The following is a 57,671-nucleotide window of genomic DNA, read 5'->3' as shown; positions in this document are numbered from 1 at the left end:
AAAGAAAAACCGCTAATAGCGGTTTTTTTAGCTGAAAGCAATAAATAATACACCAGCTGTAATAAAGACTACACCAACGCCGGTCATAAAGTTTAACTTTTCACCGAGGATAATCATAGCGAGAATGATAGAAAATACGACGCTTAATTTATCGACAGGAGCTACTTGTGAAACCTTTCCTGTTTTGAGGGCAAGAAAATAAAATAGCCATGAAGAAGCACCTGCAATCCCACTTAATGTGATAAATAGCAGTGCTTTTTTATTTAGCAGCACGTCGCCGATATTTTGAAATTTACCTTGTATGATAATAACGCCTATCATAAATAATGTCATAATAATAGATCGAATTGTTGTTGCAACGTTTGCATCGATGCCGTCTAAACCAAACTTTCCAAAAATCGATACAAGGGCAGCAGCAATTGCTGATAATAGTGCAAATAAGAGCCACGAACTCATAGTAAAATCCCTCCAATCTTACAGTATTATACATGAAAATGATTCTCATGTATAAAGTTGAAGCAATTGAGCTTTATAGAAAGCGCGACTTCAACTTAACTTCTTGCTCCACCTGAATTTTAAGGTGGGAGTTTTACTGCCTGCAAATAGTGGGCTAAATAACGAAATAATCCCCACCTTATATTTTTAATAAGGTGGGGATTATTATACTACTCTGCAATTTCCTCATATAAAAAGTACGTTACATTATAAATATGTTCTACTTCATCGTCTGTCATAAACAGTAATTCGTCACGCTCAATCCCTTTTTTCTTTTCAATAAACTCAATCATGTTTTTGCGTTCTTCTCTCTTCATCAATTTTATTTCTCCTCTCAATCTGTTTTAATACAGTTTTTTTAAGTTACTTCTATTATATAACAGATTCTTTGGAAAGTTCCACCTATTTTATTGTTTTTTTCAAAAGAACTTTTCGACAAAACAAGCCCACCTAAGGGGGGCTTGTTTTATTTTATAGTCGTAAAAACTCAGGCTCCGTCGTACCGGCACCATCGATGTAATAAATTGTGTCGGGATTGATTTTTATCAATACGTAATTAGGGTCTTCAGGACCGAGTAACCAACGTTTTAAGCTATTATTCCAAAACTTGTTTTTTAATGTCGAGTCTTCCTCAATTGAAGCTAACCCTTCAACTTCAATATAATCTTCATCTAATTTTTTCCCTTCTCGTCCGAGTAATACATGGACATTAGGATTGTTTTCAATATCTGTTATCTTTTTTGATTGTCGATCTGTTGCAACATATAGTACAAAATCTTCATGGAAAAACATCATAAAGGCACTATGCGGTTTCTCGTTACGTACTGTAGATAATACACCGGTACGTTGTCCTTGGATAATAGTTGCAATTTTCTCTTTTAAGTGCATATTCTTTACCTCTTTTCCTAATTTATATTTTCTCTGTTTAAACAAGATAATTTAAATATCTTTCATACTGTTTTCTTCAAGTCGATTTTTTAAACGTAATTGTGATGAAATCGGACAAGTTAGGAGAAGAATAATAATAATATTGAGGAGAAATACATACGATGGAAGGATGAAAAGCATGTTTAATAAAATATTTCTTATAGTAGCACTTATAGGTGTACCACTATCTGTACTTGGAAAAACACTTCATTGGCCAGAAACACTTATGTTCGCTGTGTATTGTATTACGATTATCGCATTAGCTGGTTTTATGGGAAGAGCAACAGAGAGTTTAGCAATTGTTTCTGGTCCTAGAATAGGCGGGTTATTAAATGCTACTTTCGGTAATGCTGTTGAACTTATCATTTCAATTTTTGCACTCCAAGCAGGGTTAATTGAAGTGGTGTTAGCTTCTTTAACCGGTTCTGTCCTTGGAAATTTATTATTGGTAGGAGGGTTATCTTTCTTTGTTGGAGGTCTTAAATACAAAAGACAAAGTTTTAATGTATATGATGCAAGGCATAATTCAGCTTTATTAATATTTGCTGTTGTTGTGGCCTTTGTTATTCCAGAGATCTTTTCAATGAAGATGGACGCTGGCAAGACGTATCAATTAAGTATAGGTGTTTCTATTATTATGATTATCATGTACCTTGCTGCATTACTATTTAAGTTAGTTACGCACCGTGGTGTATATCAACATAAAAGTGACGAAGTAGCGCATGAAGAAGAGCCAGAGTGGTCGAAAGGGAAGGCGCTCCTTATTTTAGCGATAGCAACACTGGCAGTAGCTTATGTGTCAGAGGCACTCGTACATACTTTTGAAACTGTCGCAAAGTCATTTGGCTGGTCAGAGTTATTTATAGGGGTTATTATCGTTGCAATTGTTGGGAATGCAGCGGAACATGCGTCTGCAATTATTATGGCCTATAAAAATAAAGTAAATATTGCAGTCGAAATTGCAATAGGCTCTACATTACAAATCGCCATGTTTGTTGCTCCTGTATTAGTATTGCTATCTATGTTCTTCGCGCAAAGGATGCCTTTAGTATTTACCATACCAGAACTTGTGTCTATGATTACAGCCGTTTTCTTAACGATTGCGATTTCCAATGATGGAGATACAAACTGGTTTGAAGGTGGCACTTTACTAGCGGCGTATGTCATTATGGGAATTGGTTTTTATTTATTATGAAAAATAGGCATAACAATTGCGCTCAGAGAAAACAATAAACGAAGTAGTATATATACCTACATAGGAAGGAGCCAGACAGGTGAAACGAGTATACAGCATATGTCTTTCAACTATGGTCTCGTTTATTTTATTATTTCCTAACATGAGTTTTGCAAAGACAACAGTAGGAACAAAAATGCCTTCATCTGTTTTAAATATTTCAAAAGACAATACATTTCCAAATGATGCGCAAGATTTGCCGCGTTTACAACCAAGTAAATTTGCTCAAGAGCTATTGAAAACGGCTAATATTAAAATTGAAAATCCAGACTTAATTCGGATGTTTAATGAAACGACAATTTCAAATGCGCCGCTTGCAGTAGGGTATCGGGCAAAAATTTATTTGGGTCAATGGGCTTTACATTATGAATCAGTAGACACATCGATTAATTGGGAATATAAACAAGTGAATCGAAATGTGTATGATAATCGCGGAGGAGACCGTTTATATCCACTTCGCTATAAGCAAGAAACACAAAAGACGGTTGAAGGCGATTTAACAGCAGATATGAAAGATGCTGCAGATGTGAAAAAAATGATGCTTCTCAAAGCACTTGAAAAAGTACAATTACCCCTTTCGTTTAAAACGACCATTGGTTATGGTACTGGACATGAGCGTGTGTATAATATTAGTCCGAGTCAACTTGGATATTTATACGCTTATACACCAGCAGTAAATGAAAAAGGAAAAGTAACATTTGGAGAAGTGTATCTTGTATTAAAGGGAAATCAAAAAAGACTTGTTGTGAAAAATATTACTTCTCAAGGAATTGGAGCTGCTATTCCAATTCATGATCATTTGTATTTTAAATTCATTTCTTCTTCTCACTCGCAATAACATGAAAAAACGTCAGCTTATAAGCTGACGTTTTTTTATAATGTAATGTTTGCTGTTTTTGATAAGAAATCTTCTGTCGGATAGTAGCTGTTTTTTACAAGAACATTTGGTCCAAGACATTTTACTGCAGGACAGTGACAGCTTAATGATTTTGCAGTTTTTGAAGCGCTCCATTTTTCATACGCTTCTTGTAATGTGTTTGTTTGTATGTTTCCTAGAAGTGGAACATCACCAAAATCAGTAACGATAATATTGCCATCAAAAATATTTACATTTAAGCGTGAACGACCATCTGGATCGTTACGAACAGTTACATTTTTGCTCTCTTGTAACTTTTTAAATGTGGCAATGTCTCGCTCGTCATCGCTACAAGCATAGAAAGGTAAAGTTCCAAATAACATCCATACATTTTCATCGCGAATTTCTAGTAAATGCTCAATCGCATCACGAATTTCAGCTTTTGTTAAAATCTCTAGATTACTCGCGAAGTCACTTGGATACATTGGATGAACTTCATGACGTTTACAGCCCATCTCTTCGACGATTTGGCGGTGAATATGTTCAATATGTGGTAGAGTTCTTTTGTTTAACATTGTTTCGGCAGATACAAGTACACCTGCATCTGATAGAGCCTTACTATTTGTAATCATTCTTTCGAATAATTTTGCACGTTGTTCGTAAGTAGGTTTACGCTCCATCATTGCAAATCCGCCTTCAACGAAGTCATCGATTGTTCCCCAGTTATGAGAGATATGCAATACGTCTAAATAAGGAATAATTTGTTCGTAACGTGCTAAATCTATAGTTAAGTTAGAGTTGATTTGAGTGCGAACGCCTCGTTCATGGGCGTATTTTAAGAGTGGTGTTACATAGTTGTCGACGGATTTTTTTGAAAGCATAGGTTCTCCGCCAGTAATACTTAAAGAACGTAAATGAGGAATCTCATCTAATCGTTTTAATAAAAGATCCATCGGAAGCGGATTTGGGTCTTTCGGCTGTAACGTGTAACCAACAGCGCAATGCTCACAGCGCATATTGCATAACGTCGTCGTTGTAAATTCAACATTTGTTAATAGTAGTTTGCCGTACTCTTCAAGGTCCATATACGCTTCCCATGGATCGTAAGAAGGAGTAATCGGCTTCATTTTTTGTGATATCGTCATATGAAATACTCCTTTGACTATTGAAATAACAATTTGTCCATTCTCTATAATAGAAGAATATGTGCTTTTTATAAAGTGAAACTTTTTAGCATGAAAAGAGAGAGGGCTTACATTATAGTGGATGACTGTGACAAAATTGATGAAATTTCATGCCCATAGCAATCGTTTTTGCGGTATAATAAAAGCAACTCGAATTAAAAGGAGAGTGCCTTCATGGGAAAAGCAATTCAAGATAAAGATACACAATTAGTATATTTAAAAGAACGTTTAAATATGTTCATTGAAGTAATTGATACAATTGAACCTGAAGAAGTAGAATTAGAAGATGTAGATCGTCTTCTTGCAATGTTAGATGAATTAGAATTAAAATGTGAGCAATTTAAAAAAGACGAATAATATATTAAAAAGGCTACCAATTCCAATTTGGTAGCCTTTTTCTGTTCGGGTAATAGAAGGACGATAGAAAAAGAGGTATAATCAAGTTGTGAAAAATTTCATTTATGCTCTAATAGCGTGAAACAAATAAATAGCTAAAGAGCATAACAATTGAATTTTCAGCTCATAACGTTTTGGTAGCGTTCACAATTGAGGGGGAAGTAACAATGGAAAAGCTTCAAGAAAGCATGTATCAACTAATTGTTGAAACGTCAACGAACTTACCGAAAGATGTTCGTCGTGCGATTCAACAAGCGAAAGAGCGAGAAAATGCAGGGACTCGTTCTGCGATGGCACTTGGCACAATTACAAATAATATTAAAATGGCTGATGATAACATCTCGCCGATTTGCCAAGATACAGGGATGCCAACGTTTAAAATTTATACACCAGTTGGTGTGAATCAATTAAAGTTGAAGGAAGCTATCTATAATGCGCTTGAGCGGGCGACAAAAGATGGTAAACTTCGTCCCAATTCTGTTGATTCTCTTTTTGGAGATAATAGTGGAAATAATTTAGGACCAGGTACACCGGTGATTAAGTTTGAACAATGGGAAAAAGATTATATTGATGCACGTTTAATCCTAAAAGGTGGTGGCTGTGAGAATAAAAATATTCAATATAGCTTACCGTGTGAACTAGAAGGGCTTGGACGAGCTGGCCGTGATTTAGAAGGGATTCGTAAATGCCTTCTTCATGCAGTATATCAAGCGCAAGGGCAAGGATGTAGTGCAGGTGTAATTGGTGTTGGTATCGGGGGAGACCGCACATCAGGTTATGAATTAGCAAAAAATCAATTATTCCGTACATTAGATGATGTCAATCCAGTACCAGAGTTACAACATCTTGAAGAGTACGTATTAGAAAATGCGAATAAGCTTGGCATTGGTACGATGGGATTTGGCGGAGAAACAACTTTACTTGGTTGTAAAATTGGCGTCTATAATCGTTTGCCAGCTAGTTTCTATGTATCTGTTGCGTATAATTGCTGGGCATATCGTCGCCTTGGTGTGAAAATCCATCCTGAAACAGGAGACATTATGGATTGGCTATATCAAGAAGGTGAAGATACACTTCAGCATGAAGTACAAGAAAAAACAGAGCAACGTGAGATTGTATTACAAGCACCAATTACAGAAGAGCAAATTCGTGAACTTCGCGTTGGTGATGTTGTAACAATTAATGGCATGATGTATACAGGTCGTGATGCAATCCATAAGCATTTAATGGATAATGATTGTCCAGTAGATTTAAATGGACAAATTATTTACCACTGTGGTCCAGTTGTTGTGAAAGATGAAAATGACAATTGGCAAATTAAAGCGGCAGGTCCAACGACAAGTATTCGTGAAGAACCGTATCAAGGCGATATTATGAAGAAATTCGGTATTCGCGCTGTCATTGGAAAAGGCGGTATGGGTGCGAAAACATTAGCGGCTTTAGAAGAACACGGCGGTGTATATTTAAACGCAATCGGTGGTGCAGCGCAATATTATGCTGAATGTATTAAAGAAGTGAAAGATGTTGATTTCTTACAATTTGGTATTCCAGAAGCAATGTGGCATTTACGTATCGACGGGTTTAAAGCAGTTGTAACGATGGACTCTCATGGTAATAGCTTACATGCAGATGTTGATAAAACATCACTTGAAAAATTAGCTAGCTTTAAAGAGCCAGTATTTAAGTAAATAAAAAATGCATCTCGAATGATTCGAGATGCATTTTTTTGGTATATATAGAAAAACATGTTTAGCATGAAAGAATGCGTAGCAACAGAAACTACAAGTACGATTATATATGGAAAGGAGACTATTTATGAAATATAAATGGTTATATATCGGTCTCATTTTTTCAATTATGATGGCACTTGTTCCAGTTTCAGCACTGGCTTATACAAATACTCCACATAACTGGGGAATCCCGCGTCCTAAAAATGAAACAGTACCAGATGCAGGAAAGTTATATACAGATTTACTACAAAAAAATGGCGGGTTTTATTTAGGAGATACGAAGAAAAAAGATATTTATTTAACATTTGATAATGGATATGAGAATGGATACACAGGGAAAATATTAGATGTATTAAAAGAGAAAAAAGTACCAGCAACTTTCTTTGTAACGGGGCATTACATTAAAACGCAAAAAGATTTATTGTTAAGAATGAAGGATGAAGGACACATTATTGGAAACCACTCTTGGAGTCATCCTGATTTCACAGCGGTAAACGATGAGAAACTTCGTCAAGAATTAACAAGTGTAACGGAAGAAATTAAGAAAGTAACCGGGCAAAAAGAAGTGAAATATGTACGTCCCCCGCGCGGCGTATTTAGTGAAAGAACGTTAGCTCTTACGAAAGAAATGGGCTACTATAATGTATTTTGGTCACTTGCATTTTTGGATTGGAAAGTAGATCAGCAAAGAGGATGGCAATATGCGCATAATAATGTTATGACGATGATTCATCCAGGATCTATTTTATTACTTCATGCAATATCAAAAGATAATGCAGAAGCACTTGCAAAAATCATTGATGATTTGCGCGAGAAAGGGTATCATTTTAAAAGTCTAGATGACTTAGTAAAAGGCAATCAACCGTAAGCATGTATGCTTACGGTTTTCTCATGCTATAATGATGTGTAAAAAGGATGGGGAAACGTATGTGGAGCGAGCATGTTACGTTAGAGTATCCGTATCATTTTGAAGAAGTATTAAAACGTTTATCTTTTGATCCTCTTAACGTCATTCAATTAGATGAGAAAGTTATTTATATCCCGCTTTGTATAGACGAGGAACAGGTTGTTGTTCGCTTACAAGGGATTGGTACTGTTCAAAATCCACAGTTTTGGATTTCTAGTCAGACAGGAGACCCAGAGAAAGTCATGAAACGAATGAGGGCCATTTTTCATTGGAATGAACCGTTTCAAGATATACAAAATCATTTTTTAAACACATCATTACGTCCACTATTTGAAACATATGCTTATACTCCAATTATTTTAGAATTTGATTATTTTGCTTGTCTTCTTCGCTGTATCATTCATCAACAAATAAATTTGAAATTTGCTACTGTGTTAACAGAACAATTTGTGAAACGGTATGGAACAGAGAAGAACGGTGTATTCTTTTTCCCCACTCCGGAAATAGTAGCAAATATTTCAATAGAAGAATTGAGAGAGCAGAAGTTTAGTCAGCGAAAGGCTGAATATATAGTAGGATTAGGTCGAAGTATTGTCAGTGGTACATTAAATTTAGCGAGTATAGAAAATGGGACGGAAGAAGACATTTCAGCACAATTGTTGCCAATTAGGGGAATTGGTGCATGGACAGTGCAAAACTTTTTAATGTTTGGGCTTGGACGGAAAAATATGTTCCCGAAAGCAGACATTGGGATTCAACGTGCAGTGCAAGGTATATTTCAATTAGATGATAAACCTGATGATGCATTTTTAGAAAAAGTGAAACAAGAGTGTGAACCATACTGCAGTTATGCAGCGTTATATTTATGGAAAAGTATAGAGTAGAGGTGTAATAATGATACAAAAGCAACATGAGAGTAAGTTGGAAGTTGGTCAAACGTTTCCTGTGACAATTAAACGTCTTGGGATTAACGGAGAAGGCGTTGGTTATTTTAAGAGACAAGTTGTTTTCATTCCAGGGGCATTACCAGGAGAAGAAGTTGTTGCAGAAACAACGAAAATTCAGCGTGGCTTCGCTGAAGCGAAAGTGAAAAAAGTTCGTAAAGCTTCACCGCATCGTGTGAAAGCACCGTGTCCAGTATATGAGGAGTGTGGCGGTTGTCAGCTGCAACATTTAGATTATAAAGAACAATTGAATCAAAAGCGTGATATCGTTGTACAAGCATTTGAGAAGTACATGAAAAATAGTATGGAAGAGAAAATTCGCCCAACGCTTGGCATGGAAAATCCATGGCATTATCGTAATAAGAGTCAATTACAAGTGGGGCGTAAAGACGAAAAGGTTATTACAGGGCTGTATAAACAAAACTCACATCAGTTAATTGATATCGCTCACTGTATGATTCAACATAAAGCAACGAATGAAGCGACAAAAGTTGTAAGACGTATTTTAGAAAAATTAAATGTTTCTATTTACAATGAGAAAAAACAAAAAGGTTTAGTACGCACAATTGTAACACGTACTGCAGTTCAAACAGGGGAAGTACAAGTTACACTTATTACAACAAAAGAAGAATTACCAAATAAAGAACAATTTATTGCAGAAGTACAAAAACAGATGCCAGCGGTTAAATCAATTATGCAAAATGTAAACTGGCGTAAAACATCTGTTATTTTTGGCGACAAAACATTTAAATTAGCTGGAAAAGAAGTCATTCAAGAAACACTTGGCGATTTATCATTTGAATTATCAGCACGTGCATTCTTCCAGTTGAATCCAGAGCAAACAGTTGTTTTGTATAATGAAGCGAAAAAAGCAGCTGCGTTAACAGGAAACGAGAAGATTGTGGATGCGTACTGTGGTGTTGGTACAATCGGTCTTTGGCTTGCAAATGATGCAGCGGAAGTACGTGGTATGGATGTAATTCCAGAAGCGATTGCAGATGCAAGAAAAAATGCAAAGCGTCACGGATTTACAAATACGAAATATGAAGCAGGTAAAGCTGAACAATGGTTACCGAAATGGGTAAAAGAAGGATGGCATCCAGATGTAATTGTTGTCGACCCACCACGTACAGGTTGCGATGATAAATTACTGGAAACAATTTTAAAAGTGAAGCCGAAACAAGTTGTGTACGTGTCTTGTAATCCTTCTTCATTAGCACGTGATGTACAAGCATTAATGAAGAGCTATGAAGTGGAGTATGTGCAACCAGTTGATATGTTCCCGCATACAGCTCACGTAGAAAATGTAGTGAAGCTTGTTAGAAAGTAAAGTTTATTAATATTCCCTCATGGTATGAGGGAATATTTTCTATGAAGGAGAATATTATGCATAATTATAAATTAACAATTCAGTACGATGGTGCACGTTTTAAAGGATGGCAACGTCTTGGTAATAACGATAATACGATTCAAGGAAAAATCGAAAGTGTCATATCTGAAATGATCGGAAAAGAAATTGAAATTATCGGTTGTAGTAGAACAGACGCTGGTGTACATGCTTTGAATCAAGTTGCTAACTTTCAAAGTGATGAGAAGTTAGTGGAACATAAAGTGAAAAAATATTTAAATCAATATTTACCTAATGATATTAGCATTACGAATGTGGAAGAAGTACATGATCGTTTCCATGCTCGTTACAATTCTAAAGCAAAAACATATCTGTATAAAATTTGGAATGAAGAGCATACAAATCCATTTATGCGTAAATACAGCATGCATGTGAATAAAAAATTAAATGTGAAAAGCATGAAAGCAGCTGCGAAACATTTAGTTGGTTCACATGACTTTACTGCTTTTTCAAATGCGAAATCAAAGAAAAAATCTATGGTTCGAGAAGTATATACACTTGATGTGATGGAAGAGGCAGGGTTTGTACAAATTAGAGTAAGTGGTAACGGCTTCCTTCATAATATGGTAAGAAAAATTGTCGGGGCATTAATTGAAGTTGGATTAGGACAATTAGACGCTGAAGCAATTTCAAACATTTTAGAAGAAAAGCAGCGCAATCAAATTAATTGTCTTGCTGAGGCAAGTGGGTTGTATTTAGAGAATGTTGAGTTTTAATGGCAAATAAAAAAATCGGGCTAAGTAGCTCGATTTTTTTAGTATTACGAAGATTTTTCATTTTTCGTAGCTTTAAATTCCAAAAAGCAGCAAGCATAATAGCTGCAAAGGAGCCAAAAATTGTTCCTAATAGCTTTGCATAAGGAGAGCTGCTTACATCGGCATTAATGAATAACATCATACAGAGCATGGCAGGGAAAAAGTATAAGTATTGTAATAACTTTAATTTTTTATCATTACTCATATATATAGCCCCTTTCTAGCATGTTATATGTTTATTATAACATATTTTACCAAGTTGTTTTTGCACTTGGAGACATGTTCATTTCATATGTGTAAATGCAGTTTTTTAATTCGATATTGTAAGTTTTGCCTACTTAATCCTAAAAATTTTGCAGCTTGTGAAATGTTGCCATGATTCTCTTTAAGAATTTGATTAATGTAGTTCTTTTCCATTTTTTCTATTGTGTGTTTTAAAGTTTTAGGTGCATCAGTATTGTGATTAGTTAGTGCATGCTGCATATTGAATTCTGTTTTTATTCGTTCACGAAAGCGAGTAGGCAGATGAAACGCTGTAATGATGGTTTCATCTTCTATCAAGTTCATGGAACCTTCAATTATATGTTCCAACTCCCGTACGTTTCCAGGCCAATCGTATGCATAGAAAAATTCTCTTACATTTACATCTACATCGGTTACGTTGAGCCCAAATTGAGTATTATATTTTTCAATAAAGTGCTGAACAAGAGCTAGAATATCTTCTTTTCTTTCACGTAAAGGCGGAAGACATAAAGTAACGACGCTTAATCGGTAATATAAGTCTTCTCTTAATCGATTATGTGCGATGGCTTCGAAAGGATCTTCATTGATAGTTGCTATAATACGAACATCAATTTCTTTTTCGTGTGTGCCTCCGATTCTTCGTATTGTTTTTTCTTGTATAGCTCGTAGTAACTTCGCTTGAAGTGCTGGACTTAATGAGTTGATTTCATCTAATAACAAAGTTCCTCCGTTCGCTTCTTCAAATAAACCAGCTTTATCGATAGCTCCTGTAAATGCACCTCGGTTTGTACCGAATAATAAGCTTTCCATGAGTGTATCAGGTATAGCGGCACAGTTCTGTGAAATAAAGGGTTTTGTTGAACGCTGACTTTCATTATGGATGCTTTGTGCAAATAGTTCTTTCCCAGTGCCTGTTTCTCCTACTAGAAGTATGGAGGAAGATGTACGAATTACTCTTTTTCCTTCAGCAATGATTGATTGAATAGCTTCAGAATCACCAATTATGTGATCAAAGGTAAATTTAGTACTTTGTTTTCGAGAAGGGCCCATTCTTATTGTTTGCTTTAAGTTACTAATTTCTTTTGATATTTCAATAGCGCCTTTAATTTTTCCATTTTCTATTATAGGAAAAGTATCGTTAATCGTTGTAATTTCTTGTCCTTTATTGTTAAAATACGTTTGTTTTATATTTTTCTTTGTTTTTCCAAATTTTAATGCCTCTATAAGAGTACTATTTTTATTTTCTTCAAATGCGAATACTTCTAAAGGACTTTTATATAGCACATCTGAGCGCTCCATTGATTCAATTTCCATCATTTTGCGGTTATAGATAATCGTCTTACTTTCCTCATTAATAATATGAATTCCGATGTCGAGTTCATTGAGTAAAGTTTCATATAGCATATTCATTTCAATGATCTGTTTTAAATTAATTTCTTCTGTACGCATAGATTATCTTCTCCTCATTCCACCCTATGAAGACTGACTTTTTATAATTTTATTAAAATTCTTATAAAATCGCAAAAATTTTTTGCTATTTTCCTTTTAAAATCTCTGAAATGATAGAAAAATTTTGCGGTTATGAAGTTTTTTTTTTTGAGAAACCTTCATTTTAAATAGGAATTGGAGATTGGTACGCATTTTGCATAAATAATAATTGATATATCTAAAGGAGGGATATGCAACGTTTCAGTACCAACTAATAAGAAGGAGGAGTGTATAAAGTGAAGACGGTTATAGAATGCGTGTATAGTCCTTGTTACGGGAAAGTAGAGAAGTTATTTGTTACAGAAAGTTCTTACGTATACGAGTGGGAGAAATTAGCATTAATTGAAACAATAGATAAACAGAAAGTAGAAATTAAGATAGGGATCAGTGGTTATATTGAATCATTAGAAGTAGTAGAAGGACAAGCTATTGCTGATCAAAAGTTATTAATAACAGTAAGGGATGACCTTTTAGTAACAGGCAGTGATTAATGTAAGTGATGTGTATTTTTGCTCTTTTAAATCATTATTTTTACGGTGAAGAATTTTAAAAACGCTTACATTAAATGGATTGGCAAAGTGAAAAGGGGGGGATTTATATGATGGATCAAAACCAAGGATTAAAAAGAGAATTGAAAAGCAGGCACATATTTATGATTGCACTCGGTGGAGTTATTGGTACAGGACTTTTTTTAGGATCAGGTTATACGATTCATGAAGCTGGACCTGGAGGAGCAATTGTAGCGTATCTTGTCGGTGGATTTGTAATGTATTTAACGATGCTCTGTCTTGGAGAGTTAGCAGTTGCGATGCCTGACGCAGGGTCTTATCAAACGTATGCGACAAAGCATATTTCTCCTGCAGCAGGTTATGTAGTGGGATGGATGTCGTGGTTAAACTGGTCTGCTACGATAGGTATTGAATTAATTGCAGTTAGTATTTTGATGAAACGTTGGTTTCCTGATGTACCGTCATGGATTTGGTGTGTAGTGTTCGCGGTACTGCTCTTTGCTATTAATGCGTTATCTTCAAGAAGTTTTGCGGAAGTGGAATTTTGGTTTGCAAGTATTAAAGTAATTACAATTATTGCATTTATTATTTTGGGCGGGGCAGCAATGTTTGGGTTTCTAGATATGAAAGGGAATGAACCAGCGCCAATGTTCTCTAGCTTTACTGATTATGGTGGATTGTTTCCAAATGGATTATCAGCCATTTTAATTACAATGATTGCAGTTAATTTTTCTTTCCAAGGAACAGAATTAGTTGGTATTGCAGCAGGTGAGAGTGAAAATCCAGAGAAAACGATCCCGAAGGCAATTAACAATACAGTTTGGCGTATACTTGTTTTCTTTGTACTATCTATTTTTATTCTTGCTGGACTATTCCCTTGGCAGCAAGCAGGAGTAATAGAAAGTCCATTCGTAGTTGTATTTGATAAAATTGGTATTCCTTATGCAGCAGATATTATAAATTTCGTTATTATTACAGCAGTACTATCCGTTGCGAATTCAGGATTATATGCAACTTCGCGTATGCTATGGTCTATGTCTAATCAAGGAATGATTAGTCCAATTTTTGGAAAGTTATCTAAAAACGGTGTTCCTATTTATGCATTAATCGTAAGCACAATTGTAGGTTGTCTCTCATTATTATCAGGTATTTATGCGGAAGATACAGTTTATTTATGGCTGCTTTCTATCGCTGGATTTGGAGCGATACTAGTTTGGGCATCTATTGCTCTATCTAACTTATTAGCTAGAAGGTCATACATAAAGCAGGGCGGGGATGTGAAGGACTTGAAATTTAAAACACCATTGTATCCATTTGTACCACTTCTTGCGTTAGTATTAAATTTAACAGTAATCGTTGGAATGGCCTTTATTCCAGAACAAAGAATGGCATTATATTGTGGTATTCCATTTACGATTGTTTGTTTACTGTTTTATCGTGCTACAAGAAATAAGGGAAGTAATGTAGAGCATATTGAAAAGACAAATACAACGGAAGTAGAGAGTTTATAATAGTGATTAATTAGGAGACTGTAAAATTGTAAACAGTCTCTTTTTTTGTGAAAATAAAGCTGGAAACATACTATGTATGCAAAGGGGAATTAGCGATGAATCCAGAAGTTTCGCAGTTATTAAAACAAATAGATTCAAGGAAAGAGGAATTGTTAGAACTTACAAAAACATTAATTCGTTTTGAAACACCAGCACCGCCAGCGAGAAATACAAATGAAGCGCAAGAATTTGTTGCAGAGTTTCTAAGAAAACGAAATTTTAGTATTGATAAATGGGATGTATATCCGAATGACCCAAACGTTGTTGGGGTTAAAAAAGGAATAAAAAGTGATTCATATAAAAGTCTTATCATTAATGGTCATATGGATGTAGCTGAAGTATCGGCAGATGAGGCGTGGGAAACAAATCCGTTTGAGCCATTTATAAAAGATGGTTGGTTAGTTGGACGTGGTGCAGCTGATATGAAAGGGGGACTAGCTGGAGCGCTATTTGCTATTCAGCTATTACAAGAAGCTGGTATTGAATTACCTGGAGATTTAATCTTTCAATCCGTAATTGGAGAAGAAGTTGGAGAAGCTGGTACACTTCAATGCTGCAAAAGAGGTTATGATGCTGATTTTGCAGTCGTAGTGGATACGAGTAATTTACATATGCAAGGACAGGGCGGCGTAATTACTGGCTGGATTACTGTGAAAAGCCCTCAAACGTTTCATGATGCAACGCGTAGGCAAATGATTCATGCTGGAGGACGTTTATTTGGAGCGAGTGCAATTGAAAAAATGATGAAAATTGTGCAAAGTTTACAAGAATTAGAGCGTCATTGGGCAGTTATGAAAACATATGAAGGCTATCCGTCTGGAACAACAACAATTAATCCAGCTGTTATTGAGGGTGGAAGACATGCAGCTTTTATTGCGGATGAGTGCCGGTTATGGATAACAGTGCACTTTTATCCGAATGAAACACATGAACAAATAATAAAAGAAATTGAAGAGTATATCGGTAAAGTAGCAGCTGCCGATCCATGGCTAAGTGAAAATCCACCACAATTTAAGTGGGGCGGAGAATCAATGATTGTGGATCGTGGCGAAATTTTCCCTTCTTTAGAAATAGATATTGAACATACAGCTGTAAAAACGCTTAGCTCAGTACATGAATCAATTCTTTCTAAAAACGCAATTTTAGATATGTCTGCAACGGTAACGGATGGTGGTTGGTTTAGTGAATTTCATATTCCGGCTGTTATTTACGGACCAGGCACATTAGAGGAAGCTCATTCAATAAATGAGAAAGTAGAAGTAGAGCAGTTAATTGAATTTACAAAAGTAATAACAGCATTTATATATGAATGGTGTCATATGAAAAAATAGATTAGTATGTTGAAATCGTACAGGTATGTATACTTGTACGATTTTTTAGTGAACTATTTCAGAGTTAAATAGAAACAACTGAAATAGTTCTTTATTTTTCTAGGTCTTTCGTTTTAGTTCCATTAATTTCTCTTTTGCTAATTCAACGGCGATCGCATCATCTAAATAGCCAATTGGAAAGAGATAGTCGGGAATAATATCTGTCGATAAAATGAAATACAGTAATGCGCTCCCAAGAACTGCACGTTCTTCTTTTGAAATGGTTTCATTGCAAAATTGTTGATACATATCTGTTAATTGTTCAATAAAAGGACCAGCACTATCAATTTGCTCTAATTTACTTGCGAAACTGTCATGAATACGTTTTTCGCCTTCTGTTGTCTGGGCATAGCGTTCGTAATTTTCGAGTTCTTGTTTTACGCGAGTTGTAGTGTAATCGAAATCGAATAAGTTAGAGGATTGCAGCGTTTGCTGAATGGTATCAAGAGATGTGTACATATCTGTTTTTTCTTTATTTATGTGAGGAGAATCAGGGTACATTTCATCAAATAACAATTGGGGTGGAACTTGAAGACATTCTGCAAATTTTTGTAGATGTTTTTGTTTTGGCGGTTGTTTGCCATTAATAATTCTTGAGACTGTTGCAGGATCAATATTTGTAAGTATTCCTAGTTGGCGCATAGATAAGGCGCGTTCTTTTAAAAGTTTTTTTATTAATTTGCCAAGCCGATCATTCGGGTTTTCATTAGCCATAGTGTAGGCACTCCTTTTTTAGTATTGAAAAAATATTGAGCATTTATTACAAGTATATGAAACAGACAGGCACAGTTGCTCAACATTTTCATAATATGCATTGAAAAGTGAGAAAAAGGGGTGACTATTTATGAGTACAGTAGGCTTATTTTCAATTTTTTTAATCGGGATCGCTTCTAATTTAGATAATGCAGGTGTTGGAATTGCATATGGCATTCGTAAAATTCGTATTTCGTGGTTTAACAATTTTATCATCGCATTCTTTGGATTTTTATTTACTTTACTAGCTGGATTTTTTGGAAACTGGATTGCGTTATTTATTTCAGAGTTTACAGCAAATCTGATTGGAGCAATCGTTTTAGGGGTAATCGGTGTGTTTATTTTGTGCCAGCCTTTCTTGGGTCAAAAAAATACTGCAGGTTCTAAAGATGGTAATGTACTTATGGGCATTTTACGTAATCCGGAAAAAGCAGATTTTGATGGTTCTAAAACAATTAGTTTCTCAGAAGCAATTGTTTTAGGAGTTGCGTTGTCTATTAATAATATTGCAGGTGGATTTGATGCAGGGGTAACAAATTTAAATCTTTGGCTTACAGCGACTATTTCTGGGGTGTTTAGTTTTATTTGTATTAGTGGTTTTGCGTATGTAGGAAAACGATTTTTAGCAGAATACTTAGGGAAATGGGCGACAGTTATCGCAGGACTATTATTAATTCTTATTGGGATCGATCAGTTGTTGTAAGGAGAGTAGAAAACAAGGTTCGAGTATTTCCTTGGAAATACAGCAAGAGATTGCATATATCGACGTACTTTTCTCCATACTAATACGGATTTCTTTTAAGAAAGGGGGATTTGTATGGGACGCGGGAAAGCATTTGATCATAAGAAAAAAGGGCATGATCATCAACCACCTAAAGGTGCGTTCATTCATAAAGATGTAAATGAACATACTTTGGAAGAGGAAGAGCTACCAGTAAATATTGAGGCGTATAAAAATAGTTTAAAAAAACATTAAAAGCACCTACATAGGTGCTTTTTTACCGTATATCTTCAATTAATTGTTCGGATTCTTCATGCATACTGTACTCACTTAATACTTGAATGCAAAGCCACTTTAATTCCTCAATCGTATGCTCAAGTTCTTCAGGAAGCACATGATAAATGTCTTCAAGTCCCATCCCGAAATGAATAAGTTCAAGTACTTGATCATCGATGTTCCGATCCATTAATAATTCAAGTACTTCTAAATTGAATATGTATCGGTGAGCTTCGTCGAGTGAAACAACTTTTAACTTCAAGCTTTCTACAATACTCAATATAAAAAGAAGGATTGTTTTTTCAAGAACAGGTTGTTTTCCCATTTGAAATATTAGTTTCATCTTTCACACCTCCACATATAGCGCTAGGTTGTACTATATTATTCAGGAGGGGGGAACAAATATGCATGATATAGAGAAACTTTCAGCACTGTTTTTGTAAGAGGATTGATAACTGACAAAAGTGAGGTTTTGGCGAAATAAAAAATCCTGCTGGTATAGCAGGATAACTCGCGATTAAAAAATGCTCCAACCTTCTTGAGCAGAAAGAAGTTCAAGAATTTTAAAACCGGCAATACTATTTCCGTTTGCATCTAAAGCTGGTCCGAAAATACCGATTCCCATGTCTCCTTTTACGCAGCCAAAAATACCACCGGCTACACCACTTTTTGCAGGAATACCAACACGAATTGCAAATTCACCAGATTCGTTATACATACCACATGTGACCATAAATGTTTTGCAAATTTTTGTAATATGCTTAGGGATAATTTGTTTTTTCTTATATGGATCATATCCATCCATTGCAAAAATTAAGCCGATACGTGCTAAATCGATGCAGTTTACTTCAACTGCGCATTGACGAGTATATAAATCCATAAGTTCTTCAATATCACAATCGATAATTCCGTTTTGTTTCATATAATAACAAAGTGAACGGTTTAGGTAAGCTGTCTCTAGTTCTGAATCGGCAACTTTAGAGGAATAATTAATAGTAGGATTATCTGTTATTTCACGTACAAAATGAAGAATACGTTCCATTTTTTCCTCGTTATCTTTTCCTGCTAACATGCTTGTAATAGCTAAAGCTCCTGCATTTATCATTGGATTAAGGGGTTTGGACGGACTTGTCGTTTCTAACTTAATAATAGAATTAAATGGGTCACCCGTTGGTTCCATTCCAACTTTAGAAAATACATATTCTTCACCACGGTCTAAAAGGGCAAGGGCAAGTGTAATTACTTTGGAAATACTTTGAAGAGTAAATAGTGTTTGTGAGTTGCCTGCATGGATATATTCTGTTTCTTTATGGAAAATGGCAATCCCTAAATCGTCTGGATTTGCATTTCCTAGTTCGGGGATATAAGTAGCAAGTTTTCCTTTTTTCGTATATGGTTTTACTTGTTCTAACAACTGTTGTAAGTTGTTTGTTTCAATGCACTGCATAGTACCAACGCTCCTATTTTGAATTAACTAAGTTTACTTTTCCCGATATGCTCGGAAATAAATAATAACATGAAAAAGTGGAATGATAAAACGAAAGTTCAATGTGCTATAATAGGTCTTTCGTTTCGAGTATTCTGTATTTTAAAAAGGAGAATTTTCCTTTTATATAACAGTTTGGAAATAGGAGATTTATCCATAAAAAGTTCAGAAATAAAAACTACACATCTATACAACTATATGTTATTATGGTTATGTAATAGAAAGCGTTTTCTAAAGCGTACTTATAATGATAACGATTTCATAAATTTGATTAGGGGGAATTAAAATGTTGCAGTTTTTACAACGTATTGGTAAAGCTTTAATGCTTCCGATCGCAGTACTACCAGCAGCAGGATTATTGCTTCGTTTAGGGCAACCAGATGTATTTGATATTCCTGTTATGGCACAGGCCGGCGCAGCAGTTTTTGATAACTTAGCACTTATTTTTGCAATTGGTATTGCAATCGGTCTTTCAGTGGATGGTAGTGGTGCAGCAGGTCTTGCAGGTGCAATTGGTTATCTTGTTATGAAAAATAGTATTGATGCGCTTAGCAAAGGGTATTCAACTGCTGAATTACAAGATAAATTGGGTAAAGTCCAAGATTTAATAGGTAATAGCGCAAATGTAGATCCATCTAAGCTTGCGGATACAATGACACAAGTATCTAAGGCTGCTGAATTATCGACTAAAGTAGATATGAAGGTTTTAGGTGGTATTATTGTCGGTGTTATAGCGGGACTTCTTTATAATAAATTCCATAAGATTAAACTTCCAGAATGGTTAGGTTTCTTTGCTGGAAAACGTTTCGTCCCAATTGTTACATCAGTTGTGATGCTGATATTAGGAATTCTATTTGCACAAATTTGGCCAACAATTCAAAATGGTATTGATGCATTAGCTCATGGAATTGTTAATTTAGGTGCAATTGGTTCAGGATTGTTTGGTTTATTAAACCGTTTATTAATCCCAATTGGTTTACACCACGTAATGAACACATACTTCTGGTTTGTATTTGGGGACTTTACAAATGCAGCAGGTAATGTTGTTAATGGTGATATTGCTCGTTTCCTTGCCGGAGATAAAACAGCGGGTATGTTTATGACTGGTTTCTTCCCAGTTATGATGTTCGGTTTACCAGCAGCATGTTTCGCGATGATTGCAGCTGCTAAACCAGAAAAGCGTAAAGCAGTTACTGGTATGTTAGCTGGTCTAGCATTAACTTCATTCTTAACTGGTATTACAGAGCCTATTGAATTCTCATTCATGTTCTTATCACCAGTATTATATGGTATTCATGCTGTACTAACAGGTCTTTCTTTATTTATTACAACATCACTTGGCATTCATGATGGTTTCTCATTTAGTGCCGGTGCAATCGATTACGCTTTAAACTTCGGTATTGCAACAAAACCAGTCTTACTAGCAGGTATCGGTTTAATTTACGCAGCAATTTATTTCATAGTATTCTACTTCTTAATTAAGAAGTTCGATTTAAAAACTCCTGGTCGTGAAGATGATGATGAGTTAGTTGAAGATGGTGATGCACCAGTTGCAGGTTCAATTGGTGAAACTTACGTAGCAGCTTTAGGTGGAAAAGAAAACTTAACTGTTATTGATAACTGTGCAACACGTCTACGCTTACAAGTAAAAGATGCTGGTCAAGTAAACGAAGCAGCGTTAAAACGTGCTGGTGCGAAAGGTGTTATGAAATTAAGTAACACGAGTGTCCAAGTTATCGTAGGTACAAATGTTGAATCTGTTGCCGATGATATGAAAAAACACGTATAACTAATACGATAAGAGGATATCCGAAAAGATTGATGACATCAATTTTTTAGAGGATATCCTCTTTTTTGTTAATAATTTAAAGGGAATCTTACTTTTGTAAATTTTCTTTTTCTTTTTTGTACATATAGGTTGGTAATATGTGCAGTGCGTGATAAAGTAGGGATGATATAGAATGGATTATCCATAATCTACTAAAATAATTCTTTAGTAGATGAATTAAATTATTGTTGAGTAAGGGGAAAAAAGCAATTATGGATCAGGAAAAAAATAATGCGAATAGGGAAGCACGTCGGCCGATTGTATACATAAAAAGAACAATTATTTTCGTCTTACTACTATCACTTGTATATTTCATGTATACAAAAATTGTTGCGCATAATAAGAAAGAAGAAACTTTAAAAGCGGCAGCAGAAATGAAGAAACAAGAAGAGCTAAAAAAGAAAGAAGAAGAAAAAAAGAAGCAAGAAGAACAAAAACAACAAAAACAAAAAGAGCAGGAAGAACAAGTGAAGCAAGCGCAAGCTGTGGAGAAGCTTACCGAGGGACCACCTCAAGAAATTAATGAAAACGCTCAATTGGACCAGTATTTACAAAACGCAGGATTTAGTGGTACGGCTGTTATTGTGAAGAATGGAAAAGTTCTTTTAAATAAAGGGTACGGCATGGCAAATAAAGAGCAGCAAGTACCAAATAATTCAGAGACAACTTTTTATATTGGCTCTATTTCAAAGGCGTTTGTGGCAACCGCTATTATGCAGTTGAAAGATCAAAATAAATTACAAGTAGAAGATACTGTTGCAAAGTATATTCCAGACTTTCCTCAAGGTAATAGTATTCAGCTAAAACATCTATTAACACATACATCAGGGATTCCCGAATATGAGCAGGGAAAAGAAGATATTTCTCATGAAGAACTGATAAAGCGGATAGGAAATCAAAAGCGTATTGGTGGTCCAGGAGAGAAGTGGAAGTATTCTGATTCGAATTACTCTATACTTGCATACATTGCCGAGAAGGTAAGTGGACAGTCGCTCGAAGAATATATTAAACAACATATTTTTGCTATTGCGGGTATGAAACATTCTGGTTTTGGCACAGCATTAGAACAAACAAGATTCCCATCAACGGGTTATAAAATAGTAAATAATAATATGACAACACCTAATATTCCGAGCATGTCACAACTATATGGTTGTGGTGATATATACACAAGTGCGCATGATTTATATTTATTTAACGAAGCACTATTCTCTGGTAAATTAATTTCAAAAGAGAGTTACGATCAAATGTTTACGGGTGGAAAAAAGGATTACGGGTTTGGATGGTACGTAGACCCAGGAAGCTATTCGAATCACGGTGTAATGCCAGGATGGAATTGCTTAAACGGATTTAGTAAAAATGGTAGTGTATATGTTGTTTTATTATCTAACATTCAAAATAACATTAAATCATTTGGTAAAGTGAATAACGACATTTATTCGATATTGCGGAATATTGAAGTGTAAGAAACTATCCTTTTGGATAGTTTTTTTTATGCCTTGAACCAAATATTTCTTTTAGAAAATGTATGTCTTACCTATCACAAAAATATCTATTTTGTATACATTAAGATGTATGGATGTGAAATTTTATAATCTAAAAATAATAGGAGGAGAAGTGTATGTGTCTGTTCAGAAAATATTGGCATAAATTATCGAGATTGTTTAATAGGCAATTAGATTATTTTTTAGATAATAAGTTATTACCTGCTGTGGAAAGACTTTTATTTTCACAAAACTTCGCGAGATTTATTCAAAGAAATTCTAAGCAAGCTACAGAGGAATTTATTGAATCAAGTAGATTTCAATCTATTATTTGTAACATTTTAAAAGAATGTAATACATCACCATTTAAAGAAATTGCAGAGCAGTATTTGGGTAAAAACGTAGAAATTACTGTGACAGTTGGACAGTTAACGGGTGTGATTGTAGCGGTTGGAGATGATTTCTTAACACTGCGAGAAGGAATAGGAACAGAAGTTTTATTACCATTTACAAGTATTATATCAATTAAAGAAGCGTAAGAAAGGAGAGTTATATATGTTATTTACTGATGAATTACGTAACCATGTTGGGGAACTAGTGCAAGTTGTGACAGCTGTAGAAATCATTGCAGGCGTTCTTTTATCTGTGACGGATGGGGCAGTAATTGTTCGTACTTCTCCTTCTTATGGACCACCAGAAGATGTAGTTGTACGTATTCCTATTATTGCTTATGTTCGCTTGGAAGGGTAAGAGTGATGCAAGTATGAGAGTGTCAGTTGTGATTCCAGTGCATAATGAAGCAAGTACTTTATCAAAAGTTTTAATAGAAGTAAGAAAGCTCGAACCATATGAAATTATCATAGTAGATAATGGATCGACAGATGGTACGAAAGAAATAGCATTACAGCATAATTGCCGTGTGATTTATTATAGATATTCCCTTGGTAATGATGTGGGACGGGCAATTGGTGCTAGAGAAGCAAAAGGTGAAATTGTTTTATTTTTAGATGGCGATATCGTCATGAAAAGTGAAGAATTATACAATTTTATTAAAGGAATACAGCAAGGACATGAGATTGTTTTAAATAATTTAACATGGTCCGTTTATTTGAAGATGAGACCGCATTATACGACGGTTGGAAAATATATGTTAAACCGTTATTTGAACAAAAAAGAGTTTGTTGTAGGATCTTTAATTGCGATACCACATGCGATAAGTCGTGAAGTGATTGAAAAACTAGGATGGTGGAATTTAGCGGATCCAGCACTATTTCAAGCGATGGCGATGTCTAGAGGAGTAGATATTTCTGATATGGCTTCAGTTGATGTCATTTACACAAATAAAGTTCGTCCTGTCCATACGGGCACATCACCTGGCTCTCCTTATCCGAAAGCGACTAGTCGTATTATGGGTGATCATTTGCGTGCTTTACAATACGTAATTGAAACATACGGTAATCGCGGTGATTTTTCAGAGGACAATAGAGATAGAGAGTTTGTAGGAAAGTATAAACCAGTTTTATTACAAAAGAAAAAAGCGAAATATAGTGCCATTATCCCGGTATCAGAAGAGAAAACAACTATAAGGTCTGTTATACAAGAAGTGAAAGAAGCAGGTGTAGATGAAATTATAGTTGTCGCGAATGGAGCAGATGTTGAGACTGTTAAACAGGCAAAGCTAGAGAATGTTATTGTTGTTGAATTTACGAAGGCGCTTGGACATAATGTAGCACGAGCAATAGGGGCCATGCATGCTACGGCAGATATTTGTTTATTCGTTGATAGTGATTTTGTTATTCCAGCAAAAAAACTCACTCCATTTTTACATGCTGTTGAAGATGGAAATGACGTGGTGCTAAATGATTTACAATGCTTATTAGATATGTTTCATCCAGCAGATCCAATTAGTATGGGAAAATACTTTTTGAATTTGGTAGCGAAAAGACCAGATTTATGGAATAACTCACTAACTGCTGTACCACATGCCATTCATAAGAAGGTAATAGAGAAAATAGGATATGATTCCCTTATCATTCCGCCATTAGCACAAGTGAAAGCTATTTTAGAAGGATTCTCTATTACAACAGTAGAGTTAGTAGATGTTATAAAAACAAATCGAGTACGTCCAGAGCAACACGAATTTGTAAATGGGCGTATTTCAGCGTTTGATCGTATTTTCGGTGATCAACTTGAAGCGGTTGCGTATTTATTACAATGTACGGACGAACGTGGTGGTTTTACAGATGGAGATAGAGATAGAGATGTAATTCAACAATTGAGAAGGGAAGAAGAGAATACAAATGAATAGTAGTAAAGTAGCTATTATTGGGCTAGGGTATGTTGGCCTTCCTTTAGCAGTCCATTTTGCAGAAAGAGGGCATACAGTACTTGGATTAGATAAAGATATTAGAAAAATAGACTCAATTATAAAAGGAGAAAGTTATATTCCGGATGTTTCTTCTAAAGAGTTACAAAGTTTATTGACGAAAAAAAAATTAACAGTAAATACACCGGATCAAGGCATTGCTGATTTTCAAAATAGTGATTATGTTATTGTCACTGTCCCGACTCCAATTAATGAACAAAGAGAACCAGACTTAAGTGCCCTCATTTCAGCTTCGCATTATATACAACAAAACCTTCAAAAAGGACAAACCTTCATTTTTGAAAGCTCCACATATCCAGGCACACTTGAAGAAGTCATCCTACCTATTATTTCTCAAAATGGTAAAAAGGTAGGGGAAGATTTCTATATCGGATATTCCCCTGAGAGAATTGATCCAGCAAATAGTCAATATTCAGTTCAAGCTATTCCAAAAGTTATTAGTGGACAAACAGAAAAGTGTAAACAAAAGGTACAGGATTTATATAGTACCATTTTTGACGAAGTTGTACCTGTTAGCTCTCCGAAAGTAGCAGAGATGTGCAAGCTATTTGAAAATATTCAGCGCTTAGTTAACATTTCTTTAGTAAATGAACTAAACACACTATGTGAAAGTTTAGGCATTGATTTTTATGAGGCCATTGAAGCGGCATCTACAAAACCATTTGGGTTTACTCCGTATTGGCCAGGGCCAGGGATAGGGGGACACTGTATTCCCGTAGACCCTTTATATTTTCAATGGAGAATAAAAAAGAATGGGGCAATTAGTCAATTAATTGAGGCTGCACATATAATTAATGAAGAAATGCCAGAGAAAATGGTCCGGAAAGTAAAAAGTGTGGTGCAATTACCTGCAACGGTGTTAATTGTAGGGATTGCGTATAAAAAAGATGTAAATGATTTGAGAGAATCACCAGCGTTACCGATTATTCAATTATTAAGAAATCAAGGATACGAGATAGAATATCATGATCCTTATATTTCTTCCGCGGAAATTGGAGATAAGGTGTACCAATCTGTTTCTTTAGATGAAGAAAAAGTTAAAAAAGCGGATTGTATTTTAATTTTAACGGATCATTCTAATATTGATTGGAAGCTTTTTAAAGGAATGGACCGAGTAATAGATACACGCGGGATTGTAAAGAAGGTGAGTAAATGAGTAAGAAATGTTTAATTACAGGTGGGGCCGGATTTATCGGGTCGCATTTAGCTGAAGAGTTGATGAGAAGAGGTTATGAGGTCACTGTTGTGGATAACTTTTATAAAGGTAAAAATAAGTACCATAAAGAGTTAATGAAAGAAATGCGTGTTATTCCAATAAGTGTTTTAGATAAAAATTCTATTTATGAATTAGTAGATCAGCATGATGTGGTGTTTCATTTAGCAGCAATTTTAGGTGTGAAAACAACAATGGAAAAAAGTATAGAGCTCATAGAAACGAATTTTGATGGGACGAGAAATGTTTTACAAGCAGCGTTAAAAGGAAAGAAGAAAGTAGTTTTTGCTTCTACTTCAGAAGTATATGGTAAGGCCAAGCCGCCTTTCTCTGAAGAGGGAGATCGATTGTACGGGGCAACTTCTAAAATTCGTTGGAGTTATGCAGTTTGTAAAACGTTGGAAGAGACATTATGTTTAGGGTACGCATTAGAAGGTTTACCGGTAACGATTGTTCGATACTTTAATATTTATGGTCCAAGAGCGAAAGATGGTCCATATGCAGGAGTAATCCCGCGATTTATCCGCGCGGCACTGCAAGGAGAAGACATTCTCGTATATGGAGATGGAAAGCAGACACGTTGTTTTACGTATGTAAGTGATGCGGTAGAGGCAACGATTCGGGCAATGGATGAGAAGGTAAATGGTGAGATTATTAATATAGGTTCTGAGAATGAAAAGAGCATAAAAGAAGTAGCAGAAGTAATTAAAAAATTAACGAATTCTTCTTCGAAGATTGTACAAGTGCCTTTTGAAGAAGTATATCCTCATGGTTTTGAAGAAATTCCAAATAGAAGACCAGATGTAACAAAATTAAAAGAGCTTGTTCAATTTCAGGCGAAAGTAACGTGGGAAAACGGATTGAAGGAAACAATTAAGTGGTTTCGTGAACAAAACAATGGCTAAGTCATTATCTGTTATTATTCCTGCATGTAATGAGGTCGATACGATTTCAGACGTTATTCAATCGGTAAGACCATTAAATCCAGTAGAAATCATTGTAGTAGCAAACGGTTGTAATGATGGAACAGAAGATGTTGCAGATCGTTTAGGGTGTAAAGTAATCAAGCATACAGAGCTACTAGGGAACGATGTTGGACGTGCAGTCGGCGCAAAACATGCGATAGGTGATGTATTACTATTTATAGATGGTGATTTTGCTATTCCAACTTCAAAATTAAAATTATTCCTTAATCCGATTTTATACGATCACGCAGATGTAGTTTTAAATAATTTGGATGCATTATTTTTAAAAAGGCAAAAAACCACTTCTATTACAGTATGGCGCCAAATATTAAATGCAATGTTAGAGTGTGAAGAATTAAAAATGAATTCTTTATTAGATGTACCTCATGCGCTGACGAAAGAAGTCGTTCAAAGCATCGGATATGAATGTTTTGTTAATCCTATTGTGGCTCATTTACGCCTAGTTCAAAGTAAATGGAGAATTAGTCGTCATTGTGCCATTGACGTTATTACGCCGAATAAATTTCGTCCATTCCAGCATGCTGCATATGGGCCAAATCTTTCCCAATCTGAAAAAAGAATGATAGGTGATCATATAGAAGCAGTAGCAGAACGGATATTAAGCAGTGATGAGCGCGGAGGATATTATGATGGAAATAGGAAAAGGGATAGTGTCTATCATACTTTAAGTTTTGAAGAGTTTTATCAAGGGTGGGGCGCCACATCTGATTTGTATAAAGGAAAGCAACTATCGGTTGTTATTCCCGTACAAGATGAAGAGAAAACAATTGGAAAGGTTATAGAAGAACTTCGCAAAATTGAACCCTTCGAAATTATCGTTGTCGTAAATGGTTCGTCAGATAAAACGAAAAAAATTGCAAAAGACAAAGGGGCAACGACAATTGTATATAAAGAAGCGCTCGGAAATGATGTGGGGCGCTCACTTGGAACGTATTTTGCAAAAGGAGAAATTGTGTTATTTATAGATGGCGATTTTGTTATTCCAGCGAGTGAGCTATATCCTTTTGCGAAAGCTATTGCAGATGGAACAGATGTTGCATTAAATGATCTAAATCATTATTTAGATTTAAGAGTACCGCTTCATCTTGTAACTGCATTTAAATATGCATTAAATTTAGCTTGTGATAGAAAAGATCTAGGCGTAGGCTCTCTTATCGCTGTACCGAATGCGTTTAGCCGTAAGTGTTTGAAAGAAATTGGGTATAGATCTTTACTGGCGCCGTGTGTAGCCCAAGTGAAAGCTATTCTTTCAGGATTTGAAGTTGCATGTGTAAGTCGTGTTGAGGTCGATAAGATGAACCGTATTCGTCCCAGTGAACATTTTGCTAAAATAGGTCATCCACCAGCTGTACTTCGAATTATAGGTGATCATATAGAAGGACTAGATCAAATAATTGCATTAACAGACAATCGTGGCGGATTCTATGATGGCAATAGAAAAAGAGATGTTTTATAGAAGTAACAAAAAAAGTGTACAACATGTGTACACTTTTTTGTTCTGTTATAAAAACTATAACAGATTAGGAGATAAGAGTATTACAGCTCTACAATGGGTATTGTTCTTGTATTACAAAATAGGACTCGTATATAAGGATACCAAAAAAATACAATTAAGGAAAGGGTTAATTTTAAAGACTTTTAAATGAAGTTAACACTATATATATAGTAGTTTGCTCAATGTTTCACAAACATGTCACAACTATTTCGTTCACTTTCGTAAAAAAGTAGTATTCTAAGTGTGTAAGCTGTTATATAAAAAATCTTAGTCCTGTACTAATCAAAAATGGAGGAGATTAGGATGACTCAAGTATTAGAAAATGTTAAAAACGCATGGGAAAACTTTAAAGGTGAAAAATGGAAAGCAGAGATTGATGTTCGCGATTTCATTTTAAATAATGTAAACGTTTTCGAAGGGGACGAATCTTTCTTAGCAGAAGCAACTGAAGCAACGAAACAACTTTGGGATCAAGTAATGGATTTAACAACGAAAGAACGTGAAAACGGTGGCGTTCTTGATATGGATACAAAAATTGTTTCTTCTATTACATCACATGACCCTGGATACTTAAATAAAGATATTGAAAAAGTAGTCGGTTTCCAAACTGATAAACCATTTAAACGTTCTTTACAACCATATGGTGGTATTCGTATGGCAGAACAAGCTTGTGAATCTTATGGATACGAAATGGATAAAGAACTTAGTCGTATTTTTAGAGATTGGAGAAAGACTCATAACCAAGGTGTATTTGATGCTTATACACCAGAAATGAGAGCTGCTCGTAAGTCAGGTGTTATTACTGGTCTTCCAGATGCATACGGACGTGGACGTATTATCGGTGACTACCGCCGCGTAGCATTATATGGAGTGGATCATTTAATTGAAGCGAAAAAAGCAGATTTAAATTTAACTGGCGGTGTAATGAGCGAAGATACAATGCGTTTACGCGAAGAGTTATCTGAGCAAATGCGTGCACTTCAAGAGTTAAAAGAAATGGCTGCTTCTCATGGATTCGATATTTCTAAGCCAGCAACAAATGCGCAAGAAGCATTCCAATGGTTATACTTCGCGTATCTTGCAGCGATTAAAGAACAAAACGGAGCTGCAATGAGTCTTGGACGTACTTCTACATTCTTAGATATTTACATTGAAAGAGATTTAGCAAATGGTACTTTAACAGAAGAAGAAGTACAAGAAATTGTCGATCACTTCATTATGAAATTACGTCTTGTGAAATTCGCAAGAACACCTGATTATAATGAATTATTCTCTGGTGACCCAACTTGGGTAACTGAATCTATCGGTGGTATGGCATTAGATGGTCGTCCATTAGTAACAAAGAACTCATTCCGTTTCTTGCATACATTAGATAATTTAGGACCAGCTCCAGAACCAAACTTAACTGTTCTTTGGTCTAAACAATTACCAGAGAACTTTAAAAACTACTGTGCGAAAATGTCTATTAAAACATCAGCAATTCAATATGAGAATGATGACATTATGCGTCCTGAATACGGCGATGATTACGGTATTGCATGTTGCGTATCTGCAATGAGAATCGGTAAACAAATGCAGTTCTTCGGAGCTCGTGCAAACTTAGCCAAAGCATTATTATATGCGATTAACGGTGGTAAAGATGAAAAGTCAAAAGCACAAGTTGGTCCTGAGTACGCACCAATTACTTCTGAAGTATTAAATTATGAAGAAGTTATGCATAAGTTTGATATGACAATGGAATGGTTAGCGGCTCTATATTTAAACACATTAAATGTTATCCATTACATGCATGATAAATATAGCTATGAACGTATTGAAATGGCACTTCATGATACAAACGTTCTTCGTACAATGGCAACAGGTATCGCTGGTCTATCTGTAGTAGCAGATTCATTAAGTGCAATTAAATACGCAAAAGTAAAACCAATTCGTGATGAAAATGGTATTGCAGTTGACTTCGAGATTGAAGGAGATTTCCCTAAATACGGTAACAATGATGATCGTGTAGATGAGATTGCTGTAAATCTTGTAAAAACATTTATGAATAAACTTCGTAAACATAAAACATACAGAAATTCTGTTCATACAATGTCAATCTTAACAATCACATCTAACGTTGTATACGGTAAGAAAACTGGTAATACTCCAGATGGCCGCCGTACTGGAGAACCATTTGCACCAGGTGCGAACCCAATGCATGGACGTGATACAAAAGGTGCATTAGCTTCATTATTATCTGTGGCTAAATTACCATATGAAGATGCACAAGATGGTATTTCTAATACGTTCTCTATTATTCCGAAAGCACTTGGTAAAGAAGATGATGTACAAGTACGTAACTTAGTATCAATGCTTGATGGTTATGCAGTAAAAGAAGGGCACCACTTAAATATTAACGTATTTAACCGTGAAACATTAATGGATGCAATGGAACATCCTGAGAAATATCCACAATTAACAATTCGCGTATCTGGTTACGCTGTAAACTTTATTAAATTAACTCGTGAACAACAAATTGATGTAATTAACCGTACAATGCATGAAAGCATGTAAATGAAAAAAGTGTCCCTTCGCTCTTAATATAGCGAAGGGAGGCTGTTTCAATAAAGGAGGAAGTAACATGGTAAAAGGAAGAATACATTCTGTAGAGTCTTGTGGTACTGTTGATGGCCCAGGGATTCGTTATGTCATATTTACACAAGGGTGTTTATTACGTTGTCAATATTGTCATAATGCTGATACGTGGGAAATCGGTAAAGGTAAAGAAATAACAGTTGAAGAAGTGATGCAGGATGTGACATGTTACCTTCCATTTATTGAAGCTTCCGGAGGCGGTATAACAGTTAGCGGTGGAGAGCCATTATTACAGCTAGACTTTTTAATTGAGTTGTTTAAAAAGTGTAAAGAGGCTGGTATCCATACAACAATCGACTCTTCTGGTGGTTGTTATTCTGAGGAACCAGAATTCCAAAATAAGCTAGATATTTTAATGGATTATACAGATTTAGTTTTATTGGATCTGAAACATATCGATTCCAAAAAGCATCGTAAATTAACAGGGAAACCAAATGAACATATTTTACAATTTGCTCGTTATTTATCGGATAAGAATAAACCGATTTGGGTACGACACGTATTAGTTCCTGGTGTTACGGATAATGAAGAGGATCTACAAAAACTATCTAGCTTTATTCAAAGTCTGTCTAATGTTCAAAAAGTTGAAGTGTTACCATATCATAAGCTTGGTGTATATAAATGGGAGGCGCTTGGACACAAGTATCCACTCGCAAATGTAGAACCACCTACTGAGAAAAATGTAGAACATGCTAAATATATTTTACAAGCGGTCTAATCCAAATATTGGATTAGGCTTTTTGCTTTCTTTACAATAAAATCTAGAGTATATATTGATAAAAGAGTATACTGAAAATAGAATATCCATAATTTTGTACGGAATAAATGGAGAAATTTACATAATTGTAAAGGGAAATCAAAATAGTAAAAAGAATTAAGAAGTAAAAGAGTGAGTATCATGGAATAGAGAACATTTGTAAGTTATTGCGAAAGCTCTTATAGGAAAGTATAATGTAAAGATATGAGCACAGATAGGATTAAGGGGTCAATCTTATATGCTTTGCATATCCACGACAGGTACATAGCTGAAAGGGAATTATTAGAATCTGTTTATGTAATTTTTAAGGAAAATGTTTTTCCTATTGTCGTATATGCAATATGGAGAAACAAAAAGCTAGGAGTGGATTTGTTTGATAAAAAACCCCAAGGTTTTAATATTAACTGCACATTACGGTAATGGTCATGTGCAAGTAGCAAAAACATTAGAACAAACATTTCGCCAAAAAGGAATTGAAGATGTTATTGTATGCGACTTGTTTGGAGAATCACATCCATTTATAACTGACATTACAAAATATCTATATTTAAAAAGTTATACAATAGGAAAAGAATTATATCGTTTGTTTTATTACGGGGTAGAAAAAATTTATGATAAGAAAATAGCATCTTGGTATGCGAACTTTGGAAGGAAACGTTTGAAAACACTTTTACAGGTGGAGAAACCAGATATTGTAATTAATACATTTCCAATTATCGCTGTACCAGAATTAAAGAAACAAACAGGTATTTCAATTCCTGTCTATAACGTATTAACGGATTTTTGCGTGCACAAAATATGGATTCATCGAGAAGTAGATCGTTATTTTGTTGCAACGGATCATGTGAAAGAATTGATGGTTGATATCGGTGTACCTGCGGAACAAATTGTTGAAACAGGAATTCCAATTCGGAGTAGTTTTGAGTTAAAGGTAAATCCAGAAATCATATATACTAAATATCAGTTATGTAAGAATAAAAAGATTTTACTAATTGTAGCAGGTGCTCATGGGGTATTAGGAAATGTAAAAGAACTATGCCAATCATTTATGTCAGTGCCTAATTTACAAGTAGTTGTCGTTTGTGGGAAAAATGAAGCTTTAAAACAGGATTTATTAAGTTTACAGAAGCAAAATTCCGATGCATTAAAAGTGTTTGGGTATGTTGAAAATATTGATGAATTATTCCGTGTTACTTCTTGTATGATTACGAAGCCAGGCGGAATAACATTAAGTGAAGCAGCAGCGTTGCAAGTACCTGTCATTTTATATAAGCCTGTTCCAGGACAAGAAAATGAAAATGCGATGTACTTTGAAAGAAAGGGAGCAGCAGTTGTCATTCGCGATGATAGTGAGGTTTTTGCAAAAACAGAGGCATTATTACAAGATGATGTGAAGCTTCTTCAAATGAAAGAAGCAATGAAAAGCATCTATCTTCCAGAGCCAGCTGGCCATATTGTAGATGCAATTTTGGCGGAAAATCATGCAGAACCGCGTCATATACCTATTAAATCACCTGCTCTTGCACAATCTTTTACTTAATATGAAACCCTCTTTGTATATGTAAAGAGGGTTCTTTATTATTTTTAAAGAAAATTTAGTGAGTTATCCACAAAAGGATTGCGCTTTCATTAAACAGTAAAGTCGGAATATTAACAACTATATCCACATTGTCCACAATTTTTAGAAAAATATCCACAATTAAAACAGCTGATATATGCTTTAATATAGAAAAATATTAAATGTTTTTGAAAATTACTAACAATTTCATCGGTTTTGTGGATAAAGTTGTCCACAGCAAAAAAGTCCCTTATGTATAAGGGGCTTTTTTGCTTACTTCTATCAGTCGAGAAAATTATGTAATGAAAATGAATAATTAGGGGGGAAACTTCTAATTATTCATTTTCACTTTAAATGCTTTTCGAGCGATATCCTGCTGCACGATCTGCTTTTTGAAATTCGCGTTGATAGAGAACTTCTTGTGTACTAGATAATGTGTTTTTTGCTTTATCACGTTTCTTTTTATCCATTACAAATCACCTCGTGTCTTAAAGTTACTATTTATCGTTTCCAAAGACATGAGGGGATATACGCATATGGAAAATGTTAACGATTGATTATCATTTCAGAAAATTTAGATTACGCTTCTTTTAATTGATGAGCATCTTGGAAGGTTGTATCTCGCATTGTAGCAAGTGTGTATTGATCTTTTGGAATTTCATATAAGTTATACACTTCTTCGTTTGCGTTAATTTCATCATATACGGCTTTTCTTGTTTCGTTTGCTAGATTCACATATTGCAGTTTTTCTGCAGCTTTAATAGAACGAATATTTATTTTACGAATACGCATGAAAATTGTTTCAATATCTAATTCATAGAAAAGTTCACTAAAAAATGAATCTTTTGCCAATTTGTTATAGCCTTTTCCATGATATGGTTTGCCAAGCCATGTCCCGAGAAATCCAGCTTTTTCTTGCACATCAAATAAAGTGATTGTTCCGATAGGGTTACCCCATTCATCTAAAATTGTGCGTGAAATTAATTCACCACGCTCTTCAGCTTCAATCGTTTGTTTCGTTAAGAATAAATATTCTTCATAAGAATAAGCCTTTTGACGCACAAAAGGGAAGACAGCTGGATCCACCATTAACTCGTATAGAACGTGGCTGTCGTGTAAGTCGCGTTTTTTCAACATACTAACTCCTCCTCACACGAGGGTAGCATGACGAAAAAACACCCCACCCTCGAAATTTTTATATCAATCTTTAAAAAATTTCGGGGTGGGAATCGAACCCACTAGAACCAGTTTCTAACGCTGGTGGCGCACCATTTGCCTTCCCCATTCATCAATTTGAAAATGATAATCACGACACAAATTGATTATGGTTTCATTCAGTTTATAATCGTATAATACTTTATCTAGTCAAAAAAATAAACTAGTTTTTTTTATTTTTTTTGTAAATTATTTTTCCATCAATCATAGTTAGTACAGGCTTGGCTAAATAATGGAAAGGATGATGAGTCCATAGCACGAGATCGGCGTCTTTTCCAACCTCGATGCTTCCAATTCTATCCTCTAAACGCAAATTTCGTGCTGGGAATATGGTGATTCCTTCTAGTGCTGTTTTCTCGTCTAACCCTTCTCTTACTGCAACAGCAGCGCAAACATTTAAATATTGAATGGGTGTATAAGGATGATCTGTTGTGATAGAAACTTCCACACCATTTTTTGATAATATATGGTAAGTATCCCATGTTTTATTTTTTAGTTCGATTTTAGAACGGCGTGTCAGAGTGGGACCAACTGAAACCTTCAAATTGTGTTTTGAAAGTTCTTCAACAATAAAGTGTCCTTCTGTGCAATGTTCAATACGTAAATCGAGATTGAATTCTGTTGCAAAGCGTAGAGCAGAACTAATATCATCTGCTCGGTGAGCGTGGATACGTACGGGTATTTCACGACGTAATGCTTTTAGAATAGGAAGCATTCGAAAATCAGCTTCGTGCCCGTAATGTTGTGCTTCATAGAATGATTCCCGAAGTAACCCCATAATTCCCATACGTGTAATGGATTCTTTTGTTCCATTACTATGGACTTTTTTAGGATTTTCTCCAAAGGCAATCTTTAAACCAGCAGGTTCTTGAATAATCATATGATCAATACAAGTTCCAGCTGTTTTTATTACACAAGTAGTACCCCCGATAATATTTTGACTGCCAGGCATAACGTGAACGGTTGTAATTCCGTTTTGTACAGCGTCTTGAAAGGCAATATCGAAAGGATGGATTCCATCTAAAGAACGAATATGTGGTGTTGAAACTTCAGATGTTTCATTGGCATCATTTCCAGCCCAACCAGTACCTTCATCATAGAGACCAAGGTGAGTATGGACATCAATAAAGCCAGGTAAGAGATGGAGTGCTCGTGCATCTATAACGGTCATATCTTGAGTAGGTGGAATAAAAGGTTTGACCTCGGTAATTCGCTCTCCTGTAACGAGTACATCTCCTTGAAACTTTTGAGATGTAATAGGGTATACAATGGCTTGTTTGAGCAATATTTTCATAGGTACCTCATTTCTGTTACTTTATAATGCTAATGGAAGTTAAGGGAAAGTAACTGAAAGGTTATTTGTGTGGTAATGCTTCGGATCCTAGAAAATGAAAGTTTTGAAAGAGCCCATGTAAAATTGTGTTTTAGAAGTACTACATTGTATGCGAAAGTATATTTTGTAATGCATGGTCTATTTCTGGAAATGTGTATTGGTATCCATGTTCAATTGCTTTAATGGGTAATACACGTTGCCCTTCTAGTACAAGTATGCTCATTTCACCTAATAAAGTTTGAATGATAAAAGAAGGTACAGGCAACCAATGGGGCTTTTTCATTATAGTTGCAATGGTTTCTCCAAATTCCTTCATTCTTATAGGTGTTGGTGCTGTCATATTAAGAGGACCATCAATTTCTTTTTTGTGTATGATGAAATCCATCATACGAACGACATCGTCTATATGAATCCATGATAACCATTGCTTCCCAGAACCAATGGTGCCGCCGATATAGAATTGATAGGGAAGTAGCATTTTTGGAAGAGCTCCTTCATTTGCACCTAATACAACTCCAAATCTTGCGTAGATTGTTCGTATTCCGAGAGAACGTGCTTTAGATGCTTCTTGTTCCCATGAATATACTGTATTTGCTAAAAAGTCATTTCCAGGAGTCTCATGCTGTTCTGTAAAAGACTCTATTTCAGACGTTCCATAGTATCCAATAGCACTTGCGTTAATAAATGTGTGTGGCTTTGTATGGAGTCCCTGCAATTGTTTAATGAGTCCTTTTGTTGTTTGAATTCTACTGTTTAAAATGGCTTTCTTTTGTTGCTTTGCCCATCTACTATTAATAGACTCTCCCGCTAGATTAATAACTACATCAATAGAAGAGAGGGGGAAGGTTTGTAAATCTGGTGTCCATTGAACGTACTGAAGGTTAGGATCGGAAGTTTCAGTAGTTTTTTTTCGTGTGAGAATGTAAACAGTATATCCTTTTTGAATAAAAAAAGTAGAAAGGGATTTACCGATAAAGCCTGTACCACCAGAAATTGCGATTTTCACAAGTATTTCCTCCTCATTATATATATTCTTGAAAAGAAAAAATGTTCCTCGACTATGTTAAAATAATAGAGAGGTGAGAGTATGGCTGTCATTACAAAAATAGAAGTACAAAAACGATCGAAAGAACGATTTAATATTTATATTGATAAAGGTCAAGGCGAAGAGTACGGATTTAGTGTGGATCAAGTAATCTTAATAAAACATGGATTACAAAAAGGCTTAGAAATTGATGAAATCGAGTTAGGAAATATTTTGTACAATGAAGAAGTGCAAAAAGCATATTTACAAGCAATCTCCTATTTATCCTATCAAATGAGAACAAAACAAGAAATAGAAGATTTTTTACGAAAAAAAGAAGCGGGACAGGCCATCATCTCTGAAGTCGTTTCGAAATTATTACATGACCGATATATTAATGATAAAGAGTATGCTGTTTTATATACGCGAACGCAAAGTAATGTGAATCGAAAAGGTCCAACTGTTATTAAAAGAGAGTTATTAAATAAAGGTGTTCAGGATTTAATTATTACACATAGTTTACAAGAATATCCGAAGGAAAAGCAAATTGAGAATGCCTTGTTTCTCATAGAGAAGAAGAAAAAATCTTATCAAAAACATTCTTTTTTACAAATGAAACTAAAGTTAGATGAGATGCTTGTTCGAAAAGGATATTCTAGAGAAGTAATTCAAATTTGTTTGGAAGAATTGAAAGACGAAAAAGATGACGAAAAGCAACAAGAAGCGTTACACTATCATGGGAATAAATATTATGAGAAATATAAGAAGCATGATGGATGGACATTTGAAAACAAGATGAAACAAGCGTTATATCGAAAAGGATTCTCTATTGATGAAATCGAGATATTTTTGCAAATGAAACGCGAAGAGGAATGAGGAGAATAAGATGAATATGCCAAAACGCTACAGTGAAATGACACCGCATGAGCTAAGAGAAGAAATTGGCGCTTTGAAGGAGCAAGCAGTAAAAGCGGAGCAGCTTGGGATTGTCAATGAATTTGATGTATTAATGAGAAAAATGGCAATGGCTCGTGCTTATATGACGGATATAAACAAATTCCGTATTGGTGAAACATATGAATTAGTAGAAGAACCTGGTGTATTATTTAAAATTACGTATTTCAATGGGGTATTTGCTTGGGGATATAAGCAAAATGATAATGAAGAGATTGGCATACCAATTTCCTTATTGCAAGAAAAATAAAAACCAGAGAGCATATATCTCTCTGGTTTTCATCTTTGGTAGGCGTTAAAGGAGATAGGAGATTCTAAAATTGGCGTTTTTTACATTCATTTGCCAATATAATGAGAGACTGGGTTTGTTGCGTCTGTCCGTTAACTTGCGCTTTCGCATGTTTTGGACGAGTCCACGTATGGTTAAATAATTCAGAACGACTATCTAAGCGATCACGGTAGCTCATCTTTATCACCTCGTGTAGGAAGTTAATTTAATTTGTACTACTCTTCCTGCTGATTTGCAGCACGCATACGTTCTTGTGGGTGCGTGTTAATTGTGCCGTTAGGTCGTTTCGAAGCGAAGCGTGATTTCGCTTTCGGTTGACCGTCGATTTTGCTGTTGTTTTTTGACTCAGACCAAAATTCGGCTTGTTTACCCATTACGAACGCCCTCCTCATTATCGGTTGATACCTCTTTAAGAAGTATCAATTATAGAATGTGCAAAATTGAAGAAACTATCCTTTAGAAATGAAGGGATAAATAGGTAAAAGGAGATTATAATATGAATGATATTTATGAAACATTAACGAAAGAATTATTAGACAAGAATGACAAGCTTTCTTACGCACAAGCTCGTGCGTGGGTTGAGTTACTATGGGAAGATTTTCAAACAACTTATGCAAAATCAGGTCGTTATCAAGGCGATGAAATGACGGAACAAGTGGTACGATCATGGATTAATAATCATGGTGTACGCCTTCATGAAATGCGTACAAATAATCCGAAGTATAGTCATTTAATTAATCAAGAAGATCATTTGAAACATTAAAAAAAGCGACTTAAGTCGCTTTTTTTAATGTGGAAGTAATTCCAGTTTTTTTCGAAGCTTTTCTTCACTAAAGATCCATCCTGTATAGGAACTAATAATATTTAAATTGTGGTCGAGCTGAACGATTGCAACAAATGGATAATAATCTTTACTTCGATATCGTAAATCAATGAATCGTACTTCATAATAATGGTCATGATCAAAAATATCCCAGCGATATACAGGAGAGAAAGATAGAAAGGCCGAGATGTTTTCATCTTGTTTAGCTGCTCGCATAATATTATTGTCTGGGAACGGTACCCGATCGAACTTATCATATATCATGATGTTACCACGGTGCCATCTCGCAACGTAGTAATAATCAGCCGTAACGATTGCTAAATGGTAATGGTAAAATCGGTAAGAAGGAGAAATGATAATCTTTTCGACATTTTTGAAACGTTTGTGTACAACGCTTCTTATATTTCTGTGCATCATAATCCGTCCGATATAGTAAACAATCATTAATATATATGCCGCTAAAGCTGTATATCCCTTATGAGAACCGACGAGCATGCAAGCAATTGCAAGTATATGGATAAAGAAAATTACGGTATCGAATGTATTAATTATGCCAAGTGCGACCCATTTTTTTGTGAAAGGTCGTAATGCTTGTGTACCATAGGCGTTGAAAATATCTACAAAGACGTGAAGAAAGACGGCAATAAATGACCAAAGTAGTAGATGAAGATATGGAGCTTCTGAAAAGAAGGCGAAAGAGATGCCACTTATAAGGAATGACCAAAGAATTACCGCGGGAATAGAATGAGTAATCCCACGATGATTTCTTATATATTTAGCGTTATTACGCAATTTTAAAACTGTGTCAATGTCAGGAATGTTGGAACCAGCAATTGTAGCAAGCATAACAGCTTGGGGGCCAATATCACTTTGTGCTATGGCTGGATCTAATGTTGCTAAGCTACCTAAAGTGATACCCATAACAAGGTGAGTGGCTGTGTCCATAGAAATCCACCTCCGTTTTTTTTATTAATGTAACTCTTTTTATTCGATACCTCAAGTCCTTTGCCTTCTATTTCCTATGTCATCTTACTTAAATTTTTTCCTAAAATCTTTATAATAGTACTTATATGCAAAAAAATGAGGGGGATCAAGTTTGACACTTGAAATACTAAACAATTTTAATATAGAGCAGTTTCAAAATGATTTAATTGGTTGGTTTGAAGAAGAACAGCGTGACTTACCGTGGAGAAAGAATAAAGATCCATACCGCGTTTGGGTTTCTGAAATTATGTTGCAGCAAACAAGAGTAGAAGCTGTAAAACCATATTACGCAAATTTTATGGGGAAGTTTCCTACACTTGAAGCGTTAGCGAACGCAGATGATGAAGAAGTATTAAAAGCATGGGAAGGTTTAGGATATTATTCTAGAGCACGTAATTTACATGCGGCAGTAAAAGAGGTAAAAGAAGTATACGGCGGGGTTGTACCAAGTGATGTAAAGAAAATTGAAAAGTTAAAAGGAGTAGGACCATATACAAAAGGTGCTATTTTAAGTATCGCATATGGCATACCAGAGCCGGCAGTTGATGGAAATGTTATGCGTGTGTTATCTCGTATTTTATCAGTATGGGATGATATTGCAAAACCAAAGACTCGAAAAGTTTTTGAAGAGATTGTGCGTGAAATTATTTCAGTAGAAAACCCATCTTATTTTAATCAAGGATTGATGGAATTAGGTGCATTGATTTGTATTCCTAAAAATCCATCGTGCTTACTTTGTCCTGTGCGTGAGCATTGCAGAGGATATGCTGAAGGTGTTCAAAAAGAATTACCAGTAAAAAGTAAAGCGAAAGCTCCTAAAATGGTACCTATTGTTGCAGGCGTACTTCAAACTGAAGACGGTCGTTACGTTATTAATAAACGTCCAAGTACAGGTTTGTTAGCTAACATGTGGGAGTTTCCTAATGCTGAACTTGGAGAAGGTATTCGAAATCAGAAGGAACAGCTTATAGATTATATGAAAGAAAAATTTGAGCTCGAGGTTTCTATTGATGAATACGCAATGAATGTACAACATACGTTTACACATCGTACTTGGGATATATTTGTATTTTACGGAAAAGTAACTGGTAATATTGTTGATACAGATACATTAAAATTTGTATCGAAAGAGGTATTTGAGCAATTACCTTTCTCAAAATCACACCGTACTATTTATGAAAATTGTGTGGAGAAAATTACAATGCAATAAATAAAAAAGTGTTCCCAATCTAGGGAACACTTTTTTAATCGTAAGAAATTTTTGTCCCATGAGTCCAACTAGCTTCACCTTCTTGTAAGCCGCCTCTTGATTCGATTTCTACTACAATTTCTTTGTAAATACTTTGCCCTTCTACATTTAAATAAGGCAGAACCTGTTGTAGTGAGTGATGAAAATAAGCTAATTCATCTTCTTTCCATTCATTTTTTGAAATCATCGTTAGTTCAGTCATATCGCGTCCTATATACATATTTCCACCTCCATTTCTTATAGTTTGAATAAGTAACAAAAGATATATGCGGAAATTATTCAAAAGAAAATTACGGATAGCTTCTAAGTGAATTGGTTACATTATTGATTGTGGAGGTGAGAAAGATGAGTAAAAAACAACAAGGTTATAACAAGGCAACTTCTGGTGCTAGCATTCAAAGTACAAATGCTAGTTATGGTACAGAGTTTGCGACTGAAACAAATGTACAAGCAGTAAAACAAGCAAACGCACAATCAGAAGCAAAGAAAGCACAAGCTTCTGGCGCACAAAGTGCAAACGCTAGTTATGGTACAGAATTTGCAACTGAAACAGACGTGCATGCTGTGAAAAAACAAAATGCTAAGTCAGCTGCAAAACAATCACAATCTTCTAGCTCAAATCAGTAATGAAAGAAAAACACTTCTCTAATTCGGGAGAAGTGTTTTCTTTTTGCGTGGATCGTTGTAATGAAAAGAAAGCGAACGACATAACTTCTAATAAGTCAACAAATGTAGTCAAAGGAGAAGGAAGTTAACAATTAGAATTATGTAATTAGGAATAATAACTGATGAATAAGTCCAAAAGGGGGCAAGTAATGAACGATTTTGATAAGTTGGTAGGGGAGCAATTAGAGACGATGGATGAGTTGTTAAAGTTACAAGCACATCTAGAGAAGTATCAACAAATCGAAATGAATGAAAAAGATACGTGCGATAAAAAAGAACTGCATTTTATCCGCCAGGAAATATATAGAACAGAAGTAGCTTTGAAGATGTTACATGAGAAATTTGAAGAACAAACGAATAGTGTAATTCAATCTTTTGCAACTGAAAAAATGATTTCAAATTTAGGATAAGATATATTGTTATCTTCAGGTGAAAAGTCCTTCTTTGTATGGAAATAGAGAAGGGCTTTTTCTATTACATGTCCTCGCTTATAAATAATGCAGTACAATCCCTATCTCTTAAGAAGAGTTGGGGCATAGTATTCAACGATAAACCTCCTGCATATTCAGTTTGAAAAATAGAGTCTTATCCCTTTAGTTTTAAAATTTCGACAAAAAAGTTATAATAGAAAAAAAGTGAATGCCGTTCAAAGGGCATTTGCAGTTGAAAGAAGGGAGCATATATGGGATTTCCCAAAGAAGGAGAAAAAGTACAAATACATAGTTATAAACATAATGGCTCCATTCATAGAATGTGGGAAGAAACAACAATTTTAAAAGGGACACAGAGTCTTGTAATCGGAGCGAATGATCGTACAGTAGTTACAGAATCGGATGGCCGAACATGGATTACTCGTGAACCAGCAATTTGTTATTTTCATGCCAACTATTGGTTTAATGTGATTGGGATGCTTAGGGAAGATGGCGTATATTATTATTGTAATTTAAGCTCACCTTTTGCGTATGATCCTGAAGCATTAAAGTATATTGATTATGATTTAGATATTAAAGTATATCCAGATATGACATATACGCTTCTAGATGAAGATGAGTATGAAAAACATAGTGAAATTATGCAGTATCCACCTGTTATTGATACAATTTTAAAACGAAATGTAGCACATTTAACACAGTGGATTCATCAAAGAAAAGGTCCATTTGCACCAGATTTCGTAGATATGTGGTATGAACGATATTTAATGTACAGAAATTAAAACAAACCTGCAGGGGGCTTCCCGGCAGGTTTGTCCTATTAGAGGGGGGATTATGTGCAAGGCATAAAAAGATATTTACAATTTGTTAAACCATATCGATGGCTTATTGCTATTACAATTATTATTGGACTAGTTAAGTTCGGTATCCCACTTATTATGCCGTGGTTATTAAAGTATATTATCGATGATGTAATTCAAGGCGCTGGCTCACTTCAAGATAAAACATCTCAATTAATAACAGCGATTGGAATTGCTTTCTTTATTTTTGCGGTATTAAGACCACCGATTGAATATTATCGTCAATATTTCGCCCAACGTATCGCAAATACAATACTGTATGATTTGCGGAAGCATATTTTCGGTCACTTACAAAAGTTAAGTTTACGTTATTACTCCAATACAAAAACAGGGGAGATTATTTCGCGTGTCATCCATGATGTAGAACAAACGAAAGATTTTGTAATTACTGGTTTGATGAACGTCTGGTTAGATACTGCAACAATTGCTATTGCTATCATTGTTATGTTTTCTATGAATATAAAATTAACATTTGTTGCGTTATTGATTTTACCTATTTATGTAATTGCAGTGAAATATTTTTTCGGACGTCTTCGGAAATTGACGAAAGAGCGTTCACAAGCGTTAGCGACGATGCAAGGGTATTTGCATGAACGTATTCAAGGAATGCAAGTGACACGTAGCTTTGCGTTAGAAGAGTATGAGGGGAAGCAGTTTGAAAAAAGAAATAATGAATTTTTAACGAAAGCATTAACCCATACAAGTTGGACGGCAAGAACATTTTCGGCAGTAAACACGTTAACCGATTTAGGTCCGTTACTTGTGATTGGTTTTGCAGCATATGAAGTAATTCAAGGGCAGTTAACGCTAGGAACGATGGTAGCTTTTGTTGGATATATGGATAGTTTATATAGTCCGCTTCGCCGCCTTGTTAATTCATCTACAACATTAACACAATCTTTTGCATCGATGGACCGTGTGTTTGAACTGTTAGATGAAAAATACGATATTGTTAATGTACCAAATGCTGTACAAACGAAAAAATTAAATGGAGAAATTGTATTTGACAATGTTTCTTTTCGTTATAATGCAGATGAAAAAGAGATATTACACAACTTGTCATTAACTATGCAACCTGGAGAGAAAGTAGCGCTTGTAGGAGCGAGTGGGGGAGGAAAGTCATCTCTTGCTAGTTTGATCCCGCGTTTCTATGATGTTTCTGAAGGCACGGTTTATGTAGATGGCATAGATGTAAGAAAGTATAATATGAGAAATTTGCGTAGTCATATTGGAATTGTACTGCAAGATAATTTATTGTTTAGCGATACAATTGGAGCTAATATTTTATATGGAAATCCGAAGGCTACAGAGAAAGAGGTGATTGCAGCTGCTAAAGCTGCGCAAATTCATGATTTTATTATAGACTTACCAGATGGTTATAATACTGTCGTTGGAGAACGTGGTGTGAAGCTATCGGGCGGGCAAAGACAACGCGTGGCAATTGCACGAGTGTTTCTAAAGAATCCTTCGGTACTTATATTAGATGAAGCAACTTCAGCATTAGATTTAGAAAATGAAAGGTATATTCAAGAGGCGCTTCAGACGTTAGCTGCTGACCGGACAACGATTATAATTGCACATCGATTAGCGACGATTACGCATGTTGATACGATTATTTACATTGAAGACGGTGAGATTAAAGAGACTGGTTCTCATGAAGAGTTAATGCGAAAAAGAGGATTTTATTACAATTTATATCAACTTCAACATATAACAGAAACAGCTCCTTTAGCATAAAAGGAGCTGTTTTTTATTCGTCTTCTTTTTTATCATCGATTTGGAGTTCTTTTTCTGGTTTATGGTATGTGTAGAAGCTATCTACAAGCAAATCTAAATGCTCTACTTCTTCACTATAGTTAATGATGGAAGAAATAAGAGGGAAGAGATGTAACCATGTTTTATATGCTTCTTCATCGTCTTTATTTTGATATTCCATAAAGATATCAATTAATTCTTGTTTACCTGTTTCAACTTCATCAAGCATTTCAACTGATTGTTGTTTTTTTGCTTTACCAATAAATTTTAATAAAACTTGTTCATGATAATGCGTTAATGAGTCAAGTTCGTTTTGGATAGATTCCTGAAATTCTTCCGGCATATAGCGCAGTTCATTTTCAGTACGGTGTAATGATTTTAACGTACTTAAAGCACGGCTTGTTGTCGCTAACATTTGTCTGAATAAAACGAGCTTACGAATTTTTGCGAACTTTACTTTTTTCGTGTAGCTTCTTTCTTCTTTATACAGCAAATAGTAATGGTTTAGTTTGATCATTTTTTCTTTCATACGATCAATATCAGTTTTTAGCGTTGTAAAATCAGAAGCCTGCCTGCTATTCATTCGAATCCATTTTACAATTTCTTCTGTATTATCAACGATACGATGATAAAGTTTTGTTTCATATTTTGGCGGCATAAATACTAAATTTACAAGTGAAGCCGCAATAATACCAATCATAATCGTCGCAAATCGAAGTAAGGCAAAACTAAAGAAATCTTCGCCTTGATACTCCATAATGGCGATAACTGTTACTAAAGCAATTGATATTGTGTTTTCTAATCGTAATTGTAATGTAAGAGCAATTACTAATATACATGTTAATCCAATAATAAAAGGATTATGTCCAAAAGCAGTAGCAAATGCGATAGCAAATATCGCACCAATTACATTTGCTTGAATTTGTTCAAGTGCTGTTAAATAAGAACGGTATACAGACGGTTGGACAGCAAAGATAGCTGAAATTCCCGCAAATACCGGACTCGGTAATTGAAGTAAAATACAAGCAAATAAAGCTAACGTGATGGCAATACCCGTTTTTAAAATGCGAGCACCAAGTTTCATACCCTTAATAAGATCCTTTCTCTTGTCATAATGAATGTACAACATGATACTATACATTCATTACAATATGTTAGCAAGTGATATTTTAGTGACGTTAAAAGAAATTAGTGTTCATTTTATCCCGCTAATTGTGAGTAGTAAGATTCACGCCTCAAAATTCAGAAGCTGGATGCCGGTAAACGTCCGATTGGTGTAGGCTAATTAAAGTTTCACTTTATAATTTTTCCTAATTCCTTTTAAACATCAGTTTTTAGTAAAAAAACCTGCTGAATTTCAGCAGGTCTCAAATTGTTACTATAGATTACTATGAGAAGCGTACTTCGTCAATTTTTTCTTAATAATGAAAATTACTCATTTTACTCTGTTGAGATAGATGGATCTGCCTGTTCTTTTTTCGGGATAATCTCAAAAAACTTGTTCTGTATATCATCTAATAATGGTGTTAACAAAGCAACTTCCTCATATTGCTCGTGCTCGTTTAGTACACGAATATAGTCTAGCAATAATTCAGTTACATCTTTCAAACCATTTTTACTAATTGGTTGTAATGTAACATTTGCGCCTTTTGCGATTCTTCTTTTTAAGGCCTGTTCTGTTAAGCCTAAGTTTGAATCACGGCGCAAATAAACAACACCGCCAGTCATGCCAGCGCAAATCCATGGACCAGGGTCACCTAAAACAAGCGCTCGCCCATTTGTCATATATTCAAAAGCAAAACCTTTAATATTGGAGTATGCACCTATATTTCCTTGCTCTTTTTCACGGAGTGGTTTTGTTATTCTACCTCCAATTATCATGTCTGCCCCAGAAAGGCGAATGCCAGCGCGAGCATCAGCGTTCCCTTGCACGTATAGTGCCCCTTTTTGTGCACCATATCCAAATCCTTTTCCGACAGAACCGTTATAATATACTCCGTCTTTTCCTTTTGATTTCGTTATATAAATCCCACCACCAAAGGAAGTTTTACCAATGCCATCTTGTGCGCCGCCATTTACGTGTATAAATAAATTTTCACTATTGTAAGCACCTAACCCATTTCCGGGAATAGAACCATTCGTATACTTTAATGTAAGTGGTTCAAGTTGAGTAGCTTCATATAGTTTACTGCGAACGCGATAACATGATTCTAGACCACCCATAACGCGTTGCTCTACACCAACGCCTACCAATTCTTTTGAGTCAGCGGAATGAACTGTCTTAAATTGTTTTTCCGGTACGCCTTCTGTTGTTGTAACAGATGGATGTTCTATTATTTGTAGTAAATTACGTAAGTTTAATAAATTTTCGCCTCGAACTTGCTCTAATAAATCAGAACGCCCAACAATTGCTTGTAAATTTGTATAACCAAGCTGTCCTGTTAATCGTTTTAGTTCTACACCGAAAGAGGTGAATAAATTTAGCAGGCCAGCAACTGCGCTTTCTAATTCGCGTGGGACGAAGCGGCGTAACCCATGTTCTTTTGCTTGTGCTTCAGACTCGATTTGTGTCGCAATTCCAACATGGCAAGTATCTAGATGGCACCCACGGCAAGTAGTACAGCCGATTGCAATCATTGATAGTGTGCCAAATCCAATACGGTTTGCTCCGAGGAGCATGATTTTCAAGGCATCATTTACACTTCGAATACCACCATCTGCCCAAATCTCTACTTTATGTCTCATGCTTGCTTCTAATAAAGCGTTGTGAGCGGCTTTAACACCAATTTCTACAGGGAGACCTACATGCTGCAATGCGTGAATACGTGCAGCGCCTGTTCCGCCATCGAATCCGCTAATGTTAATAAAATCAGCGCCAGCTTTGGCGATACCGACAGCAATTGTTCCGATATTAGGAACAACAGGGACTTTCACGGCTACTTTGGCAAGTTGATTAGCTGTTTTAATTTCTGTAATCATTTGAGCTAAATCTTCAATTGAATAAATATCATGGTTATTAGAAGGTGAAATTAAATCTGAGCCGATTGTCGCATTACGTGCTTCAGCGATTTTGGCTGTCACTTTTGAACCAGGTAAATGCCCACCTTCCCCAGGCTTTGCGCCTTGACCGATTTTGATTTCAATTAAGTTTGATGAGTTTAGTAGTTCGGCATTTACTCCAAATCGCCCAGATGCCACTTGTTGTCCACGTGTATGTGGATATTTTCCAATCATATCTTTAATTTCGCCGCCTTCACCGTTCAAGCTAATCATATTTAGCTGATCGGCTGCTTCTGCATATGCGCGAAAGGCAATTTCGTTTTGAGAACCAAATGACATAGAACTAATAATAAATGGTAAATTATGATTTTTGATGCCGATAGATACTTCTTCAGTTGGAACGACATGTTTTGTTTGTTTCGTTTGAACAAGGTGTCTGATTGCAATTGGATTATTCTCTTCTAGTTCACTTAACTTGTCACGGTAATCATCATAAGAATTTCCTTTTGCAACATCGCCGATTGCTTTCCAAATTCGCGGGAATATATGAAATGATTTTCGCATTCTAATTTTAGGATTGTTATAATCCTCTGCTCGTATTTTTGCATCTTCAACAAGTGATTCAAGTGAAAAGGCTAAATCATTTGAACCGAAGAAATTTGTAATCTGTAATATATTTGCGATTTCTTCATGTAACCCAATAGATGAATAGAGACGTCCGTAACCACGTAACTCATGAATTCCAATTGTTGAAATGACTTTTTCTAATCCTTTATTAAGTGCATTATATAGATTCGTAATTGGTGTTTTTGTTCCATCATTTACAGTCGCGAATAATAAATATGGATTAATACCATCTGCTCCTAATCCATATAGCGTGACAATGTCATGTAAGGAGCGAAGAGCACCAGAACGTATAACGAGAGAACAATTGCGGCGTAATTTATTTTCACTTAATGCTTGATGTACTTTAGCAGTAACTAAATGTGGATCAATCCACAATCGTTCATTTAGATGGGCTTTTGCGTCATCTAATACTAGTAGGGAAGCGCCATTGTTAACAGCAGCTATCGCTTCAGAACTAATGCGGCTTAATGCGCATTGCAGAGTTTCTGACGAGCTGAATGTAGCAGAGATTGTGGCGATAGAGTTATGAGTCTTAAATAGCTCTATGAGTTGTTCGTACGTAATTGTGTGTAATTCCTCTGCAATAGGTTGTGCCACGCTGCCTTCTAAAATAATTGGTGAAAGCATTTCAACTACAAATGGCCGTTTTGCGCCGCTTAATAAACTTGGACGCTCTCCAAGTACAGTACGTGTAGAGAAGTGTTCAATTTCACGGTCACGATCAATTGCAGGGTTTGTAACAACAGCTACACTTTCTTTAATAAAGTCAGCGATATTTCGTCTATCAGTATCGAGTGCGGCAAGTGGTGAGTCATGCCCAAGTGAGCGTATTGGCTCAACGCCTTTTGTTGCCATCTGTTCAAGAAGTTGAATATGTTCTCGGTCCCATCCGAAAGCGACGTATTGTTTCGTTTCAACTTGAACAGAATCACATAGCCCTTGGATTTTTTTCGTTTCAGGGATAGATAAATTTAAATGGTAATTGGTAGTATCAATTCGCTTTTTAAAACGGTTATATACTTGGATTTGATATTTGTCATATTCATAAAGAACAAGTTCATCTTGTTCATTCCATTTTAATCCGACTTTTTCTCCAGGAGCGAGTGGTTTTGGTTCTGCTACATATTTAGTTGGTGATACAACTCCAGGTTCAGAGGAGAAAATATAAGAGCTCTCTGTCTCTACTTTCCATACTGGGCGTAATCCAAGGGAATCAACGCTGAAAACAGCTTCATCTTTAAAACGGGAAATGATGCCAGCTGGTCCTTGTGCAAAATGTCCCCATGCTTCACGTATATACGTATATAAATCTTGTAAAGGTGTTTCATAAAGTTTAATTTCATTAATAATTGGTGGGAATAGAATTTCCATTGCTTCAAATAAGCTGTAGCCGTATTGAACAAGTAGGGTTTCTAAGGTGCGGTTTAAATCTTGAGAGTCACTGCCTCCTGCAGTAAGTGGTACATCAATCATTTCAGCTTGATCGCGTAATTTCGCAATTGTGTTAATTTCACCATTATGTCCGAGAATGCTAAATGGTTGTACACGAAAAAAATTAGATAATGTATTAGTAGAGTAGCGGTTATGTCCTAATGTCATAGTTGAAGCGATAAGCGGATGTTGTAAATCATTATAGTAGGCAACAAGCGTATCACCAGCACCTAGAACTTTATATACAACATGATCATGACTTAATGAAGCAACATGAATTGCTTCGTTTTCCTCTATTTTTATTGTGACAGAAAATAATGTTTGCTCAATATTTGTAATTTCGTTTTCTGCGATAAGGGCAACTTGCCAAAATAAAGGTTCTTCTTGTTTACCAAGTGGACCGAGCGCATCTGAGTTTGTTGCATCATCACTTTCGAAAATGATTGCAAAGTTTTTGTTGTTTAATTGCGTACGAATATAATCTTTTAAGGCAGTAATGTTTTCTTTTTTATTTAGAAAAAAATGTCCAACGATAAAGTGGGGATGATCCACAATCGTTGGATTATATCCGCTACTTTTTAGTTTTTCATTCCAAAGCGTTTTTGGTATATCAATGTGAATGCCGATGCCATCGCCCTCGCCATTAATGAAACCAGCTCTATGATTCATTTTGACGAGTGATTGTATGCAAAGGTCAATGTTTTCTTTTGTAGCAATTTTTCGTTTCTCCATAACGGAAACGATTCCACACGCATCATGTTCTGCATTTCTATAATCTCGAAATAAAGACGGTGTCCATGTATTTTTTTTATTGAGCATCCGTCAATCCCCCCTCTTGTAAAAGTTAGAATAATCTTACTATTTAAGGTGCAAATCACCTTGTACACAGAGATAGTAATGCTGTAAAAGAATATAAAACAGATAATTATGAATAATTATACTATTAATGCGTGATTTATGAAATAGAAAAAAGGAAAAAAGAAAGGTGAGCTTTCTTTTTTCCTTTTAATGAAGGGATTATTTATTGTCTGCTAGGGCAGCAAATGCTCTGCCGACAGCTTCGATTGTATATTCAATATCTTCTTTTGTATGTTCTGTAGTTAAGAACCATGCCTCGTATTTAGAAGGTGCTAAGTTAACTCCTTCTTGAAGCATAAGCTTGAAGAATTTACCGAACATTTCACCGTCTGTATCTTGTGCGGCATCGTAATCTTCAATTGTATTAGTTGTGAAGTATACAGTTAAAGCCCCTTTTAGACGATTTAATGTAATGTCGATATTATGTTTCGCTGCTTGCTCTAAAATTCCTTTTTCAAGCATTGCACCAAGTTCATCTAATTTCTCATAAAGCCCTTCTTGTTGAAGTACTTCTAGACAAGCGATACCTGATGCCATAGAAGCAGGGTTTCCTGCCATTGTACCAGCTTGGTATGCAGGTCCAAGCGGAGCAACTTGTTCCATAATTTCTTTCTTACCACCGTAAGCACCGATTGGTAAGCCGCCGCCAATAACTTTACCAAGCGCTGTTAAGTCGGGTGTAACACCAAGTAAGTCTTGAGCACCGCCGTACATAAAGCGGAAAGCAGTAATAACTTCATCATAAATTACTAGTGCGCCAGCTTCGTGAACAAGTTCATTCACTTTTTCAAGGAATCCAGGTTTAGGCTCTACAATACCGAAGTTTCCAACGATCGGTTCTACAAGGATAGCTGCTACTTCATGACCCCATTTATCTAAAGCTTCTTTTAAAGTTTCTACATTGTTAAATGGAACGGTAATAACTTCTTGTGCGATACTTTGTGGTACGCCAGCTGAGTCAGGAGTTCCTAAAGTAGAAGGGCCAGATCCAGCTGCCACAAGTACTAAATCAGAATGACCGTGGTAACAACCAGCAAATTTCATGATTTTTGTGCGACCTGTATAAGCACGAGCAACACGAATCGTTGTCATCACTGCTTCTGTACCAGAGTTTACGAAACGGACTTTATCTAATGCAGGCATTGCTTCTTTTAACATTTTTGCGAATTTTACCTCTAGCGCTGTTGGTGTTCCATAAAGTACCCCATTTTCAGCAGCTGTTGTAATTGCTTTTGTTATATGCGGATGAGCATGTCCAGTAATAATAGGGCCGTATGCTGCTAAATAATCGATATATTTATTTCCGTCTACATCCCAGAAATAAGCGCCTTTCCCACGTTCCATAGCAACAGGAGCGCCGCCGCCAACTGCTTTAAAAGAACGAGAAGGACTGTTAACACCGCCAACGATATGCTCTAAAGCTTCTTTATGTAATGCTTCTGACTTTGTGAAATTCACTACAATTCATCTCCTTACAAAAATCTATGTATTATTCTAACATGTTTTTCGAAAAGACGTATTGTTTGTGATAGCGAAGGCAGTTGGGTAAACTATTCGTTGTGACATTTAGGAGGGGGGTCCGATTATGAAATCGGTAATTGAGGTACAAGGGTTACGTAAAGAGTTTACAGCCTATTCAAGTCGTCCGGGCTTAAAGGGTGCATTTCGCGATTTATTAAACCGTAATTATAAAATAGTACCAGCAGTAAATGATGTATCTTTTGCTGTAAAGCAAGGTGAAATGGTTGGTTATATCGGTGAGAACGGTGCTGGTAAATCAACAACAATTAAAATGCTTACGGGGATTTTAACTCCGACATCAGGGCAAATCACAGTAAATGGAATGAACCCACATAAACAAAGAGAAGAATTTGTAAGAACAATTGGTGTTGTTTTTGGACAGCGTTCGCAACTTTGGTGGGATATTGCAGTACAAGAATCGTTTCGTTTATTAAAGAAAGTGTATGGTGTATCAGACGCTCAGTATAAGGAGCATATGGAACACGTAATTGAAACGTTAGATATAGGGCCCTTATTAGATAAACCAGTTCGAAAATTATCTCTTGGTCAAAGGATGCGTTGTGAATTAGCGGCAGCCTTAATTCATAATCCACCGTTATTATTTTTAGATGAGCCAACAATTGGGTTAGATGTACTTGTGAAATTGAAAATACGTGAATTTTTAAAAGAAATGAATGAACGTTATAAAACAACAATTTTATTAACAACACACGATATTACTGATATTGAAGCTTTATGTGAGCGCGTTATCATGCTGGATGAAGGAAATATTATGTATGACGGTTCTTTAAATAATCTTCGTACGCAGTGGGGAGCGGAGAAGGAAATTCACTTTCAGTTTGTTGCACCAGTTTCCTATCAGGCTTTATCAATGGTTATGCCAGATAATCATGTCGTTTGGTCGAAAGCAAAAGAGGAAAATGCATGGGTTGCAAAAATTCCGAATGAAGAAGTTATTATTTCAATGCTTATTTCTAAAGTAGTACAAGCCTTTCAAATTAAAGATTTAAAAATTAACGAAGTGTCTACAGAGGAAATTATTCGTAACATTTATGAAGAAGGTATTACGCATGGGTAAGTATATTGAAATGATTCGAATTCGCTTTTTAATGATGCTTGCGTATCGTACAAATTACTATAGCGGGATTTTAATTTATACGATTAATATCGGTGCTTACTATTTTTTATGGCAAGCAATTTATAGCGGAAAAGAGAATATTGAAAGTTTATCTATTTCGCAAATGACCACGTATATCGCAATCGCGTGGATGGCACGTGCCTTCTATTTTAATAATATAGATAGGGAAATTGCGATGGAGATTCAAGAAGGACGTGTGGCTGTAGAATTAATTCGTCCGTATAACTATTTGGGAATGAAAGTTATGCAAGGTCTTGGCGAGGGAATATTCCGTTTTGCCTTCTTTTCCATTCCAGGCATGGTTATCGTTACGTTATTATTTTCGTTGCAAATTACAACAAATTTTCAAACGTGGTTATATTTCTTCTTATCTTTAATATTTAGTTTTATTATTAATACACAAATTAATTTAATGACGGGAATGCTTACGTTTTTCCTATTTAATAATAGTGGGATTATGTATGCAAAACGCGTTGTTATTGATTTATTTTCAGGTCTATTATTACCAATTAGTTTTTATCCGCTATGGGCCCAAAAAGCAATGATGTTTTTACCGTTTCAGGCTATTAGTTATATTCCAAGTATGATTTTTTCTGAAGGTATACAGGGGAGTAAGTTGTATGAGGCTTTAGTATTTCAAGTGATTTGGGCGATTGTACTTATTATTCCAATTGTACTCATGTGGAGAACGGCGAGAAAACGTCTAATTGTACAAGGGGGATGATGAGATGCTATATATAAACTTATTTTTACAATATGCAAGTCAATATATAAAAACAAAATTGGAGTATCGAGGCGATTTTATCGTTGGTTTACTTTCTGATTTATCGCTTCAAGCAGTTAATTTAATATTTATTCTCGTTGTATTTGGGCATACACAAGCATTGAAGGGATGGAGTCGAGAAGAAGTAATCTTTATTTATGGTTTCTTTTTAGTACCATTTGCCATCTTTTCAGCTTTCTTTAATATATGGGATTTTAATGATCGATACATTATTAAAGGGGAGATGGATCGTGTATTAACGCGGCCGATCCATAGCCTATTTCAAATTATATTAGAAAGAATGGAACTTGAATCTTTAATTGGAGCTATTACAGGGATTGTTGTAATGGGATATGCAGCTGTGGAGTTACAATTATCTTTTTACTGGTATGATTTCTTCTTATTTATATTGATGGTAGGAGGAGGAGCACTTGTATATGGAGGTATATTTGTTACGCTGGCGAGCCTTGGTTTTTGGTCGGATGCGAAAAGTTCAATTATGCCTCTTATGTATAACATAGGTAATTACGGGCGCTATCCTGTTAATATTTATAATCGTGTAATTCGTTTCATTTTAACGTTTGTTTTACCGTTTGCGTTTGTTGGAGTATATCCAGCGGCATACTTTTTAAGAAAAACAGAATGGAATAGTTATGCATTTGCGACGCCAATTGTTGGTGTTATCTGTTTTACGATTGCAATCACCCTCTGGAACCAAGGAGTAAAAAGGTATCGTGGCGCGGGTAATTAATTATAGAAGCTTGTTCGTTTCTAAGGGATAAATCAGTTCTCCACCTCATACATATAAAATGAGGTGGAGGACATGTTATGGGGATTTATTCTATTAATTGCAGCAATCGCTATTTTGAAAAGTGTCCAATTATTATGGAGTTCCTATTCGGATTCAACGCGTTTTTTTTCGCTCTATAATTTGGCCACATTATTTTTAATCTATACAACAGTACTAATCGCATTTGGATTAAGTTACGTTGTATTAGAGGAAATGGGTTTCGCAGTTTTGAAAGAGGACGGAGAAAGTTTGAACGCTCATTCTTTTCAACTCGTCGAAGTTTGTTTATATTTTAGCGCAGTTACTTTATTGTCTGTTGGATATGGTGACATATCTCCGATTGGAATGGGGCGATGGATTGCAATCGCAGAAGCGCTAATTGGATATACACTCCCTTTTGCTTTTGTGATGAGGTCTGTAATAGACAATGAAAAATAAGGAAGCATTTGTTATAGTAAAGGAAAAGAGTAGGAGTGATAACTATGATTACAGTAGGAGAAATGGCACCAGAATTCACATTAGAGGGAAGTAACGGAGAAGAAGTTCGCCTAGCTGATTTCCGCGGTAAAAATGTAGTTCTCTATTTTTATCCGAAAGATATGACGCCAGGGTGTACAACTGAAGCATGTGATTTTCGTGATGCGTATGGAGTATTTCAAGAGAAGGATACGGTTATTCTTGGAGTAAGTCCTGATTCAGCGAATAGACATTTGAAATTCATTGAGAAACATGAATTGCCATTTACACTTTTAGTAGATGAAGATCATAAAGTAGCAGAGTTATACGATGTTTGGAAGTTAAAAAAGAACTTTGGGAAAGAGTATATGGGAATCGAGCGTTCTACATTCCTTATTAATAAAGACGGTGAACTTGTAAAAGAGTGGCGTAAAGTGAAAGTGAAAGGACATATTGAGGATGTTCTTTCTTATATAAAATAAATCTACATTGGAGATAAAATATGCAGAAACAAGGCAAGTGTCTATACATATTTTACTGCCTTACATAAAGTGGAAGTGTAGGGCATACCTCCTCAGATGATAGTATTCCAAGTGCGATTATGTCGCACTTTTTTCTATGGAATATATGAAGAAAAAAGGGAAAGATACATAAAAACAAGTCCTGAATATAAAAATAAACTACATACTTATAGTAGAAATATTGACGATTTATAAGAAAAGGAGTACACTCTTTATAAGAATTATAAAATAATAATCCGTATAGAATCGGGGTGCATGACGGTGGTCAAAGAAGAATTAAAAGAAGCGCTAGAAATGCTGAAAAATACGGGTGTACGCATTACTCCACAGCGTCATGCTATTTTAGAGTACCTTGTGGAATCAATGACGCACCCAACAGCGGATGATATTTATAAAGCATTAGAAGGTAAGTTTCCAAATATGAGTGTTGCAACTGTCTATAATAACTTACGTGTGTTTAAAGAGGTTGGACTTGTAAAGGAATTAACTTATGGAGACGCTTCAAGTAGATTTGATTATGTTACAAGTCAACATTATCATGTGATTTGCGAAAAATGTGGTAAGATTGTTGATTTTCCTTATGGAGGCTTGGAAAAGCTGGAAGAGGAAGCTGCGAAAACGACAGGCTTCGTTATCAATAGTCATCGCTTAGAAATTTATGGCGTTTGTCCAGAGTGTCATAAGGCGTAATATATAATAAAGAAAGAGGCTGACGGCTATACGTCAGCCTCTTTCTTTATTATATAAGGATTAGCGTGAGGTTAATCGGGATTTACAGTGCTAAGTTAGTAAGAAGGGTTAGATAAAAGTTTGTCGAATTTACTTTGTATTGGTGGAAATGAATTCTTGGAGGGGACATTTTGAAGAAATATGAGATTAAAAATAACATTCCAACATTGGAAGAATATAAATATTTATGTGATTCTGTGGGATGGACTAACTATATGAACTTTGAGGTGGCGGAAATATCACTTCAAAATTCGATTTACTGTATAACAGTCAAGGATAATAATCAAATCATCGGCATGGGGAGAATTGTTGGTGATGGGGCTATCTATTTCTATATTCAAGATATAGTGGTTCATCCAGAGTATCAAAAGAATGGCATTGGAAAGAAAATAATGAATACTTTAGTAGAATACTTAAATGGGAATGCTCCAGATAAAGCATTCATTGGTTTGTTTGCGTCGCAAGGTAAAACATCATTCTACGAAAAATATGATTTTAAAGATTATTCGCCTAATATGACAGGGATGTTTGCTGTTATTTCGAAAAAATAGGTGTAATAAATTTAATAAAATAATTAAAAAGTTGATTTTTTAAGAAATCAACTTTTTAATGAGTTGAAACGTTTGTAGTGTTGCAAATTCGTATTTCCCTTGATACTTATGATTTATAACTCCTCTTATT

The 57,671-nt window shown here is 35.4% G+C and carries 62 protein-coding genes and 2 pseudogenes (2 of these 64 only partly in view); 43 read left to right on the top strand and 21 right to left on the bottom strand.

Annotated features, from left to right (window positions below):
* On the top strand, positions 1–16 hold the final stretch of the coding sequence (locus tag MKY38_RS19940; protein WP_065224811.1) for a DedA family protein. 572 nt of this gene lie to the left of the window's left edge; the window shows 16 of its 588 coding nt (coding positions 573–588); its start codon lies off the left edge, out of view; it ends in the stop codon at positions 14–16.
* A gap of 11 nt (positions 17–27) precedes the next feature.
* Here the strand turns inward: MKY38_RS19940 and MKY38_RS19935 are convergent, their stop codons facing one another.
* The 3 genes from MKY38_RS19935 to MKY38_RS19925 all read right to left on the bottom strand — a co-directional run bounded on the left by MKY38_RS19935 (position 28) and on the right by MKY38_RS19925 (position 1,383).
* A complete protein-coding gene (locus MKY38_RS19935) occupies positions 28–456 on the bottom strand; it encodes an EamA family transporter (protein WP_114555811.1) in 429 nt (142 codons plus the stop codon).
* A 209-nt stretch (positions 457–665) separates the two neighbouring features.
* Positions 666–812, bottom strand: a complete 147-nt coding sequence (locus MKY38_RS19930) for a BH0509 family protein (RefSeq protein WP_000817786.1) — start codon at positions 810–812, stop codon at positions 666–668.
* A 154-nt stretch (positions 813–966) separates the two neighbouring features.
* Positions 967–1,383, bottom strand: coding sequence for a pyridoxamine 5'-phosphate oxidase family protein (locus MKY38_RS19925; RefSeq protein ID WP_000550219.1), 417 nt, complete (start codon positions 1,381–1,383; stop codon positions 967–969).
* Positions 1,384–1,561: 178 nt separating this feature from the next.
* On the opposite strand from MKY38_RS19925, the gene cax reads away from it, so the two are divergent.
* The gene (cax, locus tag MKY38_RS19920; RefSeq protein ID WP_000482139.1) at positions 1,562–2,617 is read left to right on the top strand and encodes a calcium/proton exchanger; all 1,056 of its coding nucleotides are present in this window, start codon (positions 1,562–1,564) and stop codon (positions 2,615–2,617) included.
* Between the two features lie 79 nt (positions 2,618–2,696).
* Positions 2,697–3,494, top strand: a complete 798-nt coding sequence (locus MKY38_RS19915) for a YfkD famly protein (protein ID WP_002102695.1) — start codon at positions 2,697–2,699, stop codon at positions 3,492–3,494.
* A gap of 35 nt (positions 3,495–3,529) precedes the next feature.
* Here the strand turns inward: MKY38_RS19915 and yfkAB are convergent, their stop codons facing one another.
* Entirely contained in the window at positions 3,530–4,657 is a 1,128-nt protein-coding gene (gene yfkAB / locus MKY38_RS19910; RefSeq protein ID WP_000156023.1) for a radical SAM/CxCxxxxC motif protein YfkAB, read from the bottom strand.
* A 213-nt stretch (positions 4,658–4,870) separates the two neighbouring features.
* Here yfkAB and MKY38_RS19905 point away from each other — a divergent pair, with 213 nt between their 5' ends.
* The 6 genes from MKY38_RS19905 (at position 4,871) to truA (ending at position 10,797) form a co-directional block, all read left to right on the top strand.
* Positions 4,871–5,053: an SE1561 family protein gene (locus MKY38_RS19905; protein ID WP_000513558.1), complete on the top strand. Its 183-nt coding sequence runs from the start codon at positions 4,871–4,873 to the stop codon at positions 5,051–5,053.
* 206 nt (positions 5,054–5,259) lie between these two features.
* Positions 5,260–6,780, top strand: coding sequence for a class I fumarate hydratase (gene fumA / locus MKY38_RS19900; protein WP_000413523.1), 1,521 nt, complete (start codon positions 5,260–5,262; stop codon positions 6,778–6,780).
* A 127-nt stretch (positions 6,781–6,907) separates the two neighbouring features.
* Positions 6,908–7,690: a delta-lactam-biosynthetic de-N-acetylase gene (gene pdaA, locus MKY38_RS19895; RefSeq protein ID WP_065224814.1), complete on the top strand. Its 783-nt coding sequence runs from the start codon at positions 6,908–6,910 to the stop codon at positions 7,688–7,690.
* A gap of 59 nt (positions 7,691–7,749) precedes the next feature.
* On the top strand, positions 7,750–8,613 hold the full coding sequence (locus MKY38_RS19890; RefSeq protein ID WP_000269422.1) for a DNA-3-methyladenine glycosylase family protein: 864 nt from the start codon (positions 7,750–7,752) through the stop codon (positions 8,611–8,613).
* A 10-nt stretch (positions 8,614–8,623) separates the two neighbouring features.
* Positions 8,624–10,003: a 23S rRNA (uracil(1939)-C(5))-methyltransferase RlmD gene (rlmD, locus tag MKY38_RS19885; protein ID WP_070179676.1), complete on the top strand. Its 1,380-nt coding sequence runs from the start codon at positions 8,624–8,626 to the stop codon at positions 10,001–10,003.
* A gap of 56 nt (positions 10,004–10,059) precedes the next feature.
* The gene (gene truA / locus MKY38_RS19880; RefSeq protein WP_114555810.1) at positions 10,060–10,797 is read left to right on the top strand and encodes a tRNA pseudouridine(38-40) synthase TruA; all 738 of its coding nucleotides are present in this window, start codon (positions 10,060–10,062) and stop codon (positions 10,795–10,797) included.
* A gap of 55 nt (positions 10,798–10,852) precedes the next feature.
* On the opposite strand, the pseudogene MKY38_RS19875 reads toward truA, so the two are convergent.
* Both MKY38_RS19875 and MKY38_RS19870 read right to left on the bottom strand, forming a co-directional pair.
* Positions 10,853–11,041, bottom strand: a pseudogene (locus MKY38_RS19875) (hypothetical protein); the annotation flags it as partial.
* Between the two features lie 83 nt (positions 11,042–11,124).
* Positions 11,125–12,528 carry a sigma-54 interaction domain-containing protein gene (locus MKY38_RS19870; RefSeq protein WP_114555809.1) on the bottom strand — a complete coding sequence of 468 codons (1,404 nt, stop codon included), beginning with the start codon at positions 12,526–12,528 and terminating at the stop codon, positions 11,125–11,127.
* Positions 12,529–12,803: 275 nt separating this feature from the next.
* On the opposite strand from MKY38_RS19870, the gene MKY38_RS19865 reads away from it, so the two are divergent.
* The 3 genes from MKY38_RS19865 (at position 12,804) to MKY38_RS19855 (ending at position 15,957) form a co-directional block, all read left to right on the top strand.
* A complete protein-coding gene (locus MKY38_RS19865) occupies positions 12,804–13,058 on the top strand; it encodes a biotin/lipoyl-containing protein (RefSeq protein WP_000859480.1) in 255 nt (84 codons plus the stop codon).
* 107 nt (positions 13,059–13,165) lie between these two features.
* A complete protein-coding gene (locus MKY38_RS19860; RefSeq protein WP_114555808.1) occupies positions 13,166–14,587 on the top strand; it encodes an amino acid permease in 1,422 nt (473 codons plus the stop codon).
* A gap of 95 nt (positions 14,588–14,682) precedes the next feature.
* Positions 14,683–15,957, top strand: a complete 1,275-nt coding sequence (locus tag MKY38_RS19855) for an acetylornithine deacetylase (RefSeq protein ID WP_194138344.1) — start codon at positions 14,683–14,685, stop codon at positions 15,955–15,957.
* A gap of 99 nt (positions 15,958–16,056) precedes the next feature.
* Here MKY38_RS19855 and MKY38_RS19850 read toward each other — a convergent pair whose 3' ends face one another.
* A complete protein-coding gene (locus tag MKY38_RS19850) occupies positions 16,057–16,710 on the bottom strand; it encodes a DUF1232 domain-containing protein (RefSeq protein WP_114555806.1) in 654 nt (217 codons plus the stop codon).
* A 130-nt stretch (positions 16,711–16,840) separates the two neighbouring features.
* Here MKY38_RS19850 and ytaF point away from each other — a divergent pair, with 130 nt between their 5' ends.
* Complete coding sequence (gene ytaF, locus MKY38_RS19845; protein ID WP_000108731.1) at positions 16,841–17,452, top strand: sporulation membrane protein YtaF; 612 nt, start codon at positions 16,841–16,843, stop codon at positions 17,450–17,452.
* Between the two features lie 114 nt (positions 17,453–17,566).
* Positions 17,567–17,725, top strand: a complete 159-nt coding sequence (locus MKY38_RS19840) for a hypothetical protein (protein ID WP_000532409.1) — start codon at positions 17,567–17,569, stop codon at positions 17,723–17,725.
* A 22-nt stretch (positions 17,726–17,747) separates the two neighbouring features.
* Here the strand turns inward: MKY38_RS19840 and MKY38_RS19835 are convergent, their stop codons facing one another.
* The gene (locus MKY38_RS19835; protein ID WP_000766604.1) at positions 17,748–18,089 is read right to left on the bottom strand and encodes a DUF3969 family protein; all 342 of its coding nucleotides are present in this window, start codon (positions 18,087–18,089) and stop codon (positions 17,748–17,750) included.
* A 174-nt stretch (positions 18,090–18,263) separates the two neighbouring features.
* Entirely contained in the window at positions 18,264–19,193 is a 930-nt protein-coding gene (glsA, locus tag MKY38_RS19830) for a glutaminase A (protein WP_001149850.1), read from the bottom strand.
* A 69-nt stretch (positions 19,194–19,262) separates the two neighbouring features.
* On the opposite strand from glsA, the pseudogene MKY38_RS19825 reads away from it, so the two are divergent.
* The 13 genes and pseudogenes from MKY38_RS19825 to MKY38_RS19765 all read left to right on the top strand — a co-directional run bounded on the left by MKY38_RS19825 (position 19,263) and on the right by MKY38_RS19765 (position 33,555).
* A pseudogene (locus MKY38_RS19825) lies at positions 19,263–19,377 on the top strand (transcriptional regulator).
* A 141-nt stretch (positions 19,378–19,518) separates the two neighbouring features.
* Positions 19,519–21,021 (top strand): N-acetylglucosamine-specific PTS transporter subunit IIBC, encoded by a 1,503-nt coding sequence (gene nagE / locus MKY38_RS19820; protein ID WP_000938892.1) that lies wholly within the window; start codon positions 19,519–19,521, stop codon positions 21,019–21,021.
* Positions 21,022–21,272: 251 nt separating this feature from the next.
* A complete protein-coding gene (locus MKY38_RS19815; protein WP_000371847.1) occupies positions 21,273–22,526 on the top strand; it encodes a serine hydrolase domain-containing protein in 1,254 nt (417 codons plus the stop codon).
* A gap of 155 nt (positions 22,527–22,681) precedes the next feature.
* On the top strand, positions 22,682–23,083 hold the full coding sequence (locus tag MKY38_RS19810; protein ID WP_000335529.1) for a hypothetical protein: 402 nt from the start codon (positions 22,682–22,684) through the stop codon (positions 23,081–23,083).
* Between the two features lie 16 nt (positions 23,084–23,099).
* A complete protein-coding gene (locus MKY38_RS19805; RefSeq protein WP_000899469.1) occupies positions 23,100–23,294 on the top strand; it encodes a hypothetical protein in 195 nt (64 codons plus the stop codon).
* Between the two features lie 13 nt (positions 23,295–23,307).
* Entirely contained in the window at positions 23,308–24,852 is a 1,545-nt protein-coding gene (locus MKY38_RS19800; RefSeq protein WP_114555805.1) for a glycosyltransferase, read from the top strand.
* Positions 24,845–26,086 carry a nucleotide sugar dehydrogenase gene (locus tag MKY38_RS19795; protein ID WP_001088925.1) on the top strand — a complete coding sequence of 414 codons (1,242 nt, stop codon included), beginning with the start codon at positions 24,845–24,847 and terminating at the stop codon, positions 26,084–26,086. The genes MKY38_RS19800 and MKY38_RS19795 overlap by 8 nt, the downstream gene beginning before the upstream one ends.
* Positions 26,083–27,048: an NAD-dependent epimerase/dehydratase family protein gene (locus MKY38_RS19790; RefSeq protein ID WP_065224823.1), complete on the top strand. Its 966-nt coding sequence runs from the start codon at positions 26,083–26,085 to the stop codon at positions 27,046–27,048. The genes MKY38_RS19795 and MKY38_RS19790 overlap by 4 nt, the downstream gene beginning before the upstream one ends.
* Positions 27,041–28,585 (top strand): glycosyltransferase family 2 protein, encoded by a 1,545-nt coding sequence (locus MKY38_RS19785; RefSeq protein ID WP_114555830.1) that lies wholly within the window; start codon positions 27,041–27,043, stop codon positions 28,583–28,585. The genes MKY38_RS19790 and MKY38_RS19785 overlap by 8 nt, the downstream gene beginning before the upstream one ends.
* Positions 28,554–28,775: a hypothetical protein gene (locus tag MKY38_RS19780; RefSeq protein ID WP_002094217.1), complete on the top strand. Its 222-nt coding sequence runs from the start codon at positions 28,554–28,556 to the stop codon at positions 28,773–28,775. Before MKY38_RS19785 ends, MKY38_RS19780 begins: the two co-directional genes overlap by 32 nt.
* Before the next feature lie 152 nt (positions 28,776–28,927).
* Complete coding sequence (pflB, locus tag MKY38_RS19775) at positions 28,928–31,177, top strand: formate C-acetyltransferase (protein ID WP_137072554.1); 2,250 nt, start codon at positions 28,928–28,930, stop codon at positions 31,175–31,177.
* Between the two features lie 67 nt (positions 31,178–31,244).
* The gene (gene pflA, locus MKY38_RS19770) at positions 31,245–31,976 is read left to right on the top strand and encodes a pyruvate formate-lyase-activating protein (protein ID WP_000238467.1); all 732 of its coding nucleotides are present in this window, start codon (positions 31,245–31,247) and stop codon (positions 31,974–31,976) included.
* 412 nt (positions 31,977–32,388) lie between these two features.
* Positions 32,389–33,555, top strand: a complete 1,167-nt coding sequence (locus tag MKY38_RS19765) for a diglucosyl diacylglycerol synthase (protein WP_000594691.1) — start codon at positions 32,389–32,391, stop codon at positions 33,553–33,555.
* A gap of 368 nt (positions 33,556–33,923) precedes the next feature.
* On the opposite strand, the gene MKY38_RS19760 is transcribed toward MKY38_RS19765, so the two are convergent.
* From MKY38_RS19760 to MKY38_RS19745, 4 genes are all read right to left on the bottom strand, one after another.
* A complete protein-coding gene (locus tag MKY38_RS19760) occupies positions 33,924–34,043 on the bottom strand; it encodes a YfhE family protein (protein ID WP_000358482.1) in 120 nt (39 codons plus the stop codon).
* Positions 34,044–34,152: 109 nt separating this feature from the next.
* Entirely contained in the window at positions 34,153–34,710 is a 558-nt protein-coding gene (locus MKY38_RS19755) for a GNAT family N-acetyltransferase (protein ID WP_000914737.1), read from the bottom strand.
* A gap of 241 nt (positions 34,711–34,951) precedes the next feature.
* Positions 34,952–36,082, bottom strand: a complete 1,131-nt coding sequence (locus MKY38_RS19750) for an amidohydrolase (protein WP_000698314.1) — start codon at positions 36,080–36,082, stop codon at positions 34,952–34,954.
* Between the two features lie 139 nt (positions 36,083–36,221).
* Positions 36,222–37,127 (bottom strand): TIGR01777 family oxidoreductase, encoded by a 906-nt coding sequence (locus MKY38_RS19745; RefSeq protein ID WP_341049506.1) that lies wholly within the window; start codon positions 37,125–37,127, stop codon positions 36,222–36,224.
* Between the two features lie 81 nt (positions 37,128–37,208).
* Here MKY38_RS19745 and recX point away from each other — a divergent pair, with 81 nt between their 5' ends.
* Positions 37,209–38,021, top strand: a complete 813-nt coding sequence (gene recX, locus MKY38_RS19740; RefSeq protein WP_000268500.1) for a recombination regulator RecX — start codon at positions 37,209–37,211, stop codon at positions 38,019–38,021.
* A gap of 10 nt (positions 38,022–38,031) precedes the next feature.
* Positions 38,032–38,349 carry a YfhH family protein gene (locus MKY38_RS19735; protein WP_001057024.1) on the top strand — a complete coding sequence of 106 codons (318 nt, stop codon included), beginning with the start codon at positions 38,032–38,034 and terminating at the stop codon, positions 38,347–38,349.
* 64 nt (positions 38,350–38,413) lie between these two features.
* On the opposite strand, the gene MKY38_RS19730 is transcribed toward MKY38_RS19735, so the two are convergent.
* Both MKY38_RS19730 and MKY38_RS19725 read right to left on the bottom strand, forming a co-directional pair.
* Positions 38,414–38,566 carry a YpzG family protein gene (locus tag MKY38_RS19730; RefSeq protein WP_000122093.1) on the bottom strand — a complete coding sequence of 51 codons (153 nt, stop codon included), beginning with the start codon at positions 38,564–38,566 and terminating at the stop codon, positions 38,414–38,416.
* Positions 38,567–38,603: 37 nt separating this feature from the next.
* Positions 38,604–38,762: a small, acid-soluble spore protein K gene (locus MKY38_RS19725; RefSeq protein WP_000517891.1), complete on the bottom strand. Its 159-nt coding sequence runs from the start codon at positions 38,760–38,762 to the stop codon at positions 38,604–38,606.
* A gap of 122 nt (positions 38,763–38,884) precedes the next feature.
* On the opposite strand from MKY38_RS19725, the gene MKY38_RS19720 reads away from it, so the two are divergent.
* Positions 38,885–39,151 (top strand): YfhJ family protein, encoded by a 267-nt coding sequence (locus MKY38_RS19720; RefSeq protein WP_000998166.1) that lies wholly within the window; start codon positions 38,885–38,887, stop codon positions 39,149–39,151.
* A 24-nt stretch (positions 39,152–39,175) separates the two neighbouring features.
* On the opposite strand, the gene MKY38_RS19715 is transcribed toward MKY38_RS19720, so the two are convergent.
* The gene (locus tag MKY38_RS19715; protein WP_114555803.1) at positions 39,176–40,156 is read right to left on the bottom strand and encodes a metal-dependent hydrolase; all 981 of its coding nucleotides are present in this window, start codon (positions 40,154–40,156) and stop codon (positions 39,176–39,178) included.
* Positions 40,157–40,307: 151 nt separating this feature from the next.
* Between MKY38_RS19715 and mutY the strand changes: the two genes are divergently transcribed.
* Positions 40,308–41,405 (top strand): A/G-specific adenine glycosylase, encoded by a 1,098-nt coding sequence (gene mutY / locus MKY38_RS19710; protein ID WP_000171397.1) that lies wholly within the window; start codon positions 40,308–40,310, stop codon positions 41,403–41,405.
* 34 nt (positions 41,406–41,439) lie between these two features.
* Here the strand turns inward: mutY and MKY38_RS19705 are convergent, their stop codons facing one another.
* On the bottom strand, positions 41,440–41,664 hold the full coding sequence (locus MKY38_RS19705; protein WP_000275436.1) for a hypothetical protein: 225 nt from the start codon (positions 41,662–41,664) through the stop codon (positions 41,440–41,442).
* Positions 41,665–41,789: 125 nt separating this feature from the next.
* On the opposite strand from MKY38_RS19705, the gene MKY38_RS19700 reads away from it, so the two are divergent.
* From MKY38_RS19700 to MKY38_RS19680, 5 genes are all read left to right on the top strand, one after another.
* Positions 41,790–42,071 (top strand): gamma-type small acid-soluble spore protein, encoded by a 282-nt coding sequence (locus tag MKY38_RS19700; protein WP_000039035.1) that lies wholly within the window; start codon positions 41,790–41,792, stop codon positions 42,069–42,071.
* Positions 42,071–42,199, top strand: a complete 129-nt coding sequence (locus tag MKY38_RS19695; RefSeq protein ID WP_001986079.1) for a hypothetical protein — start codon at positions 42,071–42,073, stop codon at positions 42,197–42,199. Before MKY38_RS19700 ends, MKY38_RS19695 begins: the two co-directional genes overlap by 1 nt.
* Before the next feature lie 60 nt (positions 42,200–42,259).
* A complete protein-coding gene (locus tag MKY38_RS19690; protein WP_000997575.1) occupies positions 42,260–42,520 on the top strand; it encodes a YgaB family protein in 261 nt (86 codons plus the stop codon).
* A 272-nt stretch (positions 42,521–42,792) separates the two neighbouring features.
* Entirely contained in the window at positions 42,793–43,323 is a 531-nt protein-coding gene (ntdP, locus tag MKY38_RS19685; RefSeq protein WP_000506622.1) for a nucleoside tri-diphosphate phosphatase, read from the top strand.
* A 54-nt stretch (positions 43,324–43,377) separates the two neighbouring features.
* Entirely contained in the window at positions 43,378–45,138 is a 1,761-nt protein-coding gene (locus MKY38_RS19680) for an ABC transporter ATP-binding protein (RefSeq protein ID WP_001161598.1), read from the top strand.
* Between the two features lie 13 nt (positions 45,139–45,151).
* On the opposite strand, the gene MKY38_RS19675 is transcribed toward MKY38_RS19680, so the two are convergent.
* The 3 genes from MKY38_RS19675 to hemL form a co-directional block, all read right to left on the bottom strand.
* Positions 45,152–46,240, bottom strand: a complete 1,089-nt coding sequence (locus MKY38_RS19675; protein WP_000765787.1) for an aromatic acid exporter family protein — start codon at positions 46,238–46,240, stop codon at positions 45,152–45,154.
* 356 nt (positions 46,241–46,596) lie between these two features.
* Positions 46,597–51,033 carry a glutamate synthase-related protein gene (locus MKY38_RS19670; RefSeq protein WP_000932758.1) on the bottom strand — a complete coding sequence of 1,479 codons (4,437 nt, stop codon included), beginning with the start codon at positions 51,031–51,033 and terminating at the stop codon, positions 46,597–46,599.
* Positions 51,034–51,231: 198 nt separating this feature from the next.
* The gene (gene hemL / locus MKY38_RS19665; protein ID WP_001011863.1) at positions 51,232–52,530 is read right to left on the bottom strand and encodes a glutamate-1-semialdehyde-2,1-aminomutase; all 1,299 of its coding nucleotides are present in this window, start codon (positions 52,528–52,530) and stop codon (positions 51,232–51,234) included.
* A 127-nt stretch (positions 52,531–52,657) separates the two neighbouring features.
* Between hemL and MKY38_RS19660 the strand changes: the two genes are divergently transcribed.
* The 7 genes from MKY38_RS19660 (at position 52,658) to MKY38_RS19630 (ending at position 57,541) form a co-directional block, all read left to right on the top strand.
* Complete coding sequence (locus MKY38_RS19660; protein ID WP_044306600.1) at positions 52,658–53,671, top strand: ABC transporter ATP-binding protein; 1,014 nt, start codon at positions 52,658–52,660, stop codon at positions 53,669–53,671.
* Complete coding sequence (locus MKY38_RS19655) at positions 53,664–54,455, top strand: ABC transporter permease (RefSeq protein WP_000521519.1); 792 nt, start codon at positions 53,664–53,666, stop codon at positions 54,453–54,455. Before MKY38_RS19660 ends, MKY38_RS19655 begins: the two co-directional genes overlap by 8 nt.
* Before the next feature lie 4 nt (positions 54,456–54,459).
* Positions 54,460–55,245 (top strand): ABC transporter permease, encoded by a 786-nt coding sequence (locus tag MKY38_RS19650; RefSeq protein WP_000965773.1) that lies wholly within the window; start codon positions 54,460–54,462, stop codon positions 55,243–55,245.
* Between the two features lie 72 nt (positions 55,246–55,317).
* Positions 55,318–55,722, top strand: a complete 405-nt coding sequence (locus MKY38_RS19645; RefSeq protein ID WP_044306598.1) for a potassium channel family protein — start codon at positions 55,318–55,320, stop codon at positions 55,720–55,722.
* Between the two features lie 44 nt (positions 55,723–55,766).
* Positions 55,767–56,222: a thioredoxin-dependent thiol peroxidase gene (bcp, locus tag MKY38_RS19640; protein ID WP_000633710.1), complete on the top strand. Its 456-nt coding sequence runs from the start codon at positions 55,767–55,769 to the stop codon at positions 56,220–56,222.
* 300 nt (positions 56,223–56,522) lie between these two features.
* The gene (perR, locus tag MKY38_RS19635; RefSeq protein WP_000237829.1) at positions 56,523–56,951 is read left to right on the top strand and encodes a peroxide-responsive transcriptional repressor PerR; all 429 of its coding nucleotides are present in this window, start codon (positions 56,523–56,525) and stop codon (positions 56,949–56,951) included.
* A 170-nt stretch (positions 56,952–57,121) separates the two neighbouring features.
* Complete coding sequence (locus MKY38_RS19630; RefSeq protein ID WP_000759736.1) at positions 57,122–57,541, top strand: GNAT family N-acetyltransferase; 420 nt, start codon at positions 57,122–57,124, stop codon at positions 57,539–57,541.
* 106 nt (positions 57,542–57,647) lie between these two features.
* Here MKY38_RS19630 and MKY38_RS19625 read toward each other — a convergent pair whose 3' ends face one another.
* Positions 57,648–57,671, bottom strand: the final stretch of a protein-coding gene (locus MKY38_RS19625; RefSeq protein WP_071732280.1) for a YgzB family protein. Its footprint extends 333 nt past the window's final position; the window shows 24 of its 357 coding nt (coding positions 334–357); its start codon lies off the right edge, out of view; it ends in the stop codon at positions 57,648–57,650.

It is taken from the genome of Bacillus sp. FSL R5-0585 (genome assembly GCF_038004545.1).
Lineage (GTDB): Bacteria > Bacillota > Bacilli > Bacillales > Bacillaceae_G > Bacillus_A > Bacillus_A cereus.
This window is presented reverse-complemented; position numbering and strand designations above follow the sequence as displayed.

Bases quoted from the DNA above. Each gene is read 5' to 3' on its own strand.
- pdaA (WP_065224814.1), top strand. From the start codon at position 6,908: ATGAAATATAAATGGTTATATATCGGTCTCATTTTTTCAATTATGATG.
- MKY38_RS19800 (WP_114555805.1), top strand. From the start codon at position 23,308: ATGAGAGTGTCAGTTGTGATTCCAGTGCATAATGAAGCAAGTACTTTA.
- MKY38_RS19675 (WP_000765787.1), bottom strand. From the start codon at position 46,240: ATGAAACTTGGTGCTCGCATTTTAAAAACGGGTATTGCCATCACGTTA.
- MKY38_RS19805 (WP_000899469.1), top strand. From the start codon at position 23,100: ATGTTATTTACTGATGAATTACGTAACCATGTTGGGGAACTAGTGCAA.
- pflB (WP_137072554.1), top strand. From the start codon at position 28,928: ATGACTCAAGTATTAGAAAATGTTAAAAACGCATGGGAAAACTTTAAA.
- MKY38_RS19860 (WP_114555808.1), top strand. From the start codon at position 13,166: ATGATGGATCAAAACCAAGGATTAAAAAGAGAATTGAAAAGCAGGCAC.
- MKY38_RS19890 (WP_000269422.1), top strand. From the start codon at position 7,750: ATGTGGAGCGAGCATGTTACGTTAGAGTATCCGTATCATTTTGAAGAA.
- MKY38_RS19870 (WP_114555809.1), bottom strand. From the start codon at position 12,528: ATGCGTACAGAAGAAATTAATTTAAAACAGATCATTGAAATGAATATG.
- MKY38_RS19780 (WP_002094217.1), top strand. From the start codon at position 28,554: ATGATGGCAATAGAAAAAGAGATGTTTTATAGAAGTAACAAAAAAAGT.
- glsA (WP_001149850.1), bottom strand. From the start codon at position 19,193: ATGCAGTGCATTGAAACAAACAACTTACAACAGTTGTTAGAACAAGTA.
- MKY38_RS19735 (WP_001057024.1), top strand. From the start codon at position 38,032: ATGAATATGCCAAAACGCTACAGTGAAATGACACCGCATGAGCTAAGA.
- nagE (WP_000938892.1), top strand. From the start codon at position 19,519: ATGTTGCAGTTTTTACAACGTATTGGTAAAGCTTTAATGCTTCCGATC.
- MKY38_RS19695 (WP_001986079.1), top strand. From the start codon at position 42,071: ATGAAAGAAAAACACTTCTCTAATTCGGGAGAAGTGTTTTCTTTTTGC.
- pflA (WP_000238467.1), top strand. From the start codon at position 31,245: ATGGTAAAAGGAAGAATACATTCTGTAGAGTCTTGTGGTACTGTTGAT.
- recX (WP_000268500.1), top strand. From the start codon at position 37,209: ATGGCTGTCATTACAAAAATAGAAGTACAAAAACGATCGAAAGAACGA.
- MKY38_RS19755 (WP_000914737.1), bottom strand. From the start codon at position 34,710: ATGTTGAAAAAACGCGACTTACACGACAGCCACGTTCTATACGAGTTA.
- MKY38_RS19650 (WP_000965773.1), top strand. From the start codon at position 54,460: ATGCTATATATAAACTTATTTTTACAATATGCAAGTCAATATATAAAA.
- MKY38_RS19750 (WP_000698314.1), bottom strand. From the start codon at position 36,082: ATGAAAATATTGCTCAAACAAGCCATTGTATACCCTATTACATCTCAA.
- rlmD (WP_070179676.1), top strand. From the start codon at position 8,624: ATGATACAAAAGCAACATGAGAGTAAGTTGGAAGTTGGTCAAACGTTT.
- MKY38_RS19720 (WP_000998166.1), top strand. From the start codon at position 38,885: ATGAATGATATTTATGAAACATTAACGAAAGAATTATTAGACAAGAAT.
- MKY38_RS19645 (WP_044306598.1), top strand. From the start codon at position 55,318: ATGTTATGGGGATTTATTCTATTAATTGCAGCAATCGCTATTTTGAAA.
- MKY38_RS19660 (WP_044306600.1), top strand. From the start codon at position 52,658: ATGAAATCGGTAATTGAGGTACAAGGGTTACGTAAAGAGTTTACAGCC.
- fumA (WP_000413523.1), top strand. From the start codon at position 5,260: ATGGAAAAGCTTCAAGAAAGCATGTATCAACTAATTGTTGAAACGTCA.
- MKY38_RS19705 (WP_000275436.1), bottom strand. From the start codon at position 41,664: ATGTATATAGGACGCGATATGACTGAACTAACGATGATTTCAAAAAAT.
- MKY38_RS19690 (WP_000997575.1), top strand. From the start codon at position 42,260: ATGAACGATTTTGATAAGTTGGTAGGGGAGCAATTAGAGACGATGGAT.
- MKY38_RS19790 (WP_065224823.1), top strand. From the start codon at position 26,083: ATGAGTAAGAAATGTTTAATTACAGGTGGGGCCGGATTTATCGGGTCG.
- MKY38_RS19725 (WP_000517891.1), bottom strand. From the start codon at position 38,762: ATGGGTAAACAAGCCGAATTTTGGTCTGAGTCAAAAAACAACAGCAAA.
- MKY38_RS19730 (WP_000122093.1), bottom strand. From the start codon at position 38,566: ATGAGCTACCGTGATCGCTTAGATAGTCGTTCTGAATTATTTAACCAT.
- cax (WP_000482139.1), top strand. From the start codon at position 1,562: ATGTTTAATAAAATATTTCTTATAGTAGCACTTATAGGTGTACCACTA.
- MKY38_RS19925 (WP_000550219.1), bottom strand. From the start codon at position 1,383: ATGCACTTAAAAGAGAAAATTGCAACTATTATCCAAGGACAACGTACC.
- MKY38_RS19785 (WP_114555830.1), top strand. From the start codon at position 27,041: ATGGCTAAGTCATTATCTGTTATTATTCCTGCATGTAATGAGGTCGAT.
- MKY38_RS19840 (WP_000532409.1), top strand. From the start codon at position 17,567: ATGGGACGCGGGAAAGCATTTGATCATAAGAAAAAAGGGCATGATCAT.
- MKY38_RS19850 (WP_114555806.1), bottom strand. From the start codon at position 16,710: ATGGCTAATGAAAACCCGAATGATCGGCTTGGCAAATTAATAAAAAAA.
- MKY38_RS19815 (WP_000371847.1), top strand. From the start codon at position 21,273: ATGGATCAGGAAAAAAATAATGCGAATAGGGAAGCACGTCGGCCGATT.
- MKY38_RS19930 (WP_000817786.1), bottom strand. From the start codon at position 812: ATGAAGAGAGAAGAACGCAAAAACATGATTGAGTTTATTGAAAAGAAA.
- MKY38_RS19905 (WP_000513558.1), top strand. From the start codon at position 4,871: ATGGGAAAAGCAATTCAAGATAAAGATACACAATTAGTATATTTAAAA.
- yfkAB (WP_000156023.1), bottom strand. From the start codon at position 4,657: ATGACGATATCACAAAAAATGAAGCCGATTACTCCTTCTTACGATCCA.
- MKY38_RS19835 (WP_000766604.1), bottom strand. From the start codon at position 18,089: ATGAAACTAATATTTCAAATGGGAAAACAACCTGTTCTTGAAAAAACA.
- ntdP (WP_000506622.1), top strand. From the start codon at position 42,793: ATGGGATTTCCCAAAGAAGGAGAAAAAGTACAAATACATAGTTATAAA.
- MKY38_RS19855 (WP_194138344.1), top strand. From the start codon at position 14,683: ATGAATCCAGAAGTTTCGCAGTTATTAAAACAAATAGATTCAAGGAAA.
- truA (WP_114555810.1), top strand. From the start codon at position 10,060: ATGCATAATTATAAATTAACAATTCAGTACGATGGTGCACGTTTTAAA.
- MKY38_RS19795 (WP_001088925.1), top strand. From the start codon at position 24,845: ATGAATAGTAGTAAAGTAGCTATTATTGGGCTAGGGTATGTTGGCCTT.
- MKY38_RS19670 (WP_000932758.1), bottom strand. From the start codon at position 51,033: ATGCTCAATAAAAAAAATACATGGACACCGTCTTTATTTCGAGATTAT.
- MKY38_RS19655 (WP_000521519.1), top strand. From the start codon at position 53,664: ATGGGTAAGTATATTGAAATGATTCGAATTCGCTTTTTAATGATGCTT.
- bcp (WP_000633710.1), top strand. From the start codon at position 55,767: ATGATTACAGTAGGAGAAATGGCACCAGAATTCACATTAGAGGGAAGT.
- MKY38_RS19715 (WP_114555803.1), bottom strand. From the start codon at position 40,156: ATGGACACAGCCACTCACCTTGTTATGGGTATCACTTTAGGTAGCTTA.
- MKY38_RS19935 (WP_114555811.1), bottom strand. From the start codon at position 456: ATGAGTTCGTGGCTCTTATTTGCACTATTATCAGCAATTGCTGCTGCC.
- MKY38_RS19700 (WP_000039035.1), top strand. From the start codon at position 41,790: ATGAGTAAAAAACAACAAGGTTATAACAAGGCAACTTCTGGTGCTAGC.
- MKY38_RS19760 (WP_000358482.1), bottom strand. From the start codon at position 34,043: ATGGATAAAAAGAAACGTGATAAAGCAAAAAACACATTATCTAGTACA.
- MKY38_RS19810 (WP_000335529.1), top strand. From the start codon at position 22,682: ATGTGTCTGTTCAGAAAATATTGGCATAAATTATCGAGATTGTTTAAT.
- ytaF (WP_000108731.1), top strand. From the start codon at position 16,841: ATGAGTACAGTAGGCTTATTTTCAATTTTTTTAATCGGGATCGCTTCT.